Origin of the sequence: Chitinophaga sp., assembly GCF_019236475.1 — a bacterium.
GTDB lineage: Bacteria > Bacteroidota > Bacteroidia > Chitinophagales > Chitinophagaceae > Chitinophaga.
In genome coordinates, this window is record NZ_JAFAIX010000002.1 from 115343 (window position 1) to 173013 (window position 57671).

52 protein-coding genes (1 of these 52 cut by a window edge) are annotated in these 57671 nt (G+C 44.2%); 24 read left to right on the forward strand and 28 right to left on the reverse strand.

The window, feature by feature from the left end; all coding sequences use genetic code 11:
• Both JO154_RS00925 and JO154_RS00930 read left to right on the forward strand, forming a co-directional pair.
• Window positions 1–857, forward strand: the end of a protein-coding gene (locus JO154_RS00925) for an FdhF/YdeP family oxidoreductase (RefSeq protein WP_291941063.1). Its footprint begins 1438 nt before the window's first position; only the last 857 of its 2295 coding nucleotides appear in the window; its start codon lies off the left edge, out of view; its stop codon occupies window positions 855–857.
• A gap of 1 nt (window position 858) precedes the next feature.
• Window positions 859–1407 (forward strand): putative glycolipid-binding domain-containing protein, encoded by a 549-nt coding sequence (locus JO154_RS00930; protein ID WP_291941064.1) that lies wholly within the window; start codon window positions 859–861, stop codon window positions 1405–1407.
• An 85-nt stretch (window positions 1408–1492) separates the two neighbouring features.
• On the opposite strand, the gene JO154_RS00935 is transcribed toward JO154_RS00930, so the two are convergent.
• Together JO154_RS00935 and JO154_RS00940 are read right to left on the reverse strand one after the other, a co-directional pair.
• Window positions 1493–2575, reverse strand: coding sequence for a nitronate monooxygenase (locus JO154_RS00935; RefSeq protein WP_291941065.1), 1083 nt, complete (start codon window positions 2573–2575; stop codon window positions 1493–1495).
• Between the two features lie 27 nt (window positions 2576–2602).
• Window positions 2603–4525: a hypothetical protein gene (locus tag JO154_RS00940; RefSeq protein ID WP_291941067.1), complete on the reverse strand. Its 1923-nt coding sequence runs from the start codon at window positions 4523–4525 to the stop codon at window positions 2603–2605.
• A 237-nt stretch (window positions 4526–4762) separates the two neighbouring features.
• Here JO154_RS00940 and JO154_RS00945 point away from each other — a divergent pair, with 237 nt between their 5' ends.
• Window positions 4763–4924, forward strand: a complete 162-nt coding sequence (locus JO154_RS00945; protein ID WP_291941068.1) for a DUF1328 domain-containing protein — start codon at window positions 4763–4765, stop codon at window positions 4922–4924.
• Window positions 4925–4978: 54 nt separating this feature from the next.
• On the opposite strand, the gene JO154_RS00950 is transcribed toward JO154_RS00945, so the two are convergent.
• The gene (locus JO154_RS00950; protein ID WP_291941070.1) at window positions 4979–5740 is read right to left on the reverse strand and encodes a DUF695 domain-containing protein; all 762 of its coding nucleotides are present in this window, start codon (window positions 5738–5740) and stop codon (window positions 4979–4981) included.
• Between the two features lie 423 nt (window positions 5741–6163).
• On the opposite strand from JO154_RS00950, the gene JO154_RS00955 reads away from it, so the two are divergent.
• Together JO154_RS00955 and JO154_RS00960 are read left to right on the forward strand one after the other, a co-directional pair.
• The gene (locus JO154_RS00955) at window positions 6164–8650 is read left to right on the forward strand and encodes an outer membrane beta-barrel family protein (RefSeq protein ID WP_291941072.1); all 2487 of its coding nucleotides are present in this window, start codon (window positions 6164–6166) and stop codon (window positions 8648–8650) included.
• Window positions 8651–8680: 30 nt separating this feature from the next.
• On the forward strand, window positions 8681–9154 hold the full coding sequence (locus JO154_RS00960) for an acyl-CoA thioesterase (protein WP_291941073.1): 474 nt from the start codon (window positions 8681–8683) through the stop codon (window positions 9152–9154).
• Window positions 9155–9273: 119 nt separating this feature from the next.
• Here JO154_RS00960 and JO154_RS00965 read toward each other — a convergent pair whose 3' ends face one another.
• On the reverse strand, window positions 9274–11055 hold the full coding sequence (locus JO154_RS00965) for an ABC transporter transmembrane domain-containing protein (protein ID WP_291941075.1): 1782 nt from the start codon (window positions 11053–11055) through the stop codon (window positions 9274–9276).
• 434 nt (window positions 11056–11489) lie between these two features.
• Between JO154_RS00965 and JO154_RS00970 the strand changes: the two genes are divergently transcribed.
• The 3 genes from JO154_RS00970 to nfi are packed head-to-tail and all read left to right on the forward strand — an operon-like array spanning window position 11490 to window position 14076.
• Window positions 11490–12155: an MgtC/SapB family protein gene (locus JO154_RS00970; RefSeq protein WP_291941076.1), complete on the forward strand. Its 666-nt coding sequence runs from the start codon at window positions 11490–11492 to the stop codon at window positions 12153–12155.
• Between the two features lies 1 nt (window position 12156).
• On the forward strand, window positions 12157–13356 hold the full coding sequence (locus tag JO154_RS00975) for a DUF763 domain-containing protein (protein WP_291941078.1): 1200 nt from the start codon (window positions 12157–12159) through the stop codon (window positions 13354–13356).
• A gap of 15 nt (window positions 13357–13371) precedes the next feature.
• The gene (nfi, locus tag JO154_RS00980; protein WP_291941079.1) at window positions 13372–14076 is read left to right on the forward strand and encodes a deoxyribonuclease V; all 705 of its coding nucleotides are present in this window, start codon (window positions 13372–13374) and stop codon (window positions 14074–14076) included.
• A gap of 100 nt (window positions 14077–14176) precedes the next feature.
• On the opposite strand, the gene JO154_RS00985 is transcribed toward nfi, so the two are convergent.
• The 6 genes from JO154_RS00985 to JO154_RS01010 form a co-directional block, all read right to left on the reverse strand.
• Window positions 14177–15799: a hypothetical protein gene (locus tag JO154_RS00985; protein ID WP_291941080.1), complete on the reverse strand. Its 1623-nt coding sequence runs from the start codon at window positions 15797–15799 to the stop codon at window positions 14177–14179.
• A 162-nt stretch (window positions 15800–15961) separates the two neighbouring features.
• Window positions 15962–17941, reverse strand: a complete 1980-nt coding sequence (locus JO154_RS00990) for a heavy metal translocating P-type ATPase (protein ID WP_291941082.1) — start codon at window positions 17939–17941, stop codon at window positions 15962–15964.
• Between the two features lie 33 nt (window positions 17942–17974).
• Window positions 17975–19147, reverse strand: a complete 1173-nt coding sequence (locus tag JO154_RS00995; RefSeq protein WP_291941084.1) for an efflux RND transporter periplasmic adaptor subunit — start codon at window positions 19145–19147, stop codon at window positions 17975–17977.
• An 8-nt stretch (window positions 19148–19155) separates the two neighbouring features.
• Complete coding sequence (locus JO154_RS01000) at window positions 19156–20397, reverse strand: TolC family protein (protein ID WP_291941085.1); 1242 nt, start codon at window positions 20395–20397, stop codon at window positions 19156–19158.
• Window positions 20394–23534, reverse strand: a complete 3141-nt coding sequence (locus JO154_RS01005; RefSeq protein WP_291941087.1) for a CusA/CzcA family heavy metal efflux RND transporter — start codon at window positions 23532–23534, stop codon at window positions 20394–20396. The genes JO154_RS01000 and JO154_RS01005 overlap by 4 nt, the downstream gene beginning before the upstream one ends.
• Before the next feature lie 94 nt (window positions 23535–23628).
• Window positions 23629–23952, reverse strand: a complete 324-nt coding sequence (locus JO154_RS01010) for a DUF6660 family protein (protein ID WP_291941089.1) — start codon at window positions 23950–23952, stop codon at window positions 23629–23631.
• 89 nt (window positions 23953–24041) lie between these two features.
• On the opposite strand from JO154_RS01010, the gene JO154_RS01015 reads away from it, so the two are divergent.
• The 7 genes from JO154_RS01015 to JO154_RS01045 all read left to right on the forward strand — a co-directional run bounded on the left by JO154_RS01015 (window position 24042) and on the right by JO154_RS01045 (window position 32595).
• Window positions 24042–24737, forward strand: coding sequence for a LytTR family DNA-binding domain-containing protein (locus tag JO154_RS01015; RefSeq protein WP_291941090.1), 696 nt, complete (start codon window positions 24042–24044; stop codon window positions 24735–24737).
• A gap of 147 nt (window positions 24738–24884) precedes the next feature.
• Window positions 24885–25133 (forward strand): hypothetical protein, encoded by a 249-nt coding sequence (locus JO154_RS01020; RefSeq protein ID WP_291941092.1) that lies wholly within the window; start codon window positions 24885–24887, stop codon window positions 25131–25133.
• A gap of 96 nt (window positions 25134–25229) precedes the next feature.
• Window positions 25230–25418 carry a hypothetical protein gene (locus JO154_RS01025; RefSeq protein WP_291941093.1) on the forward strand — a complete coding sequence of 63 codons (189 nt, stop codon included), beginning with the start codon at window positions 25230–25232 and terminating at the stop codon, window positions 25416–25418.
• A gap of 124 nt (window positions 25419–25542) precedes the next feature.
• Window positions 25543–27690 carry an ATP-binding protein gene (locus JO154_RS01030; RefSeq protein WP_291941095.1) on the forward strand — a complete coding sequence of 716 codons (2148 nt, stop codon included), beginning with the start codon at window positions 25543–25545 and terminating at the stop codon, window positions 27688–27690.
• Between the two features lie 120 nt (window positions 27691–27810).
• Window positions 27811–31182: a glycosyltransferase gene (locus JO154_RS01035; protein ID WP_291941097.1), complete on the forward strand. Its 3372-nt coding sequence runs from the start codon at window positions 27811–27813 to the stop codon at window positions 31180–31182.
• Between the two features lie 123 nt (window positions 31183–31305).
• Window positions 31306–31515 carry a hypothetical protein gene (locus tag JO154_RS01040; RefSeq protein ID WP_291941098.1) on the forward strand — a complete coding sequence of 70 codons (210 nt, stop codon included), beginning with the start codon at window positions 31306–31308 and terminating at the stop codon, window positions 31513–31515.
• An 87-nt stretch (window positions 31516–31602) separates the two neighbouring features.
• Window positions 31603–32595 carry a phosphotransferase gene (locus tag JO154_RS01045; protein ID WP_291941100.1) on the forward strand — a complete coding sequence of 331 codons (993 nt, stop codon included), beginning with the start codon at window positions 31603–31605 and terminating at the stop codon, window positions 32593–32595.
• A gap of 172 nt (window positions 32596–32767) precedes the next feature.
• Here the strand turns inward: JO154_RS01045 and JO154_RS01050 are convergent, their stop codons facing one another.
• Window positions 32768–34021: a hypothetical protein gene (locus JO154_RS01050; RefSeq protein WP_291941101.1), complete on the reverse strand. Its 1254-nt coding sequence runs from the start codon at window positions 34019–34021 to the stop codon at window positions 32768–32770.
• A 150-nt stretch (window positions 34022–34171) separates the two neighbouring features.
• Entirely contained in the window at window positions 34172–36745 is a 2574-nt protein-coding gene (gene gyrA / locus JO154_RS01055) for a DNA gyrase subunit A (RefSeq protein WP_291941103.1), read from the reverse strand.
• A gap of 430 nt (window positions 36746–37175) precedes the next feature.
• On the opposite strand from gyrA, the gene JO154_RS01060 reads away from it, so the two are divergent.
• Complete coding sequence (locus JO154_RS01060) at window positions 37176–38504, forward strand: saccharopine dehydrogenase C-terminal domain-containing protein (protein ID WP_291941104.1); 1329 nt, start codon at window positions 37176–37178, stop codon at window positions 38502–38504.
• A gap of 79 nt (window positions 38505–38583) precedes the next feature.
• Here JO154_RS01060 and JO154_RS01065 read toward each other — a convergent pair whose 3' ends face one another.
• The 6 genes from JO154_RS01065 to pdhA all read right to left on the reverse strand — a co-directional run bounded on the left by JO154_RS01065 (window position 38584) and on the right by pdhA (window position 42914).
• Window positions 38584–39285, reverse strand: coding sequence for an NAD-dependent deacylase (locus tag JO154_RS01065; protein WP_291941105.1), 702 nt, complete (start codon window positions 39283–39285; stop codon window positions 38584–38586).
• A 49-nt stretch (window positions 39286–39334) separates the two neighbouring features.
• Window positions 39335–39745 carry an EVE domain-containing protein gene (locus JO154_RS01070; RefSeq protein ID WP_291941107.1) on the reverse strand — a complete coding sequence of 137 codons (411 nt, stop codon included), beginning with the start codon at window positions 39743–39745 and terminating at the stop codon, window positions 39335–39337.
• Between the two features lie 36 nt (window positions 39746–39781).
• Entirely contained in the window at window positions 39782–40501 is a 720-nt protein-coding gene (locus tag JO154_RS01075; RefSeq protein WP_291941109.1) for a (Fe-S)-binding protein, read from the reverse strand.
• 9 nt (window positions 40502–40510) lie between these two features.
• On the reverse strand, window positions 40511–41011 hold the full coding sequence (gene ribH, locus JO154_RS01080; protein ID WP_291941111.1) for a 6,7-dimethyl-8-ribityllumazine synthase: 501 nt from the start codon (window positions 41009–41011) through the stop codon (window positions 40511–40513).
• 92 nt (window positions 41012–41103) lie between these two features.
• The gene (locus tag JO154_RS01085) at window positions 41104–41802 is read right to left on the reverse strand and encodes a tetratricopeptide repeat protein (RefSeq protein ID WP_291941113.1); all 699 of its coding nucleotides are present in this window, start codon (window positions 41800–41802) and stop codon (window positions 41104–41106) included.
• Between the two features lie 101 nt (window positions 41803–41903).
• Complete coding sequence (gene pdhA, locus JO154_RS01090; RefSeq protein ID WP_291941114.1) at window positions 41904–42914, reverse strand: pyruvate dehydrogenase (acetyl-transferring) E1 component subunit alpha; 1011 nt, start codon at window positions 42912–42914, stop codon at window positions 41904–41906.
• A 210-nt stretch (window positions 42915–43124) separates the two neighbouring features.
• Here pdhA and recF point away from each other — a divergent pair, with 210 nt between their 5' ends.
• Both recF and JO154_RS01100 read left to right on the forward strand, forming a co-directional pair.
• Window positions 43125–44204: a DNA replication/repair protein RecF gene (recF, locus tag JO154_RS01095; protein ID WP_291941116.1), complete on the forward strand. Its 1080-nt coding sequence runs from the start codon at window positions 43125–43127 to the stop codon at window positions 44202–44204.
• A gap of 20 nt (window positions 44205–44224) precedes the next feature.
• Window positions 44225–44512: a DUF721 domain-containing protein gene (locus tag JO154_RS01100; protein ID WP_291941118.1), complete on the forward strand. Its 288-nt coding sequence runs from the start codon at window positions 44225–44227 to the stop codon at window positions 44510–44512.
• 15 nt (window positions 44513–44527) lie between these two features.
• Here JO154_RS01100 and JO154_RS01105 read toward each other — a convergent pair whose 3' ends face one another.
• The 7 genes from JO154_RS01105 to JO154_RS01135 all read right to left on the reverse strand — a co-directional run bounded on the left by JO154_RS01105 (window position 44528) and on the right by JO154_RS01135 (window position 49425).
• Window positions 44528–45037, reverse strand: coding sequence for a DUF4252 domain-containing protein (locus JO154_RS01105; RefSeq protein WP_291941120.1), 510 nt, complete (start codon window positions 45035–45037; stop codon window positions 44528–44530).
• 19 nt (window positions 45038–45056) lie between these two features.
• Window positions 45057–45581, reverse strand: a complete 525-nt coding sequence (locus JO154_RS01110; protein ID WP_291941122.1) for a DUF4252 domain-containing protein — start codon at window positions 45579–45581, stop codon at window positions 45057–45059.
• 28 nt (window positions 45582–45609) lie between these two features.
• A complete protein-coding gene (locus JO154_RS01115; RefSeq protein WP_291941124.1) occupies window positions 45610–46116 on the reverse strand; it encodes a hypothetical protein in 507 nt (168 codons plus the stop codon).
• Window positions 46106–46621 (reverse strand): RNA polymerase sigma factor, encoded by a 516-nt coding sequence (locus tag JO154_RS01120; RefSeq protein WP_291941126.1) that lies wholly within the window; start codon window positions 46619–46621, stop codon window positions 46106–46108. Before JO154_RS01120 ends, JO154_RS01115 begins: the two co-directional genes overlap by 11 nt.
• Window positions 46622–46701: 80 nt before the next feature.
• Window positions 46702–47757, reverse strand: a complete 1056-nt coding sequence (locus tag JO154_RS01125) for an ABC transporter permease (protein ID WP_291941128.1) — start codon at window positions 47755–47757, stop codon at window positions 46702–46704.
• Between the two features lie 18 nt (window positions 47758–47775).
• Window positions 47776–48858, reverse strand: a complete 1083-nt coding sequence (locus tag JO154_RS01130; RefSeq protein WP_291941129.1) for a BT_3928 family protein — start codon at window positions 48856–48858, stop codon at window positions 47776–47778.
• 21 nt (window positions 48859–48879) lie between these two features.
• Window positions 48880–49425 (reverse strand): DUF1599 domain-containing protein, encoded by a 546-nt coding sequence (locus tag JO154_RS01135; RefSeq protein WP_291941131.1) that lies wholly within the window; start codon window positions 49423–49425, stop codon window positions 48880–48882.
• Window positions 49426–49549: 124 nt separating this feature from the next.
• Here JO154_RS01135 and folP point away from each other — a divergent pair, with 124 nt between their 5' ends.
• The 3 genes from folP to JO154_RS01150 are packed head-to-tail and all read left to right on the forward strand — an operon-like array spanning window position 49550 to window position 51682.
• Window positions 49550–50410 carry a dihydropteroate synthase gene (gene folP, locus JO154_RS01140; RefSeq protein WP_291941133.1) on the forward strand — a complete coding sequence of 287 codons (861 nt, stop codon included), beginning with the start codon at window positions 49550–49552 and terminating at the stop codon, window positions 50408–50410.
• A gap of 21 nt (window positions 50411–50431) precedes the next feature.
• Window positions 50432–51244 (forward strand): diadenylate cyclase, encoded by an 813-nt coding sequence (locus tag JO154_RS01145; RefSeq protein WP_291941134.1) that lies wholly within the window; start codon window positions 50432–50434, stop codon window positions 51242–51244.
• 36 nt (window positions 51245–51280) lie between these two features.
• Window positions 51281–51682, forward strand: a complete 402-nt coding sequence (locus JO154_RS01150; RefSeq protein ID WP_291941135.1) for a thiol-disulfide oxidoreductase DCC family protein — start codon at window positions 51281–51283, stop codon at window positions 51680–51682.
• A 73-nt stretch (window positions 51683–51755) separates the two neighbouring features.
• Here the strand turns inward: JO154_RS01150 and JO154_RS01155 are convergent, their stop codons facing one another.
• Window positions 51756–52640, reverse strand: a complete 885-nt coding sequence (locus JO154_RS01155) for an FKBP-type peptidyl-prolyl cis-trans isomerase (RefSeq protein WP_291941137.1) — start codon at window positions 52638–52640, stop codon at window positions 51756–51758.
• 37 nt (window positions 52641–52677) lie between these two features.
• Window positions 52678–53682, reverse strand: coding sequence for a DHH family phosphoesterase (locus JO154_RS01160; protein ID WP_291941140.1), 1005 nt, complete (start codon window positions 53680–53682; stop codon window positions 52678–52680).
• A 154-nt stretch (window positions 53683–53836) separates the two neighbouring features.
• Here JO154_RS01160 and JO154_RS01165 point away from each other — a divergent pair, with 154 nt between their 5' ends.
• Together JO154_RS01165 and xerD are read left to right on the forward strand one after the other, a co-directional pair.
• The gene (locus JO154_RS01165; RefSeq protein ID WP_073080495.1) at window positions 53837–54253 is read left to right on the forward strand and encodes a nucleoside-diphosphate kinase; all 417 of its coding nucleotides are present in this window, start codon (window positions 53837–53839) and stop codon (window positions 54251–54253) included.
• A 580-nt stretch (window positions 54254–54833) separates the two neighbouring features.
• The gene (gene xerD / locus JO154_RS01170; RefSeq protein ID WP_291941142.1) at window positions 54834–55733 is read left to right on the forward strand and encodes a site-specific tyrosine recombinase XerD; all 900 of its coding nucleotides are present in this window, start codon (window positions 54834–54836) and stop codon (window positions 55731–55733) included.
• 41 nt (window positions 55734–55774) lie between these two features.
• On the opposite strand, the gene JO154_RS01175 is transcribed toward xerD, so the two are convergent.
• Complete coding sequence (locus tag JO154_RS01175) at window positions 55775–56698, reverse strand: hypothetical protein (protein ID WP_291941144.1); 924 nt, start codon at window positions 56696–56698, stop codon at window positions 55775–55777.
• Window positions 56699–57050: 352 nt separating this feature from the next.
• On the opposite strand from JO154_RS01175, the gene JO154_RS01180 reads away from it, so the two are divergent.
• The gene (locus JO154_RS01180) at window positions 57051–57473 is read left to right on the forward strand and encodes a hypothetical protein (RefSeq protein WP_291941145.1); all 423 of its coding nucleotides are present in this window, start codon (window positions 57051–57053) and stop codon (window positions 57471–57473) included.
• Window positions 57474–57671 lie beyond the last annotated feature (198 nt).

A 57671-nucleotide genomic window follows, 5' to 3' on the forward strand; every position in this document is an offset into this window, starting at 1 on the left:
CGGAATACACAGCGGCGGCATTGCGTAAATGTCGTCTCACCGTTCATGTCTCAACAAAACTAAACAGAAGTCATGTGGTACACGGCCAGGAAGCCCTGATTCTTCCTACGTTGGGGCGTAGTGACAAGGATATACAACAAGGGGAACAACAGTTTGTTTCCTGTGAAAATTCTATGGGCGTCATTCAAATGTCTAAAGGTGTATTACCGCCAGTATCGGAAGATTTGAGAAGTGAGCCGCAGATTATTTGTGAGCTGGCGCAGACGCTGTTCCGGGAGAAGTCGGCCACACCCTGGGAACAGTATACAAAAAACTATGATTATATCCGTAATGATATTGAGAAAGTAATTCCCGGGTTTGATCAGTATAACGAGAGAGTACGGCATCCAGGCGGCTTTTATCTGCCTAATGGATCGAGGATTGGGCAGTTCAATACACTCAGTGGTAAAGCCGGGTTCAACGTAGCAAGCCCTGATATCATCGCGCTGCAAGCAGGAGAATATATGATGATGACCATCCGCAGCCATGACCAGTTCAATACCACCATATACGGACTAGATGATCGTTACAGGGGAATATTGCAAGAACGCCGTGTGATATTAATGAATGAAAAAGATTTACAAAAGGCAGGATTAAAAGCAGGAGATGTTGTAGATTTGTACAACACCTTTGAAGGCGTGGAACGCGTTGCCAGTGGCTTTATTACAGTATCTTATGATATCCCAGAAACATGTACTGCCACTTATTTCCCGGAGACCAATGTATTGGTACCTGTTAATAGTGTAGCAGCAAAAAGTAATACGCCCACTTCAAAGATGGTGATTATCCGTATAAAACCGTCCGCAATAAATCGATAGTATGGAGCCCATTGTATGGCAGGCCGTCCGATGGACAGCCACTGAATTTTTTACCCTAGAAGATAAAGGTCTGTATAAACTCGCACAGGGAAATATTACAGGCGTTATTCGAGATATACCCTTTTCCATTCATTATGAAGTTGAAATCACAAATGATTGGAAAACAGACTCTTTCCTGATCCGCTCCCATGGCCCAAATGGAAAGGAACTTAAATTAACGTCCAACCTGCTTGGCCAATGGTACGATAAAGATGGGAAACAAGTCACCGCATTGGATGACTGCATTGATATCGATATTTCTTTGACACCTTTTACCAATACGCTGCCTGTAAAACGGCTTAAACTGAATAATGGGGAGAGTGCCACTATCAATGTCATCTACATCCGGTTGCCAGAGTTCGAGCTGCAGCGGGTCAAACAACGTTATACTAAGATTAACCAAGATACCTGGTTGTATGAGAATCTGGATTCCGGATTTAGCTCTCAGTTATATTTCGATTCCGAAGGCATTATGAATGACTATCCAGGTTATTTGCAAAGACGATATTAAGGTAATTACATAACCCGCTATCACGCTTTGGTGGCGGGTCTACTATTTTTCAATACTATTATTTCAAGGATTCATATCTCCTATACTATTGTCCTTTCAATGAAGGAATCAGTTGTTCCGCTCCTTCAACCAGTTTATGAAAAACCTCCGCAGTTCCCATACTTTTCTTAGCTAGTCCTGCCGCCTGTCCGGCCCACATAGCCACGAAGGAAGGATTATCCTGTGCTTTGGATGCTTTCCTGGCAGGCTGCGTGAGGGCATCTTGGTAAGGGTAAGGCAAAATAGCCAGCCCGGATTCCTCTACAGCAGCAATGAGGGTATTACTTAATCCTCTGGCCCAACGGCCGGAGAAAGCACGCGTATAGCGTGTAGTCGTGTCCGTTGCCGCAGCAATAGCAGCTTTATGTGCATCTGTGGCCATACTTTCATGTGTCAGTAGGAATGCGCTGCCTGGTTGTACGCCTTGTGCGCCCAGCATCAATGCTGCCGCCACGCCACGCCCGTCCATGATGCCACCAGCGGCTATAACGGGGACGCTTACACGATCCACTACCTGCGGTACGAGGGCCATGGTGCCTATTTGCGGAAAGGTACCGGCAAGGAAAGTCCCCCGATGGCCACCTGCTTCCATTCCCTGTGCTACAATGACATGCATCCCTTGGTGTTCCAGGTATACGGCTTCTTCTATAGAAGTGGCCGTACCTATCATAATAATGTTCTCTTCTTTCAATTGGGCCAGACTCTTTACGTCCGGAACACCAAAAGTAAAGCTGACGATACTTATTTTCTCTTCTAGTAATACAGGCAGGATATCCTTATAGGAAAACAGTTGCAGTGTTTTCAGGTTGATTTCAGGAACGCCCAGGCCGCTGCGGGAATAGATATGCTGCAAGTGTGCCTGCATGGCATCGAATGAGGAATGATCCGGTGCGATGGGGATATCATAAGTGAAAACATTTACCGCAAATGGCTTGCTCGTCAGGGCTCTCGTTTGTTGGATGAGGGTGCGTACATGGGCAGGATCAATATTCCCTACAGGCAAGGATCCGAGTCCGCCGCTATTACTAATAGCAGCCACCATTTCAGGTGTAGTAATACCCAACATGGGGGCCTGTATAATGGGATAGGAAATATTTAATAAGGCAGTTAGTTTATTATTCCATTGCATGGGCTTCCAGCTTTTACGATAATAAATTTAACGGAAACTGAGCAAAGAAGGTGCACGTAATGCATAAATATCGAATCGGAAATCTACAACAGTGGTAATTTCAATTCGGAGATTTTTTACAGGGTATGGTGCGTTCGGATAATAGTAGGCAGAAAACTTCAGTGTATTGAGAGAAAGGTTTTCATTTCTGATCCTAGTGCCCCCACCTATTCCCCAGAACAGCGGATTACGTAAGAGGTCGTCATTCTTGTAGTTCAGCATACTGGCCTGGAGGGAGGTAAAGAAATTGAATTTAAACCCAAGCACTTTCAGCGGACTGTAGTACACTGTTTCCGAGTTAAGATTCAATCGCTGGTATCCATTGAGCGTGGTATTGCGGTATCCCAAGAGGCCTTGGTCCATGTTAATGTTCAGGGGCTTATAGAAAAACGGATTGGGACTGGTCAGATAATCGGCACTAAGGAATTGTCGGAGTTTTACTTTCCGGATATTTAGCAACTTACTGTAATACTCTACGCGGGCATGTATGACCGCATCCTCAGCTTTCTGGTTTTGCCAGAAACTACCGATACCAAAATCGGTATTAAACAGCCCCTGATGTTTGGTGAGCCAGAATTTCTGCCACTCTGTACCGGTATAAAACCGTTTGCGGTCTTTCCAAGTTTCCCAACCGCTGGTGATGTTCATATTGTAACCTAGCGGAATATCCTCTGTACGGCCAAAGCCAAACAGGTGGTGGGTTTTAAAGTAATCCAGTCGATAAGCCTGCAGTTGGCCGAGATAATATCGGTGGTTATTATAGACGGGATCTGCCTTAAACTGGAATTGATCCGGCGTTCGCTGAAAGTATAGGTTGTAATGCCGTACCAGCAAGGCTACATTAGGTTTCTTGCCACTGCGGCCGTAATGGTCGTAGTTATTGATGAAGTTATAGCCCACCCAGCCATCGATGATCGTATAGCGGTAATCCCGATATATGGAATCATCTTGGCCATGAATATTTATTGAGAAGTTTTCTGCGAAAGTGAGGCCTCCCACCAATTTGGCGGAATACCGGTACTGTGGCCGATTGAGGCTGATATAATACGTACCCTCGTAAACGTTAGTGTCCAGGACATTCGAATTATTGAGGGTCGAATATCCCACGGCCATATCTATAAATGAACCGCCGATATTGTTTTTCGTATAGCGGACTTCCGTATTCCAAGTGGGCGAGTAATCGCTTCTCCAATTAAAGCCCACCTGTATGCCTTGCCCGGCTCCCATTAGATTGTTATTATAGACTTTCCCACCAACATTGGTAGCACTGGCCTGGGACAGATCGCCACCGTATTCGAATACATCCTTTGTTACCACTTCTATATCTACAGAATCAGACGATCGATCACCTGGCATCACATAGATACGCGCATCTTGAATGAAGGGGCGGTTACGGAGGTAACGCTCGTTATCTGCCATATCATAAGGTTGCAGTCGCTGGTCTTCCCGGAAGAAAAGGTTCTGTCGGATCATCCATTCTTTCGAATCATAATGCAGGCGGTTGGCCAGTTTAAGCAGCTTCATCGAGGTGGTGAAGGTGGTATCGTTGATATTGGCCGGACCGAATACTTTTACCCTGCGGTATTGGATATTTCGTATCACTTTACCAGCAAATGGGGTAAAATACTCCTCACTTTTAATGATGATACTATCGTTCTGGGGAACAGGTTCTGGTTCATTTTGCCTGGTAATGCGGCGCATAAATGAATCCCGGAATGCTTTATGCCGCAGGGAATCCCTGTATTCAGACAATCGTTTAAATAAACCAACATTATGTACGTTATGGGGTATAGTATCTCCTACCGGCGGACGTGCCAAATGCGGTTTCACGGTATCTCCAAGAAAAGGCAGGCCAGGACGGGGAGTTAAATGAGGACGCCCAGTGTCACTGCTAAATGGTACCTGATCCATACACATGGCTATGCGCGCAACTGCCGGCTGTATGAACAGCAGTATTATAACAGTTACAGTGTTTAATATTTTTAGTAAAAACCTCAAATTGTTCCCTGGTAAAACAAGTATAAATAAAAAAAACGGATTAGCACCGCGCTGATCCTATTTTCATTAAACGGGAATGATTCTTGAAAGTTTCAGTTTAGGGAGGATTATTTAGGCGAATATATTCTGGTAAACAAAAACACTACGCTTATGTTACGCTGGACATTAACTTTCTTAGTGATCGCTATTATCGCTGCTATCTTCGGTTTTTCAGGTATTGCAGCTAGCGCCACAGCCATTGCGAAAATTCTATTCTTTATTTTCCTCGTGATGTTTGTAATCTCATTAATTGCGGGAGCAATAAGGAAATAGTTGGGATAGACATCCTTCATTTAGACCTTCCTGGCCTAAATGAAGGATGCTAATTTATTTCATGATGGTGGTTTCCCAGCCGTCATATTCTGCGTTTACTTGCTGGGCCACTTCCCAGAGGGTCATTACAATCGTATCGATGGCAGCATCTGTAGCCTTATCTGGCCGGGATATACAAAGTCGGTACGGATATTCCTGACCTTCTTCTGATTGTACATCATGTACCAGTGTGAAGCCAATTTCCTGGATATGCTTCCAGTAAAGATCTTTTTCTTCCACTGTTTTGAAATGTATCCAATGTTCAATGGGACGTTCCATTTCAGATACATCTCCATGTTTACGGAGCATACGCAGCACCTTACGATTCTGTATACGTTGAAATTCATAAACATCCGGGAACAGATAGTCGAAATACAATTCCCAGTTATTATCTTCCTTCACACCATAGTCATAACGGTATTGCGGAAAATCAATCATTGCATCTGCAATATATTTATCATGCAGCAACGTACTTCCTACATAGAAGTAAAAGTCCCTGACACCATTTGAAAAAGTACGCCCTACAAAATGAGCATCCAGCTTGCTTTGTAGCTGTTCTACCAATCTGTCCTCAATTTCTCCCATCAGTGCGAATTCATCGTTGTGAGGAAATCCGTCTTCGCGGGGATGGTTCAGATAAACTGTTATATATATGGCATTCGGCTTCTCCTTTAATGGTGCAAATCGTCTCAGATCAAGGTCAAGGCCTATTACTGCTGGACTTTCTTCAATATGGCACGTGTAAATATCCCAGTCCGGTCGGTAATCCTTATGCATATAAAAAAATTAAAATAACGCAACAGCTGGCTGTAAAGATACGTTGATCTCAAATACTACTGAAAATATAAAAGCCTTTCTCGCTGCTTTTTTATCCACAAAAACCAAATCCGCACTAAATTCCGACCATTACGGTACCGGGAGAACGAAATTATCTTCCCAAATCAATACATATTATTTTAAATACTTATTTATAGAGACACGGATACACGAACCGGAAGGCTTAACACTAATTAACATTCCAACCCGCAACATTCCCCTTTTTCCAAACCAGCTACCACAAACAATTCTGCGCAATTCTGAAGTTCAAACTGCTGACAGCAGTGTATTTCATACACCATTCATCCCTAAAAAAACGATTTTTCAGTTCGATTACGACTAACTTTATGCCCGCTATAAAATGTTGGAAGCTAGTATTGTATTATGAGAAAAATTATTTTGCTCTTAACAGGATGGATCTTATTGTCACATTTGTCAACCTACGCCCAGCAACACACAGGGGGAAAACAGCAGGGCGATAACAACGGGTCTCTCTACGGTAAACTATTAGATGCACAAACAGGAAAACCTGTGGAATATGCGTCTGTGGCTGTATTGAAAGCCGATTCGGCCGTGGTCACCGGTATGCTGTCTAAACCCAATGGCGACTTCTCCTTCGAGACACTCCCACAGGGCAAATACCTGCTGCGTATCAATTTCATTGGGTATGAAACGGTGTATAAGTCGGCCGTACTCAGTGCAAAAAGCAATAACGTAGATGTAGGTAATATCAAATTGAAATCTAATACTAAAACCCTCAATGCGGTAAATGTAGTCGGTGAAAAACCGGCCTACACGATGGCCATAGATAAACGCGTCTTCAACGTAGATAAAAATCTTTCCAGCATCGGCGGTACCGCCACCGATGTAATGAAACAAGTGCCTTCCGTAAACGTAGACATAGACGGAAACGTAACGGTTCGTAACGGTACGCCTACCATCTTCGTAGATGGCCGCCCTACTACACTTACCCTCGATCAAATCCCCGCCGATGCGATTGATAAAATTGAAGTAGTTACCAACCCCTCTGCGAAATATGATGCGGAAGGTATGAGTGGTATCTTGAATATCGTGTTGAAGAAAAATAAAAAAGCAGGTATCAACGGTATGTTGTCTGCCGGTGGCACTAACCTCGGAAGCTCCAATGGCGGCGTGGATTTCAACATGCGCCAGCAAAAATTCAACTTCTTTGTCAATTACAATTTCCGTAACAGGGTATCGCCAATGAACAGTCGTTTGTTCCGCAAAAATATTGGGAAAGATACCACCACGTATACGGAACAACTCCAGAGCGGCGACTTCTACCGCCGTTTTCAGAATGGTCGTATCGGATTTGATTGGTTCATTGACAACCGCAATACCATCAGCATCTCAGAAAACCTGACTGGTGGTAACTTCAATAACTTCAACGATCAAACGGTAAATGAAAGCGATATTAACCAACAGAAAGTGCGCTATGGTACCGGTATCAATAATTCCAAAAATGGATTTCGTAATTATAGCACGCAGGTAGGTTACAAACACAACTTCGCGAAAGAAGGCCACGAACTGACGGCCGACTTCACCTATAACTATGCCACCAGCGATAATACCTCCAACTTCTCGCTGCAATATCACGATCTGAAAGGTGACGATTTCTTCAATCCGATTCCACAGCTCCGAAATGGTACTGGTGGCGGCAATACCACTTACCTCACCGGCCAAGTGGATTACGTAAATCCGATCACAGAGAAATCCAAAATCGAAGCAGGCTTACGTACCAATACTCGTCAATTCACCAGCTATACAAATATGTATGGCTTGAATTATCCAGGAAGTGATTTCAAACTGGATTCTTCTTTGTCGAGCAACTACAAATACTCTGAGCAGATCAACGCCGCTTATGCCACTTATACTGGCGCCATTGATAACTTTGGCTACCAGGTGGGCTTAAGGGCGGAACAATCTTTCTATAAAGGAGAATCTTTCCTTGGCAAATACCAGTCTTACAAAGTGGATTATCCTGTAAGCCTATTCCCTAGCCTGTTTCTGTCCCAGAAACTGAAAGGAGACAATGAACTGCAACTGAATTATAGTCGCCGTATCCGTCGTCCTTGGTTCAGGGATCTGTTGCCTACTATGGATTATAACGGACAATCCGCCAGCACTGGTAATCCTTCATTGAGTCCGGAGTTTACCAACTCTTTTGAATTCTCTTATCTGAAGGATTTCAACAGAAGAGTGAACCTGCTCGTATCTATTTATTACCGCAATACGGAGCATGCCATCACTGATTTTTACCAGGATACCGTACTGACATTGAACGGACAGCAGCAACATGTATTGTTGTCTTACCCTATCAACGCCAGTTCTCGTAATTCCTATGGTGGTGAGTTCACCGTTCGTACACAGGTCACCAAAGGCTGGGATATTACCGCCAATGCTAACCTGGCACAAACAAAAATCAATGCCACACAAGGCGATAACAGTCTGACCAATCAAGGTTTCACTTGGTTCGGTAAACTGAATAGCACCACCAAACTCCCATGGAACCTGACCTTCCAGGTAAATGGCGAATATGAATCCAAACAGATTTTGCCACAGGGAGAAAAAATGCCGAAATGGTCAATAGATGCCGCCATTAAAAAGGATATGCTGAAAAACAAAGCACTCACCGTATCCCTCGGCGTCAACGATATCTTTAATACCGACAGAAATCTCAGCTATACAACTACCTCTTTCTCCGACCAGGAGAACTACCGCAAACGCCTGACACGCGAGCTACGACTGAATGCTGTATGGCGTTTCGGAAAGATGGACACAAAACTGTTTAAGCGTAAAAACGGCAAACAGGAGAATAACGGAGATATGGGTGGAGGAGATAATTATTAATTTGTAATTTGGTGTCCATAACTTAAAACTATGGATTCCATCTATCACACTATTACATTAAGATTTCTAGCAGAGCCCTCAGATGTGAATTTCGGAGGAAAGGTACACGGGGGCTCTGTGATGAAATGGATAGACCAAGCAGGTTATACCTGTGCAGCTAATTGGAGTGGTCAATATGCGGTCACAGTATATGTGGGCGGCATTCGTTTTTTTAAGCCCATCCTAATTGGCGACCTGGTGGAGATTACCGCGAACATTATATATACCGGTAATACTAGTATGCATATATCCGTAGACGTTTTCGCGGGGAATCCGCGCCAACAGACGAAAACCAAGACCACGCACTGTGTAATGGTGTTTGCAGCGGTAGATGATCATGGAAAAACCATTCCTGTTCCGAAATGGGTTCCTCGAACAGAAAGTGAAATCAACCTGGAAGCCTATGCTAAAAAGCTAATGGACTTAAGAAAAGACATCGATGAAGAGATGAAACCTTATTTATAAATAAGAAAGAAACCTGTATAAAAAAACGGATGGACGTCTGCGACGTCCATCCGTTTTTTGTTTTTTTCGTCGTCCCTGCCCGCTGGGCAGGGACGACAGGCAGGAGCTTTTTTTTAATATTAACTGCTGAACTGCATCTCACTTAAGGTACGGTATAATCCACCTTCCATTTCTATCAATTCCCAGTGGGTACCTGATTCCACGATGCGTCCTTTATCCAGTACAATAATTTTATCCGCTTCTCTTACGGTTGCCAGTCGGTGGGCAATTACAATTGAAGTACGACCTTCCATCAGTTTGTCCAGCGCATCTTGTACCAGTTTTTCAGACTCGGAGTCCAGTGCGGAAGTTGCCTCGTCCAAAATAAGTATACGTGGATTCTTCAGTACCGCTCTAGCGATGGCCACACGCTGGCGTTGCCCACCGGAGAGTTGAATACCACGTTCGCCTACTACTGTATCTAGTCCGTTCGGGAAGCGTTGAATAAATTCCCAGGCATTGGCCTTGATAGCAGCAGCTTGCAGTTCCTCGTCAGAGGCGTCTGGTTTACCGTACGCAATATTTTCTCGGATAGTACCACCAAAGAGGAATACGTCTTGTGGCACTACTGCCATCTGGCTACGCAGCTCTGATAACGGTATGCTGCTACCCGGACGGCCGTCGAAACAAATCTCACCCTTAACAGGATCGTAAAAACGAAGCAGTAATGACACGATGGTGGATTTACCAGCGCCGCTTGGTCCTACCAAGGCTACTTTCTGATCTGGCGAAACCTCAAAAGACACATCATTCATGATGGTCAGATCCGGACGGGAAGGATAATGGAAAGATATATTGCGGAAGCTAATACTGCCATCCAGTTGGTTTTCTGCTGGGATGGAAGTAACAGGCGTCAGTTCTTCCACTGGTTCGTCGAGGATTTCCAGCAGATGTTCCGTAGCGCCGATACTCTTTTGCAGATTGGTATATACTTCTGCTAATCCCGCTACGGAGCCTGCGATGAATACAGAGTACAATAGGAAAGTCATGAGGTCTGCTGGAGGAATATTAAGGGAGACACCTCTCCACATTACAGCTACCAGCGCTCCAAAGATACCCAGGATGATAAAAGAAGAAAAGGCCCCACGATACTTACCACCTTTGATACCGACACGTGCGGCCTCATTGGTGCGGGATTTATAACGGGCTATTTCAAAAAACTCGTTGGCAAAAGCCTTTACGTTGAGAATACCTGCCAGGGTTTCTTCTACTACTGTATTGGAAGAAGCCACGAGTTCTTGTACCTGCTTTGAAAACTTACGGATGAATTTCCCGAATACCACTGCCAGCACCATCATTAGTGGAAGGATAGCCAACATAAAGACGGTTAATTTGGGAGCGGTTATCGCGAGAATGGTAATACCACCTATAATCATGATCATCTGCCGGATGAATTCAGCTAAGGTAGTGGTGAACGTTTCCTGTAGGGAGGAAATATCCGCTGAAATGCGGCTACTCAGTTCGCCTACTCTCCTTTCCAGGAAAAACTTCATTGGCAGTTTGATGAGGTGGCTGTAGACAGTCTGCCTCAATGTGGCCAGGGTTTTCTCCGTAACATTCACAAAAAGTAGAATACGGAAGAAAGAAAAAACAGATTGTCCGACCAATAAAGCCACTAAAAGAACAGCAGAATGGTTCATTCCATGGAAGAGTACACCTCTATTCTCTGGTTTGATAAGGTTGCCGAGTAATTTAGGGAATGCCAGGCCGGCCAGGCTAGAAACAAGAAGAAACATTAGGCCCAGGGCGAATTGTGGCCAATAAGGTTTAACATAACGGAACAAACGTAATGATTTCTTCAGGGATGCTAATTTGAGGGCAGGTGGCTGCTGCACCGGGGTGTTATTCGTGTCGTTTTGCATGTATCTGTGCTATTGGTTTCACATAAGTGGAAGACGATTACGAAGCAAAGATATTGCATTCAAACGACCAAATATTTCATATGCTTAATTTCCACTGATTGTACACGAGTAAACTAACAGGCTCATAATTGCAGCGAGGCTGACTGCCATAAACAACTTATATAGGAATAATTTCATATAATAGATTTTATTGCTAATGGTTATTTCAAAATGTGTTCCATATATAACGAACAGTGGCCCAAAATGTTTAATAGGTAGAAAAAAAATTATGAGTGGTGCATATGGGAAGATATTTGGTGCAAAGCTTTACTTGGGCTACAGCGGGAATAGCGAAAAATAATATTCCGAATAAGAGGGACTTCATATCATGTGTCTGCTAAAATAAAACTAAATTAGAAGCTATTCAACCCTAAATTTGTAACAGACCATAACGCATGAAACAAATCGTAGAAATTATCCGGGAAGATCAGATCCTAAAAGTGCTATTATCATTGGTAATGGGCGCCATAATAGGCTTGGAAAGAGAGTTCAAACGTAAGGCAGCAGGTATGCGCACCATGACCCTCATTTGTATGAGTGCTACCGTCTTCACCATTCTCTCAGCAGAATTGGGAAATCCTGGTAGTCCAGACCGTGTGGCTTCCAACATTCTTACTGGTGTTGGTTTCATTGGTGCAGGGGTAATTTTCAAAGGGGAATTTGCAATAGATGGCATTACTACGGCAGCCAGTATCTGGATCGCCACAGCCATGGGTATGGCTATCGGTATGAGTCAGTACTGGTTGGCAACCTTCGCCCTTTGCGGTGCTATAGTAGTGCTCTTGATGATGAAATATATCGAGGAATACATCGCCAATATAAATGACAAACGACTTTATACCATTTATTTTTACGAAGATAAAATCCCCTACACTGAGATAGAACACCAGTTGGTAGATTTGAAACTGAAATATGAACGCTTGTTAATTGTAAGAAAAGAGCTGATGATGGAAGTTAGTTTCGTTGTGCGTGGACGCAAAGAGAAAATGGATAAATTGGATAACTACCTTTTTAAAAATAGCAACATCTGGCAATACCAGGTACAAAATAATCCTTTGTAATATGCCATCGCATGCTGATTTGCCTTTACATTATGGGCATGTGCCACAATGGTTGGCTAGGCGCATGAGCCTTTTGGGCGGCGCCATCACAGAAGCCATCATAATGGACTACGGCCAGGGGGAATTCCTGCGCCGTATGAGCGATCCCTGCTGGTTTCAAGCATTGGGATGTGTGTTAGGGATGGACTGGCACTCCAGCGGTATTACCACCAGTGTTATGGGGGCACTCAAAAAAGCCATCAATCCCCGTTCTGCGGAACTGGGTATTTATATCTGCGGTGGGAAAGGTAAACACAGTAAAGAAACACCCAACGAACTACGTATCATTGCAGATAAAACTGGGCTCCCCGGAGATCAGTTGATTTATAGCAGCAAGATGACGGCAAAAGTGGATAACACCGCCATCCAAGACGGTTTCCAACTTTACCTCCATAGCTTCATTCTCTCCGCTACGGGTGAATGGGCAGTGGTGCAACAAGGGATGAATGATGCCAGCAGTATGGCGCGTAGATATCACTGGCATTCCACCGCATTCCAATCGTATACCGCCGCACCACACTCCTTCATCTACGGCAAAAACCAAGGCCAGATTCTCAACCTTACAGATCTTCATGCGGATACCACGAAACAAGGTATCATGAACTTACTGAAGGAGAAACCAGCGCATCTATTGCCTGAAATCCGAAATCTGATAATGCCCTCTCATCATGAAGTAAGGGCGGAAAATGTAAATCTGAAACGCCTGGGAAGCGTGCTGGCATTAGCCTATGACACACGCCCGCAGGACTTCGAATCCCTCTTGATGCTGGAAGGCGTAGGCCCACGTACTTTACAATCCTTGACTTTAGTGAGTGAAGTCATTCATGGTACACCTTCTCGCTTTGAAGATCCTGCCAGGTTTTCATTTGCACATGGCGGCAAAGACGGTCATCCGTTTCCAGTACCGCTCAAAATTTATGATGAAACCATTTCTACTTTAAAGGATGCCCTGTACAAAGCAAAAATAGGCGCTTCCGATAAGAAGGATGCTATCAATAAATTATCCGCCATGTCTGCGGAGATTGAAAAGAATTTTGTACCCAACACCAATTTTGATAAATTGATTGAAGAAGAAAGACGAAATTCCTGGCGCCACAGCGGCAGAACCGTCTTCGGGAAAGCCGCAGCCCCAGTTGCCGGAGACCAGCTCTCTCTGTTTTAACCATAATATATTCCAGTGTTCAGAAAGATAGACTACAATTCGTTGAGTGTTCCGCAAGCTACCGTGCTGCAAAAAGAACTGAAGGAAGACGTGATTATACAGCCTTACACGGGCCCTATCAAATACATTGCAGGTACAGATATTTCTTTTGACAAGTTCAGTACGCATGTATTTGCAGGCATAGTGCTACTCTCCTTTCCAGATTTACAGCTAGTGGCCTACAGTCTTGTTAAGAAAGAAGTGCATTTCCCATATGTGCCTGGCTACCTGGCTTTCAGGGAAGTACCCGCGCTACTGGATGCATGGGAACAGTTGAAAATCATTCCAGATGTAATTGTAGTAGATGGCCATGGGATTGCGCATCCCCGCAGAATGGGCATTGCAGCGCATTTTGGTGTGCAGGTGGAAAAACCGGCGCTAGGATGTGCCAAAAAGAAATTATTCGGCGTCTATGAGGAACCTGCCAATGAGGCTGGCAGCTTTACTTTACTAAATGACAAACAAGGTGCTCCTTTGGGCAGTGTACTACGTACTAAAACCAATGTGAAGCCCGTATTCGTGTCGCCAGGACACCTGATGGATATTACAGACTCTCGGGAACTCATTCAAAAATGCGTTACCAAATACCGCCTGCCAGAACCTACGCGCCTGGCGCATAATATGGTGAACCAATTTCGTTTAGGCACGCTGCAGGAAGGTTATAGCGAGATGCGGAAGTAGTTCACGCAAAGACACAAAGAAAGGTAATAGACGCAAAGCATCTGAATTAACAGTATTCAATTGCATGCTTTGTTGCTTTGCGCCTTTGCGAATAATATCATTAAAACTGTATCCAGGCTATAGCCGCCTTCTTTACGGTTCCTATCCTGGAGAGCATAACAGTGGCGTATACACGGGATTTATCATTATAATCCGATGCACCCAGCATACAGGCATAGCGCTTGGAAACCTCCGGCTGTCCAAACAAATACAATCTCTCTATCTTCTTATTGTAATAGCGATAACAAACGAAGTTGGCATCATCCGCAAACTTCAATGGCTTCTTTGTTTTGTCGCCACCGCCTGTGTCAAGGTATTGGAGGTAGTCATTAAAGAGCATAAACGTTAGATCCGGGAAATTTACAAAGTCGTATGATACATAGGTATTCAAGTTCAGTGCCGCGATTTTGTTACGGAAACTCCATTCGCTTTTACTCCTCCGATGCTGGAAGAAAGGTTGACAGGTACCAGTAATTACCTGGTATTTGCCGAGAGACCATGTAGCATCTTCTTTGCCGAGGGTATCCAGTTCTGCTACGCCTGCATCTCCCATATTGGTGTGCAAGTTCATGATCTGGTTATTCCCTTGCTTGAAGTAACTTAGATTCTCTAACATGATGGTACTGCTGCCGTCATTATTAATGATCCAGTTTTGAGGAATACCGTCGTACTTATCTTTGTAGTTCAAGTTCATTTCGACGTTCCGACTAAGCTCTGGATAACTGAGTACAGGGTGCTTGCGGAGCTTTCCGTCTTCCGTAAAAATATTCATTAACGTTCCACTGTTACTACTTTTGCGTTCTGAGGGTACATGCAATAATAGTCTTATCTCACGGAACGCGGGCACCACTTTTACTAATCCGCTCACCTGGTTATAATTGAAAGTATACGGAATGACATTGTGCGCAAAGGCAGTGGAATCACGTCCGAGGATACTGAAGACTACTTTTGACTGAGCATCTCCATTTTTACGGCGATTATTAAACCCTGTGGTAGCCATGTACACTTTTTTCTCGCCATCTACTGCCATGTGGATATAACTGAAGTAGCTGAAAGTGGCATCCTGCATATAGAAATAACCCGTGTTAATCAGTTGATGATCTGGCGAGAAATGATACACAAATATCCGACGCTGTTCATTTTCTCCTGGTTGTATTTCCGTTCCGGAAAATAAGGCTACTGCATAATAATCGCTGCGCTGGTCCTTTTCTACAAAACAATCATGCGAGGCTTCATTATACTGCGCAAACATGGTTTTATTTCGCACAGATGGCAGCTCTCCCAGTTTGTCTTCTTTAATCAACCTTCCGGTATTTTCATCCAACACCAATCGAAACACCACCGGTATATCCTTCACCAACTGTTGCAGGAAGATCACTGGTTGCCCATTGATCTGGTAGATAGCATCTATTTCCGTATTCTCCAGATCACTACTATTCCATAATTGCGTATGGACTGTATCCATGACCGTCTGTAACCGTTTCCGGTCGTACATCCTTACTTCCAAACCGGCATCACGAGAAAAGTGGAGATAGCAGGTATTCCCATTCTTCAATTGTAATAGTTTATCCCAACCATCCCCCGGTTGCTCAAACTCATTGCTCAATGCTACAGTAGGATTCTGACCATTCACGGCCAAGGCATAACACAGGATAAGGGCCAGCAAGCTGCTGATATATTTCATCTTTTTATAGATTATTATTTTCAAATATATAAAAAATAATAACCTGATAATATTTTTGCATCCAAAGGTGCCATGGAAGCAAAAGGCGCAAAGAAATTTGACGCTATCAAATTTCTTTGCGCCTTTGTATTTCAAAACTTTGCATCTCTGCGTGCAACCAGCCTACTCAAACCGTTGCCGTTGAATGCGCACGGCATTCAGTATGGCGATCAATGCCACACCCACATCCGCAAAAACGGCTTCCCACATAGTAGCCAAGCCGCCGGCGCCTAGTAACAGTACCAGTCCTTTCACCACGAAGGCAAGGGTGATATTCTGCCAAACGATTTTCTTGGTAGCTTTACCAATCCTCACGGCCATGGGTATACGAGAAGGCTGGTCGTTTTGAATCACAATATCCGCGGTTTCAATGGCGGCATCACTTCCCAAGCCTCCCATGGCAATACCCGCATCGCTGAGGGCAATTACCGGCGCATCATTCACGCCATCTCCCACAAAAGCCACACTGCCTTTTTCGGCCTTGATGGTTTTCACCTTATTCACTTTATCTTCCGGCAACAAATCACCATAAGCTTCTTGCAATCCAAGTTTCTCCGCTACATATTTCACCACGTTGTTTTTATCTCCGGATAGCATCACAGTATTGATCTGCATTTCGGCGAGGGCTGCCACAGCAGCTTTTGCATCGGCTTTGATCTCATCAGCAATGGTAATCAGTCCGGCATAATGGCCATCTACTGCCACGGCGACTATTGTCAACGGAATATCTGCTGCAGCAGTGTCATAAGGTATATTGAACTTTTGCAATAAACGTAAATTACCTACCAGCAAGTCTTTCCCTTGTACCCTGCCCCGTAGTCCATGACCAGCTATCTCTTCTACATCCGTTACTTCTAGTGGCAACACCTTTTCTCCAAGATACTCACGAATGGCAGTGGCCACAGGATGCGTCGACTTTCCTTCTAGTGCATTCACCATCGGTAGTAGTTCTTCTGCTGTAAATCCTGATTGCAGTATTACTTCCTGAACAGCAAAAACACCACGGGTAAGAGTTCCCGTCTTATCCATCACTACATTCTTAATACCCGCCATCACGTCCAGGTAATTGCTTCCCTTGAAGAGAATACCATTGCGACTGGCAGCGCCAATTCCTCCGAAATAGCCCAGTGGTATGGAAATCACCAAAGCACAAGGACAAGAAATAACCAGGAAAATCAATGCGCGATACAGCCACTCGTTGAAGTTATAGTGCTCCACAAAAAAGTAGGGTAGCAAACAAATGGCAACCGCCAGGAAAACCATAGCTGGCGTGTATATACGGGCAAACTTACGGATGAATAATTCTGTAGGGGCTTTCTGCGCTGTGGCATCCTGTACCAATTCCAGTATGCGCGACAACTTACTATCGGCATACAGCGTGGTGACCTCCACATCCGCTACTGTGTTGAGATTGATCATGCCCGCCAGAACCGTGTCTCCCTTAACCATCGTATCAGGCTTACTTTCACCTGTTAATGCAGCAGTATTAAACGATGCTTTGTCGGATACCAGCTTTCCATCCAGGGCCAGTTTCTCGCCCGGCTTCAACTGGATAATGGCCCCCGGCATCACGGCAGCGGCCTGCTGGCGCTGCAGGATACCATTTTTCATAATACTCACCTCGTCCGGACGCTGATCCAGTAATTCTTTGATATTGGATTTCGCACGACTCACCGCCGCATCCTGGAATACTTCCCCGATAGCATAAAACAGCATCACCGCCACGCCTTCTGGATATTGGCCAATATAAAATGCACCCACCGTAGCGATAGTCATCAGTAGAAATTCGCTGAAAACATCCCCTTTGATCAAAGTACGCCAGGCATTGGTAATGACAGGTAAAGCCACTGGTAAATAGGCCACCAGGTAGAATCCTAGCCGAAAGTAACCTTTAAATTCCTCCCAAATACTATCCAGCACAACTCCTGTGAGCAACAATACTAGACTCACCAAGCAAGCAATGAATGCGGGTGTTTTCCACCAGATGGCGTTGGAGTCGCCATGAGCATGGCCTTCATGATCATCGGCATGGGCGTGATCGTGCGTTGCCTCCATGCTGGCAACAGCCACCTTATTTTTCGTATAACGACTATCGTTTGACATATGCATTCGTTTAATACTGCCTTAGAAATTTATTTAATGACCTTCATGTTCTCCGCTGTTCTTCATTTTCGCCAGCAGATCATATGCACCGCGTACTACCAGGTCTGTTTCCGGAGCGCCTGCGGGGAAACCCACTTCCGTGTAACCCGCTTCTGTATTACCTTTCTGCACCTCAATCATTTTGAAGGCGAAGATGCTGTCTTGCACCTGCGTCCTAGCAAAAACGTAATTCTTATTCTCAAAGTTCACGACAGCAGCTTCTGGTAATGCTTTTACTTTCGCAGCTCCCGTCTCAATCACCGCCTGCAGATAAGTTCCTGGCAGTAGTTGTGTATCCTCTTCCGTCAAATGACAATGTACCCGGATAGTGCGGTCATTGCTGATTTCCCGGCCTATCAAGTGTACAGTTGCCTTCCTGGGTTTACGCTCATTTGCCAATGTGAAATTCACCTGCTGGCCTATTTTGAGTCGAGGTACATCTTTTTCGAACACCGTCAGTTCCGCATGCAAATGTTCCGTATTGACGATCCGGAACAGCACATCTGCAGGCGTCACAGATTGGCCCAAGTTTACGTTTACCTGCGTAACATATCCGCTGATAGGCGCGAAAATATTGATGGTCCGCTGGATTTCATTTTTCGCCAACGCATTCATATTTACATTCAATACTGCCAGCTTTTCTTTCAACGCTTTTTCCTTCACTGTGAGCGATTGCCAGGTGGCTTTCGTTTGTTGCAGGGTTTTCAGCGCATTAACGTTTTCTTTGGCCAGCTCCTGCTGACGCAGATATTCCGCGGTAGCATATTCGAGTTGACTTTTAGTTTCCAGGTAATCTTGCTGTAACTGAATATAGTCAAGATTTTCCAAAACTGCTATTACCTGCCCCTTCTTAACCGGCATCCCTTGCAGGAGGCTAGTTTGACGAATAAATCCGCCCATTGGCACCGATACACTCACCTGTTGTTGTGGCGGTACGTCTAGCAATCCATTCACTTTGATAGCACTGCTAATCTCTTTCCATTCAGGCGTACCCAGGGTAATCCCTGCCGTACGATACTGTGTAGACGTAACTTCCACCTGATCCGGCGACTCATCATGATCTTCATGAGATTGGCCGGTGGTTTCTTTTTTGCTGCCGCAAGACAACAGCATCACCGTTGCGAACAAACTAACGGGAATGTATATATATTTATTTATTTTCATCATGTCATTATTTATTGTTGATTTCCGGAGAGATACGTGATATAACAGGCGGCCTGTTTGTTATCCAGCAAGGCTTTCAGGTATCCCTGACGGATGCCCAACACCTGCTCCAGGTTGAGGAAATGTTCTGCATAGCCAATCTCGCCAGCGTTATAGGCTAGTTGGGATTGTTTTAAGATGAGCGCTGCATTGGGAAGTGCCGTGTTATGATAATATTCCAGGTTATCCATTTGCTTCGCATATTGCTGCAATGCCTGCACGAACTGACTTTTCAACTGAATAGCTCCATTCTCATAGCTGAGATGGGCCGCTTCCTGTTGTTGTTTCTCCGCTTTTACTTTTGCTTTCAGCGGCCTTGCCCAGAGGGGCAGTGCCAATCCTACTTGGATTCCCTGGAAACGATTGCTGCCAGTAGCTAACGGGGCGCCGCTAGCATTCACCGGTGTACCGATGAGTGACTGGTTAAAATACCCTAATGTAATATCCGGTAGTATGGCCGCTGCATACACTTGTTGCTGCTTTTCCGCGGTGATCACCTGTTGCTGCAGGTAGCGGAGATAAGGATGTGCCGCAACAGCAGCAGTATCTGTATATAATTGTAGGGAGACATCAGATAATCCACCTTCTTGCATTTCAGGAAGCATGGTGCTATCAGCCACTCCCAGCAAGGCTTTCAGGCGAGCGATATAAATCCTGTTATCCGCCTGGTTTTGCCGGAGCAGGTTCATGACTTCCTGCTTGCGAGCATCCGCAGCAGTTTTCTCCAACATTTTGGTTTCGCCCGTGCGATAACGCAGATCAGCACTTTTAGCAAAAGATCCGAAGAGACTATCTTGTTGCAGTAAGAGTTGGCGTTGTTCCTTCAGGAACAGCAACTGCAACCAAGATTCCTTCACCTGGTACACCAAATCATTGCGGGTGGACACTTTGAGAAACTTTGCTTCTTCCACCATGGATTCGCCCAGTTTCTTTTTAGCGGCAAAAGTGGTAGGAAATGGTATCGTCTGTGAAATGCTGATGTTATTATCATTCTTCACATAACTGTTATACTGGCCATATTGCAGTGCCACATCCGTTTTTCCGATCTCTCCGCTGACAGGTACCATTTGACGGTAATAGTTCACTTTCGCATCGGCAGATTTCAATCCTTTATTCTGCGTCAAAGCCATATCCACCGCCCGTTGCATGGTCCAGGTTTTTTCCTGGGCACTGGCATAAAATGGAAATAGCAGTATTAATATGATTCGATTCATGATGCTGCATTTTTACGTTTAGGGAAAAATCCCTGTTCAAAAAATAGATATAGGCAGGGCAATACCAGCAATGTCAACAAGGTGGAGGTAATCAATCCACCTATCACCACTGTAGCCAATGGCCGCTGTACCTCTGCTCCCGCGCTGGTGGCCAGCGCCATTGGCAGGAAGCCCAAGGAGGCTACGCTGGCGGTCATCAATACTGGTCGCAAGCGTATAGCCGTTCCCTTTAGTATGATCTCATAGATATCTGAAATCCCTTCTTTGCGGAGATTATTAAACTCTCCTATCAATACAATACCATTCAGTACCGCCACACCAAATAATGCAATGAAACCTACGCCAGCAGATATACTGAAAGGCATACCACGCAATAAAAGTGCAAATACGCCACCGATAGCCGCCATTGGTATGGCCGTGAAAATGAGGGCAGATTGTTTTACAGAGCGGAAAGTGAAATATAGCAATCCGAAGATCAGCAGCAGGGCTACTGGTACTGCAATGGACAGGCGCTGGTTGGCTTCCCGTAAGTTTTCGAATTGTCCTCCATAGCGGATAAAGTAGCCTGGAGGGAGTTTTACTTTCTTACTAATGGCTTGTTCAATATCTGCCACCACGCTCGCGATATCTCGGCCTCTTACGTTGAAACCAACGATGATCCTGCGTTTAGCATCTTCTCGTTGCACCTGGTTAGGACCAGTCACCATTTCAATATTGGCTAGTTGTTCCAGTGGTATTTGGTTGCCATTAGGAGCAGTGACGAATAGACGCTTTACATCTTCTAACTGCTGACGGGATTGATTTTCCAATCGGAGTACCAGATCAAATCTTTTCTCCCCTTCATATACCAGTCCGGCGGATTGCCCTGCAAATGCGGTATTGACGGTTTGATTAATTGTGGCAATATCCAATCCGTATTGGGCTACTTTATTGCGATCGATTTGTACTACAATTTGTGGTAGGCCATTTATTTGCTCCAGGTAAATATCTTTTGCGCCAGGCGTCTTGCTGACGATGCCATTTACCTGAGTGGCCAATGAGGCCAGTGTATTGAGGTCTTCCCCAAAAATCTTAATACCTACGTCTTGTCGTACGCCAGAAATCAGCTCATTAAAACGCAACTGGATAGGCTGAGAGAAACCAAAACTTACGCCAGGAATGGCTTCCAAGGCTTCTTGCATTTTATTGGCGAGGTCTTCTCTATTGGTAGCGCTGGTCCATTCTTTACGCGGTTTCAATAGAATAGTGAGGTCGCAGGCCTCCATTGGCATGGGGTCTGTTGGAATTTCTGCGGCGCCGATCTTCCCGATAACCTCCTTCACTTCCGGGAACTTTTGCTGTAGGATACTGGATGCCAGGGTTACTTTATCAATGGTTTCCGACAGGGAGCTACCTGTGAGCAATCTGGTTTCTACGGCAAAATCGCCTTCCTCCAACGTAGGTAGGAACTCACCTCCCATGCGGGTAAATAACAGTAACGCCACTACGAAAAGTCCGATCGCTCCACCAACCACCCAGTAACGGGCTTTGAGCGCCATTTTAATCACCGGATCATAGATGCGGTGGAAAAAGCGCATCAGTTTATCGGCTATCGTTTCTTTATTACGAATGTTACGGCTCAGGCACAGCGCGGACATCATTGGTACGTAGGTAAGCGAGAAAATGAAAGCACCGAGTATCGCAAAGGAAACGGTTTGCGCCATTGGCCGGAACATCTTTCCTTCAATGCCTACCAATGCCAGGATGGGCAGGTACACAATCAATATGATGATTTCCCCGAAAGAAGCCGCTGCCCTGATTCTGCGGGCACTTTCAAATACTTCTGTATCCATTTCACCAGGCGTCAGCGTGAGGGAATCTTTGCCTTTGAGTCGGGCGGATAGGTGATGCAGCGTAGCTTCTACAATAATCACTGCGCCATCTACAATCAATCCGAAGTCTATTGCCCCCAAACTCATCAGGTTACCAGAAACCCCAAACAGGTGCATCATGGTAATGGCAAAGAGCATGGAAAGCGGAATCACAGAAGCGACGATCAATCCAGCCCGGAGATTACCCAAAAAGATCACCAACACGAAAATCACGATCAGTGCACCTTCTACCAGGTTCTTTTTCACGGTTCCAATGGCCCTTCCCACGAAATCACTGCGATCTAAAAATGGTTCAATCACCACGCCTTCTGGTAAAGTTTGTTGGATTTCCGCCACACGTTTTTTAACGGCTTTCACCACTTCATTGGAGTTCTTTCCTTTCAGCATCATCACGATGCCACCAACAGCTTCTCCCGTGGCATTACGGGTAAGGGCGCCGTAGCGGATAGCATCTCCCAACTGAGTAGTGGCCACATCCCGCACCAGTATCGGTGTACCGTTGTTGGTATTTTTAACAACAATCTTTTCAATATCGGAGAGACTGCCGATCATCCCTTCACTGCGGATAAAGTAAGCATTGGGTTTCTTGTCGATATAAGCACCGCCAGTGTTCTGGTTATTGCGGGCTATGGCATTGAAAACATCTGCAATACTGAGGTTATAAGAACGGAGCCGATCCGGGTTGATGGCCACCACATATTGCTTCAGCATCCCCCCGAAGCTATTCACCTCCGCGATGCCAGGCGTTCCTAGCAGTTGACGGCGTACATACCAATCTTGTATGGTACGCAGCTCGCGGGCATCGTATTTGGATTCGAACCCTTTCTTTGGATGGACTACATATTGGTAGATTTCTCCCAAGCCACTAGAAATGGGCGACATTTCAGGGTTACCAATGCCAGGAGGAATATTATTTCGGGCTTCGGTCAGCTTTTCACTTACCTGCTGCCTGGCCCAATAGATATCTACATCGTCATGGAAAACGATGGTCACTACAGATAAGCCGAACCTGGAAATAGAGCGTACCTCTTTTAGCTCTGGAATCACTGCCATGGTTTGTTCTACGGGGAAGGTTATCAGGCGTTCCACTTCCTGTGCGGCCAGGGAAGGCGATAATGTGATGACCTGCACCTGGTTATTAGTGATATCCGGCACCGCATCCACCGGCAGGCGGGTTAAGGACCATATGCCCCAGATGGCCAGTGCCAACGTAAATATGGCAATAGCGAGTTTATTCCTTACGGAAAACAGAATAATTTTATCCATTGACGGACATTATTACGGGTTAATTAGCATAGGTATCCGCTGTTGCTGCAAGTAACAGCAACGGGTATACGTTTGAATAAATGAGTAGATAAGATTAACCTATAACTGGCCGTGGAGGCTGCCAGATGGAAGCCGCTGCAGAAGGTTGCAACGTAGGGATGATGTTAGGAAAGATATATATGGCTAGTGGATGAAAAACCGCAAGGAAGGTAGTTGTAACGGGCATTACTTGCACGTTACAGCAACTGCATATGCACAACGGTGAACAGAAATCAGGCTGTGCGGAATGATGATCAGCAGCACTGGATGTCAGTTGCTCAGATTTGATAAGGTTATTTACAGCAGCATCGGCATCGTTGCAGGGAATGCACGATAGCGCCAGGATATAAATGCTGAGTATGTATATAAATAACTTCATCTCAACAAAAATACAGATACAAATTAAATTCACCTTATAAAAAACTGCATCCTGGTTGCGCAATAGTGATTTGTTCCTAAATTAGCCGTATGAATTGTTTAATTGTAGATGATAATAAACTGGCCCGTACTGCCATGAAGCAACTGGCTAGCCATGTGGATTACCTCAAAGTAGTGGGCGAATGCAGCAGCGCCATGGAAGCCTATAACTACTTCCAGAAGGAGAAAATTGACCTGTTGCTACTGGATATAGAAATGCCAGGCATGAGTGGCATTGAACTCACCCGTAACCTCGGAAAAAACGGCCCTATTATCATTTTTACAACCGTGAAAAAAGATTATGCGGTGGAAGCCTTTGAATTGAATGTGGCAGATTATCTTATCAAGCCGGTGAGTCCTGCCCGTTTTATCCAGGCCATGGAAAGAGCTCGTGAAATCTACGACAGTTCCAACCGGGAAATACAAGTATCAGACCTGGAGTTTGTTTTCATTCGCGATAATGGCGTACTGAAACGCATCCGCACCGATGAGATTCTTTACCTCGAAGCAATGGGCGACTATGTAAAGCTCTTCACCGCCCAAAAATTCCATGCGATACATACTACCCTGAAATCATTGGAAGAAAAACTACCTGCAAATAAATTTATGCGGGTACATCGCTCCTATATTGTTGCCCTCGACAAAATCGAATCCATTGAAGATGGCAGCATTATTATTCAAAAAAACGCGATCCCCATCGCAGACGCCTATAAAGCAGCCCTCAATAGCAGGCTCAGACTCTTGTAATTACAGTGCCTGAAAAGGCCACCGACAGTTTTTCCTTATTGACCGACAGCATCCGCCTGTTGAGCCATTTACAATTAAATGCAGTATTGAACGGATGTACCTTTAGGATGAAATTAATTATTGATTCACTTCAAATCCGAAACAGTCATGAAAAAATTAGGAATTCTGCTGGCAGCCGCAATGTTGTTTATGAGTGTATCAACTTTCGCGCAAAATCAGGCGCCTACTAAAGCTCCTGCTAAAAAAGAAGCAAAACCTGAAGCTAAAAAAGAAGCAAAAGCACCAGCAACTGAAAAAGCTGACACTACTAAAAAAGCACACGCAGCAATGCATAAGCATCACCATGCTGCAAAAAAAGCTGAGAAAAAAGCTGAAAAACCAGCAACAGGTAAATAATATACAACTTCAGAATATCTCAAATATTTAGCCCTGCTGCCGGTGCAGTATGGGCTGAATATTTGAGTTTTATTATTAACCTCCACTTTTGTGTATATGAAAACTAAATTGCTTCTCCTCTTCTCCGCCTGCATCTTACTCATGTCTGTGTGTACTTATGGCTCCTTGTTTGAGTGGAGCAGCGATTTGCAATATCATATACTAAAAGCAATCTTGTTATTGTTAGCCGGATTGCTGTTTACTATGGGCGCCGTTATCAGTTATGCCCGGATAAACAGGCTTTAATTATTATATTTGTCCATTCTTAAATATTTCTTGAACCGGTTTTGCTAGATCCGCGTTTATATGTTTAACTGTCATGCAGCCTAAAAGAATCAAATATTACCTTCTTGGCCTATTCATCCTAGGCATGATTCTATTTATAGTGCTGCAATTCAATTCTGCGAAAAATATTCAGAAACTCATTTCCGGCAATGAACAACTACTGCAAGAACTCAATGTAAAAAATGAGTTGCAGAAGCTGCAAACCAACATGGCCAAAACAGACAGTAAAGTCCGCGGTACTGTTATCTCCCAGGACACCCTGCATATTACCGGAATTGAGGCCGAAATAGCCATTATCAAGGCTGATCTCAAAGAGATCAATAAGATCGTCAGAAACGATAGTACCGAAAAATTACTCACCCAGCTCAATTACCTCGTAGATGAAAAAAACACCTTTAACGTACAGGTGCTGGATACCTTCTACAGTAAAGGGAAATGGGCTGCGGAAAGAATGATCAACAATCAAAAGGGGAAACGACTCGGAGAAGCCATCACCAGCATCATCCACCAGTTGGATACCACCCGACAATCAGAGGTAAACAGAACCACCCACCTGATAGACACCAGCGGCCAGAACGCGCTCAGTTGGGGAACAGTACTAGTTGTATTTGCCTGTTTGAGTAGTCTACTCGCTTTTCTATACATTACCAGCCGCATTCACCGGCAAGAACAACTCATCGATGAACTGGCGGAAGCCCGAGAAAAAGAACAGAAACTGACGGTGGTAAAAGACCAGTTCCTCGCTAATATGAGCCACGAAATCCGGACTCCAATGAATGCAGTCCTCGGTTTCACGCATCTCTTAAAAGGACAACCACTCAATAATAAATCCAGGGAATATGTAGGCGCCATCGAAGGCGCTGGCCAGAACCTCCTGGAAATCATCAACGATATCCTGGATATCTCCAAGATAGAATCAGGTATGATGCGCATTGAACCTAGCTCCTTCAGCTTACAGGGCGTCATGCATGCGGTATATAACCTCTTCCATCCAAAGGCGGAAGAAAAACACTTGGCATTGCATCTCTCTATAGATGATAATGTACCTGATATTCTCTATGGAGATGTAACCAGACTCACACAGATCCTCGTCAATCTCACCAGTAATGCGATTAAATTCACCCATGAAGGTTCCGTGAGTATTCATGTATCCAAAGTATGGGCGGAAGACAATGGCGTAAGACTGCTGTTTACCATAAAAGATACGGGTATCGGCATCGATGCTGCTAAGCAACAAAGTATTTTCGACCGGTTCAACCAGGCGGAAGCCTCTACCACTCGCAAATACGGTGGTACCGGATTGGGACTGACGATCGTTAAACAACTGATCGAACTCCAGAATGGTTTTATCTCTGTAGAAAGTAAACCTGGGGAAGGCGCCACTTTCAAAGCGGAATTGCCTTACACCCTCGGAGAACTGTTACCTGAAGCAGTAGAAAACAACTACAGCGATCAACCCGCTCTCACCATTCAGCCAGATGTACGCATCCTCGTGGCAGAAGATAATCGACTCAATCAAAACCTCCTCCGCCACCTGCTCACCAGTTGGCAATTGGCATTTAAGATTGTCAACAATGGCTTAGAAGCTTTACAAGCCCTGGAAAAAAACAATTTTGACCTGCTCCTATTGGATATCCAAATGCCTGGCATGGACGGTTATACCACCGTTCGCAAACTGCGTACAGACATGCATTCCAATATCCCAGTGATAGCCATGACAGCACATGCTTTGGCTGGAGAAAGAGACAAATGCCTCCAGATGGGCATGAATGAATATATTTCCAAGCCTATCAAAGCAGATGAATTATACCGTCTCATACAGGTATTCACTGGTAAACTGCCTGGCCCTGATACCAGCAGCAGTACAACAATGAATAATCATGAATCGGCCCAGCACCTGCTGAATATGCAATACCTGCACGACCTCTCCCAAGGTAATCAGCAGTTTGAACAGACCATGCTGGAACAGTTTATCGCCCAACTCCCAGAAGATCTGCGCCGATTAAAAGAAGCGATCGCAGAAAACAATATTGCAGATGTGCGCAGTACCGCCCACAATCTGAAAACAACTATTTCCTTTATTGGTCTGGAATCCCATCTTTACCCGATTCTCACCGAACTGGAAGAAACCACCGCTGTTACCTACTCCCAAGAGGAAGCTAATGACCACTTCGAATCACTGAAACGCTTGTCTATGCAAGCTATTAATGAGGCTATTGCCTTCATTTTGTGAATGATCTGTTAACAAACGATCCCCTTTGCCCACTCACCGACTCCAATACCCTAAAGAACGATAAGCAGTCCTACAGCCCCTGTTACCATACTACATTTGTATTGATAAATATTCTGAAGTATGAACGACGGTCAACAGATTTTTCAAACCAAGTCCCCACTGCGCTGGCGCACCTTTCAATGGACATCCAGACTGCTCCTCATTGCTGTAGCTGCAATGGCGCTTATCGTATGGCTCGCCCTCAGGGATAACTATACACCAGGACTTCCTACACTGGAAGAATATAGTCATAACAATTACAAAAAACTCTCTCATCCTGTACTGCCACATAATTTCAGCAAACAGGACACTAAAACCTACAAAGGTTTTGAAGATATCATTACCGATAAAAACCGTAAAGCAGGTATGAACGCTGTGGTAGATGGTCAACAAATGAAAACCATCCGTGCAGGGTTCTATGTAGACTGGGATCCACAGTCTTTCTACTCCTTGCAAAGCAATATCGATAAAATGAATACCGTAGTGCCTGAATGGTTCTTCATCGATCCTAAAACAGATACATTACGTCCACAAATAGACATGAATGCCCTGCAACTCATGCAGGACCACCATGTGGCCATTCTTCCCCTGATCAACAACATCAATGTTGACCAGGAAAACGGAGATTTCGATAGTAACATCCTGCACGAAGTACTCACCAATCCTGCCAAAAAGGAAAGGCTGATTGCTGATATTATCAAATACCTGCACCAATATCACTTGCAGGGTATCAATATCGACTTCGAAGAGCTGAAAGAAAAAAGCGACGCACCGTTAATTAGCTTCCAGCAAGAGTTGTACACGAAACTGCACGCACAAGGATTGCTCGTAACCCAAGATGTGGCGGCTAGCAATGATGATTACAACCTGAAAGAATTAAGTAAGTATAATGACTATATTTTCTTGATGGGATATGATCAGCACTTCAATACCAGTGTAGCCGGTCCCGTTAGTGAAGAAAGATGGATAGAAAAAGTACTGGACGAAACTGCTGGTAAAATCCCTGCCAATCACCTGATTCTCTGCATTGCAGCGTACGGATATGACTGGCCTGCACATAGCGAAGGTACTACTGTTACTTACCAAGAAGCATTGGCACTCGCCAATCGCTATCATGCAAAAGTTACTTTTGACGAAGACACCTACAACTGTCACTTTACTTATAAAGACGATGATGGTGTACAACACCAAGTACAATTCATGGATGCCGCTGGTAATTTCAACACCCTGCGTTTCGCGGATGAATATGGTACTGCTGGTACCGCCATCTGGAGATTAGGTTCTGAAGATGCCCGTCTGTGGCGCTTCTACTACCGCAGACTGGACAACAAATCCCTGCAAGATCAGCCTTTCAACTTCAACAATTTGTCTGGTATCCAGGCAGCTACTGCCAAACCTGACTATGTTGGAGATGGTGAAGTACTGGACGTAGTAAACGATCCACATGATGGCAACATCAAAGTGACACCAGATAGCGATAACATGGTGGGTTCCCAGGACTATGAGTCTCTCCCAACCGGTTATGTGATTCGTAAATCTGGCCAGGTAAAGAAACAGGTAATCCTGACTTTCGATGATGGCCCGGATGCTACTTATACCCCACAGGTATTGGATATCTTGAAACAGGAACATGTTCCAGCCGCCTTCTTTGTAGTGGGTATCAATGCAGAAAACAACCTGACATTGCTGAAAAGAATATATACCAGTGGTAACGAAATTGGTAACCACACCTTTACACATCCAAATATTGCCGCTATCAGTCCAGAAAGGGCTAATACGGAAATCAGCGCTACTCGTCTGCTGATAGAGGCTGCCACCGGACACAGTACGATCCTGTTCCGTGCGCCCTACAATGCTGACGCAGAGCCAACTACACCAGAAGAGTTGAAACCGGTATCTCTCAGTAAGAAAAATAATTATTACACCATTGGTGAAAGTATTGATCCGGAAGACTGGGAACCAGGCGTTAGTGCAGATACAATTTACCAACGTGTAGTAAGTCAATATGAAGCCAATCCAGATAAAGGCATCATCCTGCTGCACGATGCCGGTGGTGATAGAAGCGCTACAGTAGCTGCTTTACCACGCATCATTCATTATTTTAAATCCAAAGGAATTGGTTTTACTACCGTTGCTAGCTTGTTGCATAAAAAACCAACAGATGTAATGCCGGAAGTCCATAGCAATATGATTGCCATCAATGGTACTGTTGCGCTGATCATTTTCAGGATACAACAATTCCTCCAGGCGGCATTCTGGTTGGCCATTATTTTGGGTATGCTGAAAATACTGAGTATGCTGGTAATGGCTACCATCCAGTATTTCCGGGAAAAGAAAAATACACTTGTAGCCACTGCGCAACCAGGTGTTTCTATCATCGTACCTGCTTACAATGAATCTATCAATGCGGTAAATACCATCCATAGCTTATTACAACAGCGTTATCCTGAATTTGAAATCATCTTCGTGGATGATGGTTCAAAAGATAATACTTATGAATTGGTGAAAGCAGCGTTTGATAGTCACCCGCAAGTGGAAGTGCTTACCAAACCCAATGGTGGTAAAGCCAGTGCCCTGAACTATGGTATCGGTTATGCAAAATATGACTTTGTAGTTTGTATAGACGCGGATACACAGTTATATCCAGATGCTATCGAGCAGTTGATGCGGAAGTTTATTACGGAAGACACGGGCGCGGTAGCCGGAAACGTTAAAGTAGGGAACGAAACAACTTTACTTGCCAGATGGCAATCCATCGAATATATCACTGCCCAAAACTTCGACCGTCGGGCATTGGATTTAGTGAATGGTATTACCGTGGTACCTGGCGCTATAGGAGCTTTCCGCAAATCAGCCATAGAAGAAGCGGGTGGCTTTACAACTGATACCCTCGCAGAAGACTGTGACCTGACTATCAGGATATTAAGGAAAGGGTATAAAGTAAGGAACTGTACATCTGCTGTAGCGATGACAGAAGCGCCTGAAACATTGAACCAGTTCATGAAACAACGTTTCCGTTGGAGTTATGGCATCATGCAAAGCTGCCGTAAAAACCTGGATGCCTGCTTCAATCCAAAATTCAAAGCCCTGGGAATGATCTCCCTGCCTAATATCGTGATATTCCAGGTGATACTGCCTATCCTGGCGCCTTTGGCCGATATTATGTTTGTATGGAGCTTGATCTGGAACCGTCATGATCCCGCAGGAATGCATAAAATCATGTTTTTCTATGTCTTATTCCTGGTAGTGGACCTGCTGGTAGCCATGGTAGCGTTTCTCTTTGAAAAAGCTCCTTTGAAAAAACTGATCTGGATGGTGCCTCAGAAACTGGTATATCGTCAATTAATGTACGTGATTTTGTTCCGTTCTATTAAAAAAGCAATACGCGGAAACGCCCAGGGATGGGGAGTTTTGAAGAGAACAGGGAATGTTAAGGTAGGCATGAACGCCTGATTTTCCCTTTTCAACGACAGTAATAACCCATTCACCGAAACTGAGGGCCATACCACACCACCTAGCATTAATTTAGCAATACAAACTCTGAACTAATTTATTAATTCTTAAAAGACAAACATCATGAAAAAAGGCCTGATCGCTGCTGTAGCAGTACTGACTATCTCCGTTTCTGCTTTCGCTCAAGCTCCTGCTGCTAAACCAGCTAAGAAAGAGAAAGCTAAAACTGAAGCTAAAGCTGAAGCTAAACCAGCTGTTGACACTGCAAAAAAAGCTGCTAAACCAGCTGCTAAAAAAGCTGAAGCTAAACCAGCTGCTAAAAAAGCTGCTTAATTTCAGCCATACAGCGTTTGAGTTAATTGTCCCGTTTCGGTTCTGCCGGAACGGGATTTTTGTTTTCGATATCCTTATCTTTAAGGGATGAAAACTGTTTTCCCTGCTACTTACTCTACCCTTTCCCCAGAAGCTTTAGCCACCCTGATTACAGAAAAATACTGCCTGGAGGATGTACGCTGTAAGCTGCTCGTACGCGGTGTTGGCGATACTTACCTGATAAATACAAGTACCAATACATTTATCTTGCGGGCATACCGGTCTTCCCATAGAAGTTTCCCTCAAATCCAAGAGGAAATAGACTTGCTCCTGGCTGCACAAAAGGCCGGCGTAAACGTGTCCTATCCTATTATAGACCGTTCTGGTCATATTATTCAGCGGCTGGATGCAGTGGAAGGAGAAAGAAATGTCGTATTATTCAGTTTTGCACCTGGTCAGGTGGTGAAGCAAATGAATACCACTCAATTACGTGCGCTTGGCCATGAAATGGCGCGTTTGCATCATGTAGCCTCCCAAATACCACGAGGCACCTCCAGGTGGAATTTTGACCTGGAAACCACCTTATTCCAGCCCCTAGAAATGTTGGCACCTGTTTTGGCTGCTGATCAGGAGTCATATAACTGGTTAAAGGAGGTAGCAATGAAGGCAGCGGAAAAGTTGTCTTCCGAACATACTTCACAATTCTCCAGCGGCTATTGTCATTTTGATTTTCTGCCGAAGAATTTCCATTTCGAAAACGACAAGGTTACCCTTTTTGATTTTGATTTCGTAGGTTATGGCTGGCTGGTAAACGATATTATGACCTTCTGGCAACACCTCCAACTGGACGTATTATTTGCCAATCGCCTCACACAGGAAGCCGCTGATGAAGCGTATAACATTTTCCTGGATGCTTATCGGGAATACCGACCTATTAGTGAAGAAGAATTAGCGGCAGTACCTTATCTCAGCCTGGGGTTCTGGCTGTTCTATAAAGGATTTCACACTACGCATGACCAGTTCCATATATTTAATGAGCCTGGGCATCTCAAACCAATTATCGGTTACCTAAGAAAACTGGTGGATACCCACTGGAGATAATCATCTACCCAACCACAAATTCCCTATTTTGCTGCGCTGCTGCTAATACTGCTTTGCGTACAAATTACTTCGTGTCTCTCTACATCCTCCTTTGCGCCTTAGCGAGAAAAGAAAGCAAAAAAAATGTCCTGCGCAAAACGCAGGACATTTCAAAAAACATATCGTGAAATAATTATTTCAGCGCGTCCAGTTTCTTCTTAACAGCTTCCATTTTAGCAGGCTGGTTTTTGATTGCATAGATTTTCTGCAATGCATACAGGCAGCTTTCGTAAGACTGTTTATCGCTGGCATCCAGGTTAGCACCTTTGGCGGTGAAGGATTCGTCAGCTTTTTCGAAGTAAGGTAAAGACTGGTTCATCAGCGTCTCCATGTTAGCTTGGAGTTCTTTCGCTTTAGCAGAAGTCTGCTGTTTGCTATCCAGATCGTTCAGTTGTTTGTTGTATACAACTGCACGGTTGAAGTACAGAGCACCCAATTGGAAGTTAGCAATAGCGTCAGAAGGATTAGCAGCGATTACTTTTTTGTAAGCTTCTTCTGCTTTACCGATCAGCTCATTGTAGTTAGCTGGTTTAGGAGCATCGTTACCTTTTTCATCGCGAGGGTTTGCGAGGTTATCCAGGCGGATAGCGTAATCCAGTTGCAGTTGCTGATCGTTTGGATTTTCAGCGATTTTCTTTTCCAGCATACCGAGCAGTTCAGCCGTTTTACCAGTTTTGGTATAATACAGCATTTCCATGTCGTTAAAGCGTTTGTCTTTAGGGAACACGGTTTTACCCAGTTCGATCGCTTTCAGCCAGTTAGCGTTATCGCCTTTTTCTTCATACAGTTGACCCAGGATCACATACAGTGCTGGTTCATTTTTGAAGTGCATATCTGCAGCTTTCTGCAGGTAAGTGAGGGCCAGGTCAGTTTGTTTTGCCTGGCTAGCAGCGTAACCGGTATAGAAAATCAGGCTGGTATCGGTAGGAATGGTACCACCCAGGTTTTTACCATTATAGAACTTAACTACTTCTTCTGCTTTGGTGAAGTTGGTCATTGCTGGATCCCATTTCTGATCGTTCAGGGCAGCGTAACCAGCATTAGCAACAGTAGCATAGATATTGTAGATAGACTGGTTCATTACCAGTACAGCTTCTTTCAGTTTAGGATCGATTTCCAGTGCTTTTTTGTAAGCATCGTAAGCTTGCAGGGAGATGGCAGCATCTTTTGCTTTGGTACCCATTGCTTCCAGGATCTGTCCATCTACCAGCCAGGTTTTGGCTTCGTTCTTAGTTTTGTCGTGTTGTAAAGCTGCGTCGATATCTGCTTTCGCTTTCTCTAAATCTTGTTTTTTCAGGTTTTCCTCCGCGCTGCTCACTTTAGCTCTCTGTGCCATCACGCTCACGGTGGCGGAGCAAAGGAGAAATGAAACCAGTAATTTTTTCATGTCTTGTTTTTTTAAGTTGCTGATTATCTTGTAAGAGTTAGTGCTATAGTAATAATCAATACAATCAGGAGTACAGTTACCACTACAGCAGGAGCGATATTTTTTCAGCGTCCTGCCTGCGGCAGGACGCTGTTTGATCAGTTAAGTGAGCTATTCTTCAGTGGGAGCAGCTTCGGTGGTATCAGCAGCATTTTCTGCGGCTGGATTTTCCTCTCCTTCAGCGATTTGCTCTTCTGTTGGCAGTGTTTCGTCGTCCTCTTCTTGCTCATCCAGTCTTGCTACTGCTGCAATTTCATCATTATCATCCAGTCGGATCAAGCGTACACCTTGTGTAGCACGACCTGCTTCACGGATATCTGCAACTGCCATACGGATGGTAATACCTGATTTACAAGTGATCATCAGGTCATGCTTTTCAGTTACATCCAATATTGCAATGAGATTACCGGTCTTTTCTGTGATATTGATGGTCTTAACCCCTTTACCACCTCTGTTGGTGATACGGTACTCTTCTATGTTAGTACGTTTACCGTAGCCTTTTTCAGATACTACGAGTACAGTCCTTGATTCATCCGTCTTATCAACACAAATCATACCAACCACCTCGTCTTTCTCATTATCCACTTCAATACCTCTTACCCCGATGGCGCCACGACCAGTGTCGCGAACGGTGGCTTCAGGGAAGCGGATAGCGCGACCACTCTGAATAGCCATCATGATTTGGCTGTCGCCATTAGTGAGTTTGGCTTCCAGGAGCTGGTCTCCTTCGTTGATGGTAATGGCATTCACACCATTCTGACGCGGACGGGAGAATTCCTCCAGCAGGGTCTTCTTGATGATACCATTTTTGGTACAGAGTACAATATAGTTGTTATTGATGAAATCCTTATCCTGCAGATCTTTGATATCAATGATAGCACGGATTTTATCATCAGAAGGCAATTGAATCATGTTCTGGATAGCACGTCCTTTACCACTCTTCTCACCTTCTGGAATTTCGTATACTTTCAGCCAGTAGCAGCGTCCTTTTTCTGTAAAGAACAGCATGGTATGGTGGGTGGAAGCAACGAAGAGATGCTCAATAAAATCTTCATCGCGGGTTCTGCCACCGATAGCGCCACGGCCACCGCGTTTCTGCTGACGGTAGTCGTACGCAGAAGTACGTTTGATATAACCCAGGTGAGAGATAGTGATCACCACATCTTCTTCCGCAATGATATCTTCAATTCTCATTTCGCTAGCGAGGTACTGGATTTCCGTTTTACGCTCGTCACCGAATTTCTTCTTCACATCTTCCAGTTCTTCTTTGATGATTTGCATACGTAAGCCTTCATCATTCAGTACTCCCTGGAGGTAAGCGATGAGTTTCATGATCTCGTCGTATTCTGCACGGATCTTATCGCGTTCCATGCCTGTCAAACGTTGCAGACGTAATTCCAGGATAGCTTTTGCTTGGATTTCTGAGAGACCAAATTCGCTCATCAGGCCATCCTTCGCTATTTCTGGAGTGGCGGCTGCACGGATCAGGGCAATCACAGCATCCAGGTGATCTAATGCGATCAGGTACCCTTGGAGGATATGGGCCTTTTCTTCCGCTTTACGGAGATCAAACTGTGTTCTTCTCACCACTACTTCGTGGCGGAATTCCACAAATTCAGAGAGGATATCTTTCAGGTTCAAGATACGCGGACGACCTTTTACCAGGGCCACATTGTTGATACCATAAGAAGTCTGGAGTTCTGAATATTTGTACAACTGGTTAATGATCACGTTTGCAATCGCATCTTTCTTCAGATCGATTACCAGGCGCATACCTTCGCGGTCACTCTCATCACGAACATCGGAAATACCTTCGATGATTTTATCATTTACCAGTTGCGCTATTTTCTGGTGTAAAACTGCCTTGTTGATCTGGTAAGGCAGTTCATATATTACCAGTCGCTCTCTTCCTGTTTTGGAAGTTTCTGCCGTGATTTTACCACGTACCACCACACGTCCGCGACCAGTTTCAAAGCCCTGTTTCACCCCGTCGAAACCGTAGATGATACCGCCGGTTGGGAAGTCTGGAGCTTTTACATGTTTGATTAATTCCTCGATGGTAATGTCTCTGTTGTCGATGTAAGCTACCAAGCCGTCTACCACTTCAGAGAGGTTGTGCGGCATAATGTTGGTGGCCATACCTACCGCGATACCAGAAGCTCCATTAATAAGGAGGTTCGGAATTCGTGTAGGCAATACCGTTGGTTCTTCCAGGGTATCATCGAAGTTGAGGGTGAAGTCCACCGTTTCTTTTTCAATGTCTTCGAGCATAGCTTCCGCCAGCTTCTGCAAGCGCACCTCTGTGTAACGCATGGCCGCAGGCATATCGCCATCCACGGAACCAAAGTTACCCTGACCATCTACCAGCATGTAGCGCAGACTCCATGGCTGTGCCATACGCACAATGGTGTCATAAATGGAGCTGTCGCCATGGGGGTGATACTTACCCATTACATCTCCTACAATACGCGCAGATTTTTTGTATGGCTTGTTACTGTGGTTACCGGCTTCGTTCATACCGAAAAGAACGCGGCGGTGTACAGGTTTCAAACCATCTCTTACATCGGGCAATGCACGGCCTACGATTACTGACATAGAGTAATCTATATAGGCAGTTTTCATTTGTTCCTCGATATTAATCTGAACAATTTTCCCTTCCTGCTGATTTTCCGTATGCTCTGTCATTTAGTATTGATTTACAGATTTTTCTGCTGAAAAATAATAGAGGCAAATATAACGATTTCAGCCCGAATAAAGGCTTAAAAAATGCAAAATGTGAATAACAATTGGCTATAGGGATAAAACCTGATATTTTAACTTGATTATATAGTTTAAATGCCACATACCACCATACCATCATACCCCCCTGAATCGTTATTATCGTAAATTATGTAATTTTACTTTATCTTTTATATGTCCCAATTCCCTGATATGTAAGAAATACCATATTAACTTCCTTTTTGTTCCTAACCCTCTGAAACTCAATATTCTACTCTCGGGAATAATATTTTTTTCATATAGATAAATCTGAATTTCCATCAGATTTCGAACATATATAACAAAAACGCTGTTATTCCCCTGATTCTTAATCACTTTTTTATAAGAAAAGCGCACCATGAAGAATATTTTGTTGTTTGGCGCAGGAAAATCTGCAACAAGCCTGATCGACTTCCTCATCACGAATGCCCCCAGACAAAAGTGGCACGTGACGGTGGCCGACCAAGACCTGATGCTGATCAAGTCCAAGACTGGCAAATCATACTATGCAACACCTGTAGAACTGGATATAAAAAATCAGTCGGCACGGCAACAACTGGTACAAGATACGGACCTTGTTATCTCACTCCTGCCACCCGCTTTACATATACTGGTAGCAAAAGATTGTCTGCATTTTCACAAAAACCTCCTCACGGCTTCCTATATAGATCCGGAAGTGAAAAAACTGGAGCATGAAATTGAAAAAGCAGGCCTGCTGTTTATGTACGAAATGGGCCTCGATCCAGGCATTGATCATATGTCTGCCATGAAACTCATTCATAGCATTGAGAAAAAAGGCGGCCAGATTTTTTCCTTTAAATCTTATTGTGGTGGCCTGATATCTCCAGATAACCTGGATAATCCATGGCAATATAAAATCTCCTGGAATCCGCGCAATATTGTGCTCGCAGGCAGTACCGGCGCCGTTTACAAAGAAAAAGGTAAAATCAAAGACCTCTCTTACGAACAACTATTTGATCATAGTAAAACCATACAGGTGCCAGGCCTCGGTAAATTAGCCTATTATCCCAACAGGGATTCACTCGCCTATATGGAAATTTATAAGCTACAGGAAATAGCCACTTTCATGAGGGCTACACTGCGGTTCCCAGACTTCTGCGAAGGCTGGAATGCCTTGATAAAACTAGGGCTAACAGATGATTCCCATAAAATACAAACAGACCATCTTACCTACTTCAATTGGACAACACAAAACCTGGAAGGCAATAAAACAGCGGAACCACATGATGAATTTATAGCGCAACACCTGGGTGTTAGCAGTAAATCAAAAGTGATTCGCCAACTTAAATATTTAGGGTTGCTGAATGGTGATATGATCAACCAGGGCGAGCAAACCAATGCGAGTGTCCTTGAATCAGTAGTGCAAGATAAACTGCGAATGGAACCACATGATAAAGACATGATTGTAATGATGCATGAAATTGAATTTGAGCGCCGCAGTATGGCCACCCGCATGCATGCTTACATGATTGTACAAGGAGAAGATAATGTTAGAACAGCCATGGCAAAAACAGTGGGACTCCCATTAGGTATTATGGCAAAATTGATTTTGCAAGACAAGATTACGCTGAAAGGCTTACATATACCCGTTATGCCGGAAGTATATAACCCCGTGCTGAAAGAACTAGAAGAGTATGATATCCGGTTTGAGGAAAGCTTTGAGTAGTCAATGCACTGTTCCTATGATTAGCGCCGCAGTGCGAAAGGATTTTGTGATGCCCTCCCTTTTCGGGAGGGCTTTTTATTTATTCATTTATTTCAAGCAACATGCGTGTCAGTTCTGCTACACCAGTAGTAGCGGGACTTTCAATCTTATGCAACTTTGGGTAATAATCTTCCAATGCTGGAATTTTCTTATCGATGATGTACTTAGGCATCATCGGTTTGGCGTAGTTGATCAAACCTGCTGCAGGGTAGACATTTAACGAGGTGCCTACAACTACAAATATATCTGCCCAGAGTACTTCTCTTTGCGCCTGTTCAATCATCGGCACCGCCTCTCCAAACCAAACGATATGTGGGCGGAGCTGAGAGCCATCTGCCGCGAGGTCGCCGAGTTTAATATCACCAGGGCAATCCAACACATGCTCTGCGTTTACATCGTTCACACTACGCATTTTGAATATTTCGCCGTGGAGATGCAATACCCTCGTAGACCCCGCGCGTTCATGTAGGTCATCGATATTCTGGGTGATAATCCGAACATCAAAATGTTCTTCCAGTTTAGCCAGGCCGATATGGGCCGCATTGGGTTGCGCTTCGCCAACATCTTTACGGCGAACATTGTAGAAATCCAGCACTAGTCCGGGATCCTTACGCCATCCATCCGGGGATGCCACGGCGTATACGTCATGTCCTTCCCACAGTCCGTCTGAGTCACGGAAAGTGCGAAGGCCGCTTTCTGCGCTGATACCTGCTCCTGTCAGCACTACCAGTCTTTTTTTCATGAAATTGTGTTTTGGGATTAAGGTAAAATAATAATTACCCCTTATTCCCTTACTTCATTTCACCCATTTCCATGATGGCATTGAATTCTTCCGCAGTAACATTACATACGGAGAGACGTCCCTGGCGGATAAGTGAGAGGTTGGCCAGCTTCTTTTCCGCTTTCATGGCAGCCAGGGTAACGGGTTTTTTGAATGGTTTCAGGGGCTTCAGGTCCACAACTACCCAGTTAGGATCAGGTGTGGTGGGGTCCTGGTAAAATTCTTTGGCTACAGTGGCGATGCCTACAACCTCCAGTCCTTCATTGCTATGGTAAAACAATACCTGGTCTCCTTTTTTCATAGCCTTCAGGTTATTACGCGCCTGATAATTGCGCACGCCGTCCCAGAAGGTAACTTTATCTTTCACAAACTGGTCCCAGGAATATTTAAAAGGCTCAGACTTCACCAGCCAGTAGTTCATTGTCAATTTCGTTTTGATGTGGTTCAAACATCGGGATTACCAGCCACTGGCCAGTACATCCGCGATGTGCATGATTTTAATATTAGTGCCGTGTTTACGGATGTAGCCATCCAGATGCATGAGGCAGGAAAGATCTGTAGAAATCAGATAATCTGCTCCGCTGGCAACAGCATTGTTTACTTTCTGCTCGCCCATCCCCATAGAGATAGGTTCAAATTTTACAGAGAAAGTACCGCCAAAGCCACAGCAGACTTCACAATCATTCATTTCTCTCAATTCCAGTCCTTTCACATTTTCCAGCAGTTTCCGTGGACCTTGTTTGATACCGCATTCCCGAAGGGCGCCACAGGCATCATGATAGGTGCCTATGCCATTAAGGGTAGCTCCTAAATCAGTCACATGCAGTACATCTACCAGAAATTCTGTGAACTCATAGAGGTTTTTCTTCAGGAGTTTCACTTCATTATGAGCAGCAGAGTTATCAAACAGTTTACTGTAGTAATTGCGAACAAACCCTGTACAGGAACCGCTTGGAGCTACAATGTAATCAAAGGTATGAAAGTCCTTTACAAACTTGGTAGCAACAGATTTGCACTCATCGTGATAGCCTGCATTGAAGGCGGGCTGGCCGCAGCAGGTCTGGTCGGAATTATACATGACGTTGCAGCCCAGTTTTTCCAGTACTTTCACCATATTGAAAGCGGTTTCCGGGAACAACTGATCTACAAAACAAGGTATGAATAACTGTACGTTCATCTTTCTAATTTAGCTTTTTGCCAAAGACCTTTGCAGTGCAATCATTTTCAGGGCCGTAATAGCAGCTTCCTCCCCTTTATGACCATGTGCACCACCTAGGCGGTCCAGTGCCTGTTGTTCATTGTCGACGGTCAGTATGCCAAATATAACGGGAACGGGTAATTGAAGGTTCAATTGTAATATTCCTTCCGTAACGGCTTTACAAACGTAGTCAAAATGAGGTGTTTCACCACGTATCACACAACCGAAAGCAATAATAGCGCCAGGTTGATTACCAGTGCCTTCTGTAGCTTCCCAGTATTGTTTGCAGGCGAAAGGCAGTTCAAAAGCGCCAGGTACCTGGAGATGGTTTACTTTTTTCACCTGGTAGGCATCCAGCGATTTTACACATCCTGCTACCAGTTCATTCACGATATGATCGTTCCATTCGGTACCGATCATAACAACACTGGCATCCTCCAGGTTGAGAATGCCAGCATCATTTAATAAGCTCTTGTTGTTATCAGACATATGCTGTTAATTTCTTTTGGCGATGGATAGCTTTCAGCGCCGGAATATCAGCAATATCTTCCATTCTGGCGCCAAAAGCCAGTCAATAGCGATTAGTGTCTTACGTCACCGAGTTTAGCGAGATATTTGTCGATCTCTCTACCTTCGGCACTCATTGGATACTTTTCTTTGATTTCTTTATAGATAGCAATAGCGTCTTGGTCTTTACCCGCTTTCTGCAGTGCCATACCAGCACGGAACAGGTAAACAGGAGAAGTCAGTTCGTTATTGTTATAGTGACCTGCTTTTTTGTAGTACTCGATACCATCATTTACTTGGTTGAGTTCCATGTAAGCATCACCGATCAGACCATAAGCTTCTGGTTGGAGCATCAGGTCGGAAGAGGAGAAGTCTTTCAGCATTTCGATACCTTTCTGGTATTCACCCAGACGTACATAACATACGCCAGCGCTATATTTAGCGAGGTTACCAGCTTTGGTGTTACCGTATTTGTTAATTACCTGCAGAAAACCGAAGTCGTTACCATCACCATTCAACGCCAGTTTGAAGGAATCAATCGCAAAATTGTTCTGAGCCTTGAAAATCATTTCTTGGGCTTTCTGCTCGTTAGGTTGTTTGTAGAAGCGGTTGTAAGCGAAGAAGCCGCCAACGCCTACTACTACAGCGAGCAGGGCAATATTGATGATATTTTTATTCTTGGTATAGAAATCCTCTGCTCTGTGCATGGACGCCTGCAGATCAAAATCAGGTTCAGATTGCGGATGAGTGGCTTTATGTTTTGTTTCTGCCATTTGATGTGTAATGTTAGTTGCTTGGTTTATGAATAGCTGCAAGTGACTAACAGTCCCTCCGGGTTTGATGCCGAAGGGACTGTTAATGCAAGATAATGCTTTTAGTCAACGATGAACGGATAATCCTCCTGTACGTAAACGTCTTTCAGGAGCTCATCGTCAGAAGGCCATGGTGATTCTTCCGCAAAGGTTACGCAATCCTCTACTTCTTTTTTCACCTTTTCATTGATAGCTTCAATTTCAGCCTCAGTAGCCCATTTATTTTTCTGAATAACTTTCAGTACTTCGTTGATCGGATCTTTCTCTTTATACTCCTCTACTTCCTCTTTGGTGCGGTATTTCGCAGGATCGGACATAGAGTGACCACGATAACGGTAAGTTTTGATTTCCAGTAAGGTTGGACCTTCGCCAGCGCGCGCACGCTTAACAGCTCTGGAAATACCTTCGTGTACTGTTTCACAGCTCATACCATCGATGGTATCGGATGGCATATCGTAAGCGTTAGACAGCTTATAAATATCCAGTACGTTAGAAGTACGTTCTACAGAAGTACCCATTGCGTACATATTGTTCTCACAAATGAATATTACCGGCAGTTTCCACAGCATAGCCATATTGAAAGTCTCATGCAGGATACCCTGACGGGCAGCACCATCACCGAAGTAGCAAAGTACTACGTTGTCAGTACCTTTATATTGCTCTGCGAAAGCAAGACCTGCACCAGTACCAATCTGTGCACCCACGATACCGTGGCCGCCAAAGAAGTTATGCTCCACAGAGAAAAAGTGCATACTGCCTCCCTTTCCTTTGGAACAACCGGTCGCCTTACCATATAATTCCGCCATACAAGCATTCGCTGAAATACCTTTCGCTATTGCCAACCCGTGATCACGGTACGCAGTAATGAATTTATCTTCCGGTTTTGTCGCTGACATTGCACCAGCAGCAATTGCTTCCTGACCGATGTACAGATGGCAAAAACCACGGATCTTCTGCATACCATACAATTGGCCCGCCTTTTCTTCAAAACGACGCAGCAAAAGCATCAATTCATACCAGTACAGATACTGTTCTTTGGTGAATTTCGTCTTCACTTCTGTTTTAGTTTGCACTCTTTCTAAATTTGTTCGCAAATATAACAGGAAAATCGTAAAATATAAATATCAATTCCAATTCCTGATAAATTATGCAAATTCATCAAATTCAGTGAGTTTTGCATAGGGATGCCACCAAAAGGCCAAAGACCTCCGCAGGATACGGCTTTTTATCAGTTATAAATCATCCTAAATTTGCATATTAATTAATACGAATAATTTTTTTCATTGCTGCATATAAAGAAAATATCGCTGGTTCAGTTCAAAAACTACTCGATGCGCGAGTTTCAGTTTGAGGAACGCATCGTCGGGATTACCGGCAGAAATGGCTCCGGGAAGACAAACCTCCTCGATGCCATCTATTACCTCTGCTTCACCCGCAGCTATTTCACCTCTCTGGAAAGCCAAAATACCCAATACCAAACCAATGGCTTCCGGGTGGAAGGATTCCTAGAAAAAAATGGCAACAACGAAAAAATCACCTGTACACTGAAGGAAGGAAAGAAGGAAATCTCCCTAAATGACGATAAGTACGAGAAATTCTCCCGTCACATTGGCCAGTTCCCCGCGGTGATGATCGCCCCAGACGACGCGGAAATAATCACCGGTGGCAGCGAAGAACGCCGCAAATGGATGGACACTCTCCTCTCCCAGTTGTACCCAGATTATCTCGAACATCTCATCATCTACCAAAAAATATTACTCCAACGCAATACCCTGCTAAAAAACATGGAAGCCGGCGGCAATCGTGCCGATCACCTGTTGGATGTTTTTGATATGCAACTGGTACAACACGGTACCCCTGTTTACAACGCCAGAAAGGAATTCCTACATACTTTTATTCCGAGGGTACAACGATTGTACGATTACATCTCTGGTACCCATGAAGTGGTCAATATCCGCTACCAGTGCACCTTACAGGAGGAAGATTTTGCCAAACAACTCCATAATGCCCGATTCAAGGATATGCAGATTCAACGTACCAGCATGGGCATTCATCGGGACGACCTGGTATTCCTACTCAACGACTACCCCATGAAATCCAGCGCCTCCCAAGGCCAACGCAAAAGTTTTTTATTTGCCCTCAAACTGGCACAGTTTGAAGTATTGAAAGCACATAAAAACTTTCCGCCATTGCTGTTACTAGATGATGTATTTGAAAAACTGGATCAAGAAAGGGTGATGCGATTGATTTCCCTCGTGGCAGGCGATAACTATGGCCAAGTTTTCATCACGGATACGCATGCAGAACGATTGATACAGGCTTTTGCGCCCACAGGTACAAGGATTCAACTGATTAACATTTAAAATTTCATACCTTCGCATTTATGCGTCATGGAACCACTAGTATAGGAGATGCTCTCCGGGAATTTTTGAATAAGAGCCGTATGAAACCTAGGCTCACAGAAGTGCGTATCCAGGAAAACTGGGAAGAGATCATGGGGAAAACAATTGCGAGATATACTTCGGGAATTAAGTTAATCGACGGTAAGCTCATTATAACTACCAGTGTGGCGCCACTTAAACAGGAGTTATCTTATTCTAAAGACAAAATTATAAAGCTGGTCAACGAAAAGCTGGGCGAAAATGTGGTGAAAGAAGTGATAATCAACTAACCCCAAAATGCTGTTTTACTTACTGGCAAACTGTTTCACCAGGTTATTTACATCATCCATTTTAAGGGTGGTATGCAGACTGATGACTGTTATCTCCCGGTCCCCCTGTACCAACATCACTAAATCTCCCAGTTCATCGCTTTTACCCCTGTTGAGGAGTTGAATCTGACTATTATTTTCACGCATTTCCATCAGCATATCAAATCTATCCTTATTCATCAATGTACGTTTCAGGGCAAACAGATCATTCCGCTGTAAAGCAATACTGTCCAGGTTTTCATAATGATAGATCCTCAAATTCTTGACATGCTTCATGACCCTGGCAGTCATTTTCACATCTTCATCATCTTTGTCGGCAAATTTCACCAATAGCTTGCCTAATTTCATCATCGCGGATCCTACATGTATGGAAGTTTCTTCTGCGCTTCCTTGGAAATTGTTGCAGAAATCGCGAATGCTTTTGTCTTGTGCAGACACCAGTCCGGTGGCCAACAACATACAACAACTCATGAATAATGTTTTCATAAAGGCATTTTTAATGTGACTACTTTTTTCTAACATTTTTGAGATTGTCCATCCCCTGGATGTCAACGTTGGCGGCAATCCGGGAGATTTCATTCAGATCGATGTCGCCTACCAGACTTAAAGCCAAGAACTGCGAGGAGCCTCCTACCAGCATCACCAATTCATTGATGTTGCCTTTGGCGTTTTCTTTAACAAGGAATTTCAGGTCATTCCCCTTGTCGCGCACAGTCATGAGTTCTTCGAAATCGCTGCTCAGGTAGGCTGCAGCTTCGTGATACAAGCGTGGACCATCTTTGGTGGTTTCTTTACTAAGGATACGCAGGCCTTTCAGCTTTTGGACCACCCGCATAAATGTTTTGGCATCGGGATCGTTGGCATCAAATTTCCCAAACATGCTAAACATCTTGGGGGTAATAGTAATTACCGTAAAGCTGCGATCATTCTCATATTTCTGAAAGAAGCGTTCGATAACACTGCTTCCCTGCTGCGCATAGAGCTGCATGCTCAGAAATATTGCGGTGAGTAATAATAGTGATCGTTTCATTTCTCTGATATTTAATTATAATGGCTGGTTAATCTTTTACTGATAATTTTTCGGTAGCCGTATTGAAGTACGACAGTTGCTGCATTTTATCGGTTCCTTTATTGAGATTCCGACTCAACAAGGCCAGTGCTCTTTTCGTTTCCATGTATGCCTTACGCGCTTCCTCTTCTTCTTTGAATCGCTCCATGGCTACTTGGCGGTTCTCATGGTGCTGCTTCAATCCATATCCTACCCCGGCAGCCATTAGTATGATGGCGGCATATTTCATCCAATTCTTCACCAGATGCATTTTCACTACCGGCGCGGGTTTCTTTGGTGCTTCCTGTAGGAAAGACATATCCCATTCTGGTTCCGCCAGTACAGGGATATCCGATTCCGCATCCAGGTATTGAAACAAAGGAGCAGCTTCCAGTAAATCTTCCGGCATATCGGGATGCGACTCACTGAAGAAAGCCTTCAGGGCTGCTTCTTCGGCCAATGTGCTCTCTCCTTCCCAATACTTTTCAAGCAAGGCGCTGATTGACTTATAATCCATATACCTGTTGATTTTGTAGTTTCTCCCGAACCGCTTTACGAGCCCGGTGTAAATTCACTTTTACCTCATTCATATCAATGTCAAGGATATCTGCTATTTCCTGATAGGACAATCCATCCATATCTCTTAACTGCATCACCGTCCGATATTTATCTGGCAATGCATTGATGGCAGTATGTACCTTATTCATGACTTCATTCCTTTCTGTAGTGGCATGGGGATTTTTCTGATGCAGGGCTGGTAATTCACTAGCCTTGTCCAGCGTATCCGCGATCCGGTATTTCCTGGATTTGATTTTATCCAGGGCCAGGTTACGGGTAATGCGCATGCACCAGGCCTCCAGGTTCTGCAGTTCCGTCATTTTGCCCTGCATGGCCCATACTTTCATCAGTGCGTCTTGGGTGATATCCTTGGCGTCTTCCTCGTCGCCCAGCAGGCGATAAGCAAAGCGATAAAGCTTTGATCTGACTGGAACGACCTGGGATAGAAATAGTTCTAAAGACATGTAGAATACCACTGTTTGATAAGAAGACGACTGGTAAACCCCGATGTTACAAAAATTCAGATTTTTTTTTCAGAGAGATGTTATTCAAGGCGAATGCGTGGATCTATCGCGGCATAGAGCAGGTCTGCGAGGATATTAACCAGGACAAAAATCCCGGCTGTAAAGAGAATAGCCCCCATTACTACGGGGAAATCATATTTATCTAAGGCATCCACGGTAATTTTACCGATGCCTTTCCAGCCAAAAATATATTCAACAAAGAAAGCGCCTGCCAGCAGCTCTGCAAACCAACCTGTTATGGCGGTCATTACTGGGTTCAAGGCATTACGCAACGCATGACGGCGCAATACAGCGCCAGTTCCCAGCCCTTTTGCATAAGCTGTGCGGATATAGTCCTGGTGCAGTACGTCCAGCATCGCACTGCGGGTGAGCTGCACAATGATGGCCAATGGCCTGATACCCAAGGTCAAGGCAGGCAGAATAAGATTACGGAGATTCAATACCCTCCCGCGGAAAGGGTCCACATCGTACAGACTTCCAGTCATATGTAATCCGGTCACATTACTAAGCAGGAAACCAAAAATATACGCCAGCACAATACCAGCGAAGAAAGAGGGTACAGAAATGCCCAGTACACTGGAAAATACGGCATTGGTATCCATCCAGGTATTTTGTTTCACAGCGGATAACATACCCAACGCAATACCCACTATAGTAGCAAATAGCATCGCTGCCGCCGCTAGTAATAAGGTGCCGGGCAATGCTTCCATCAACATGTCCCATACGGGCTTTTTCCCCTGGTACGACCTACGGAGATACGGTGCCTTGAGTATCAAGGATTTCTTCGAAGAAACGTGTACAAGGGTGCAATACTTGAAATTTTTACTGGCCTCCTCCGGATCATGGAGGGACACAGGAGATAGATCATTTAGGTATAGTAAGAACTGCATCCCGACCGGTTGGTCTAGATGCAGTTCTTTGCGTACATTTTCCAGTGATGATACATCCGCTCTCTGGCCAAGGGTAAGTCGGGCGGGATCGCCGGGCAACACATTAAATAAGAAGAATACCAGCGTTACCACCCCAAGCAGTACCAGTATGCCATAACCGGTTTTTCGCAATACAAATCGCAGCATATCAACTGTTATAAGTTATCAGGGAATATCGCGGTAAGCCCATTTACCCTTAATGGTACCTTTATCCAACTGCATCAGGCAAGGATTGCTTCTGCCAGCAGTCTTAATAGCTACGCCATCCATCTGGAGGAACTGGAAGTTTAAGCCATGTGCTTTTTTGAAAGCCTCAATTTCATCTTTCGTAGAAGCAGTTACCCCGAATATTTCGATTTCACCTTTCTGTTGACGTTCCTGCAAAGCTTTCATTTTTGCATCCCAGCCCTCTCCTGCTTTGGTAGTATTCAATACTAGGAAGAGATATACTGGCTTAGGTTCTTCCAGGATACCTTTTGTTTGGTTACCACCATCCAGGTCCATGAGAATAAAATCCTTGATAGCAGGTTCGGCATTCCCTTTCTGTACCAGTTTGTCTTTACGTTCTACAAATTTCCAGGTAGAATCAGACCAAGGGTAGTTTTCTTCTGTAAACTCTTTCTTCACACCATCCTTTTCGTAGATGAAAGACATTTTATACACGTCAGGAGTAGCGCCTGGCGGGAGTTTCATCTTTTCAGGAATATTGTTGCCTACTTTGTAAGGGAGACAATCAAACAGCGGCAGATGACGCAAGGTATACCATTGCACCCCAAAGGAGAAAATGGTAGCGATCAACATCACCACACCAGCACCTTTGAAGAGGGGTTTAATATCTTTACGTTTTGCGAAGATCAGCAGGATCATTACAAAAAGGATGACATCTTTCCAGAAAGTTTCTGTAGCGGTCAGTTTAATACAATCCCCAAAGCAGCCGCATTCGCGGATGGTACCGCTAAACAGCGCATAACCAGTGAGGAAAGTAAAGAAGGCAATCAACAGCAGCAGCAATACGGAGAAGATACGCATACGGTATCCTACCAATACAGCTACGCCGGCAATGATCTCGAAGGCATTCATACCAATGGAGAATGCCAAGGAGTATGGGGAGAGAAAAGTTAGATGAAGTACTTCAAAGAATTCATCCATTTTATAACTCAGTCCCAATGGATCATTTGCCTTGATGAGGCCCGAAAAAATGAATAGCACCCCAACGAGGATGCGAAACAGGTTTAGGATAATTTTCATAAGTAGATTTAATGGTTTAGTTTAGGATTCGTGGGCTTCGCTCATCTTAATCAGCGCAAACAAAGCATAATTGACGATATCTGTATAGTTGGCATCAATGCCTTCTGAGATAAGGGTTTTACCTTCATTACGCAGAATCTGTTTGATGCGAAGCAGTTTTGTAAGGATAAGATCTACGAAAGACTCTTGGCTCATATCTCTCCATGCTTCGCCATAGTCGTGGTTCTTGGCAAGCATAACATCTTCCACTTCCTTCGCGTACTTATTATAAAGGGCTTCAACTTCCACCACAGGAAGGTCCGTATAGGGGTTCCCGTGTTGTTGGAGTTGAATCATCCCGATGATACCATAATTAACAATCGCCTTGAATTCCCCTTCAATGTTGTCTGCCACTTTCTGTACGCCTATTTCCTGGATGGTACGGATACGCTGTGCTTTGATGAACAACTGATCCACCACGGAGATAGGTCTTAATACTCTCCAGGAAGTACCGTAATCTTTCGTTTTCTTGATAAAAATATCCTTGCAACCATCAAACGCAGCATGGTATTGTGCTAAAGTATCCATAATTCAGAGGCTAAAATCATAAATTGCATGCAGGGAACGGATATAAATCCTGTTCACCTTGCTTACATTACGTAAATTGCAGGGCAAAATAAAGAATTTCAGCTAAACAGGCGGAACTATTACGATGAAAACTAACCATATCAACACATCTCATCCACTTTCCATCAACTGCAGGGGCAGGTTACTATCGCTTGCAGCGCCGGTGGTCATGGGGATTATCAATGTGACCAACGATTCATTTTACGAGGGGAACCGCATGCGGGAACTCCACCATGTAGTAGAAAAAGCTGGCAAGCATTTGTCAGAGGGCGCTACTATTCTTGACTTGGGGGCACAAAGCTCTAGGCCAGGAGCCACAGTTGTAGGTCCAGAAGAAGAATTGACCCGTTTGCTGCCTGCTATTCATGCTATTTTGCATCAATATCCGGAAGCGATTATTTCTGTTGATACCTGGTATGCCCAGGTCGCAGAAAAGACCGTACATGCGGGAGCCGCCATTATCAATGACATCAGCGCCGGCGATCTGGATGCAGATATGATTCCGGTAGTTGGTAAACTACAGGTACCCTATATTGCCATGCATATGCAGGGCAAGCCTGCTACGATGCAGCAAAATCCAAATTATGAGAACGTAGTGCGGGAAGTATTAGATTACTTGATACAGAAGCTTGCGGTTTGCCGGGCTGCTGGTATCAAGGATTTTATTGCAGATCCAGGTTTCGGTTTTGGCAAAACATTGGCGCATAATTATGCATTAATGCAACACCTGCATGTGTTTACCACCGTGCTGCAAACCCCAGTGTTGACGGGTATTTCTCGTAAATCGATGATTTACCGCTTGTTGGAGACGACTCCCGAAGCTGCCTTGAACGGCACTACCGTGTTGAATACAATAGCCTTGCAGCAGGGCACCCATATATTACGCGTACATGATGTAAAGGAGGCCGTAGAAGCGGTCAGGATAACAGCACAATTGAAGAGCTAAAAGCATAACCATTTTAATCTTATGAAGGAAGTAATACAATTTTACGGATATGAGTTTCGCTGGCTGGAGTTATTGGACCTGGTTATCGTTATTTTTCTAATTATACAGTTATACAGACTGCTGAAAGGGAGTCTGGCATTTAATATTTTCGTCGGACTACTCATGATTTATGCCGCCTTTTTCCTCGTGAGGGCGCTGCGCATGCCGATTCTGACAAATATTCTGCAAAACTTTATCAATGTAGGCTTGATTGCCATCATTATTATCTTCCAGCCGGAAATCAGGAAATTCTTGTTGGTGCTGGGAAAGAAAACACCATTGTCGAAAGACAGTTTTCTCACCAAATTATTCCTACCTGATAAATTCAAGAGCTACAAAGACGAAGAAAATATCATCAATGAAATCATTATTGCCGTTAGTAGGATGATGAGCACACATACCGGTGCATTGATAGTGGTGGCTACTACTTATCGTCTGAAATTCGACACGGCATCTAGTATTCCTATTGATGCCAATGTTAGTTCCAAGCTGATCGAAAGTATATTTAACAAGCACTCCCCTTTACATGATGGGGCCTTGATAATTGTAGGCAACAAAATGTTGGCAGCAAAGGTGATACTACCTGTATCTGAAAACCCGGATCTCCCGACCCGCGTGGGCTTAAGACATAGGTCGGCAGTAGGTATCACCGAACATAGTGATAATCTGGCTATTATCGTTTCAGAAGAAAGAGGTACTGTATCCTATGCACAGGATGGAAATCTGACACAGGATGTATCTTTAGAAGACCTGAAAGTAAAATTATATGAAGTACTGATAGACGGCTATGCCTGAGATGATGTAACTTTATAGCAGAACAGATAAAAGAAGATGAAGGATAACGGGATCATATTATTTGACGGCGTCTGCAACTTTTGTAATGCGTCTGTGAATTTTGTGATACGGCACGACCGGCAGGGGTATTTCCGCTTTGCACCGTTGCAATCAGCTATAGCAGCGGATCTATCCCAGCAGTATGGATTTGATACCAGTGCCCAATCTTCTTTTATTTTAGTAGAGAACGGGAAAGTCTATACGAAAAGTACGGCTGCTTTGAGAGTAGCAAAGAAATTGAATTTTCCGGTGAGACTCTTGTACATTTTTATGATAGTGCCTGCATTTATACGGAATGGGGTGTATAGTTGGATAGCGCGGAACCGGTACCGTTGGTTTGGGAAGAAGGATGCCTGTATGGTACCGACACCTGACATACGTAGCAGGTTTATGATATAAGGACTGTATTAGATTAAATAAAACGCCCTCCTTTGCAATTGCAGGGAGGGCGTTCTCTTTATGGTAAGAAAGATTATTTCTTAACAGGAGCTGGAGCTACAGGAGCAGCAGGAGCAGGAGCAGCAGCGCCTGGTTTGATATCAACCAGTTTCACATCAAATACCAGGATAGAGTTACCTGGGATTGCTGGAGGTGAACCTTGCAGACCGTAAGCCAGTGTAGAAGGAATTACCAGCGTAGCGGTAGAACCTTTTTTCAAGTGAGACAAACCAGCATCCCAACCTTTGATCACGAAACCGCGACCGATAGGGAATTTGATTGGTTCCAGTGGCATACCAGGACGCAGGGTAGAATCCATAGAAGAATCGAATACTTTACCGTTGGTCAGTTTACCAGTGTAGTGAACGTAAACGGTATCGCCAGCGTTTGGAGTAGCGCCAGTACCTTCTTCTTTCACAGCTACATAAACGCCTTCTGCATTTTTAGTAGCGTTGATTTTGTTTTTCTCCAGGTATTCTTTGATCAGCTTTTCATCTTTTTCTTTCTGAGCAGCAGCAGAATATTTGCTTTCAACAATGAAAGTGATTTTCAGCTTGTCGCCTTTTTTACCGAAAGTTGGACGCTGCATTGGAGGAAGAGAGTCCCAAGGAATGATAAAAGTAGTACTGTCACCTTCATGGAGGAGTGCAATACCTTCCATCAGGTCGAATTTATCCTGAGGTTTAGAAACCACCAAAGGAATTGGTCCACCAACTACTGTACGGGAAGCACCCAGCAGGGAGTCGTTGATTTTTTGTACAACGTTCACCAGCGCGGTATCTCCGATTTTCAACTGAGGGCCGCTACCTGCTTTATGTACGATATATTCAATACCGCTTGGTGTTTTTTTCACACCACCACCGCAACTTGCCAGGAACAGGCCCAGCGCTGCGACTAATAAATGATTGTTTTTTTTCATTTGACTGTATTAGTAGGTTCTAGTACTTTGAAGCAAGTTATTGTAATTGTTCTTCATTTTCCCTGATGGCCTTGATAAATCTTTCGATGGTTTTATCCAGTGGGTCGGTACTTCTGCCGCCGGAAGCGTTGAAGTGGCCGCCGCCATCGAAATATTTACGGGCGAAGGTATTAACATCGAAATCACCTTTGGAGCGGAAAGAGAGCTTCACTTCCACGTTCCGATCGATGATCAGTGCCGCTAATTTAATACCCTGAATGGAAAGAAGAAAATTTACAAGGCCTTCTGTATCCCCCGTCATGAGATCGAACCGTTTGAGGTCCGAGTAAGGGATGGCCAGCATGGCTGTATTATATTCATAGAATACCTCCATTCTGTTGAGCAGACTATGACCGAGGAATCGGAGTCTATTTTCCAGGAAGTTATCGTAGATATTCTGGTGGATTATTTCGTGTTTAAGTCCTCTGTCCATCAGGTCGGCCACCATGCGGTGTACTCTTGCTGTGGTGGAAGAAAAACGGAAAGAACCGGTGTCTGTAACGGTACCTGCATAGATGCAAGCAGCGATATCCAGGTTTATGTATTTCTCCTCTCCTAGTTTATAGATCGTTTCATACACCAGTTGGGCCGTAGAACTGGCGGAAGTATCGCTAACACCGTAGTCGAAGCTAGGTTGCGGTTCCAGGTGATGATCGATCAGGATTTTAGTGCATTCCAGTTTTTCCAGGAATGGCGCCATGTTTTTGGTGCGGTAGATCGCATTGAAATCCAGACAGAACAGGAGCTGCACCCCGTCGAGGGCCGCCATTGCTTTATCATTAGAGGATTCGAAATCTATCACCAGGTCAGCAGCGGGCATCCATTTCAGGAAATCCGGAAAATTTGTGGGAGAGATTACAGTTACTTCATGGCCTTTCTGGATCAGGTAGTGATACATTGCCAAAGATGATCCCATCGCGTCCGCATCTGGCTTTTGATGCATTGTGATAACCACTTTCTTAGGGCTTTCCAGCAAAGGCTTAATTTCCTCAATCGGCTTCATTCAAACTGTAATATTATTAATTTATAAGTCAGTGTTCTTAATAGAAAACGAAGTGCGAAGATCTTTATTTGGGGCAGAATTTCAAAATTTTTTACCACTAAAGAAAATGTAATTACTTTTGCGGCCTAAATCAGTAATCCGGAATTAAAAAACTATGGGTAACAGAACATTTACAATGATTAAGCCTGATGCAGTTGCAAACGGGCATATTGGCGGCATCCTGAACATGATTAACGAAGCAGGTTTCCGTATTGTGGCTATGAAAATGACACAATTATCTGCTGCAAAAGCAGGTGAATTCTACGCAGTACACAAAGAAAGACCTTTCTACGGTGAGCTGGTTGAATTCATGAGCAGTGGTCATATTGTGGCTGCTATCCTGGAAAAGGACAATGCAGTGGAAGACTTCCGTAAACTGATCGGTGCTACCAACCCTGCTAACGCAGAAGAAGGTACCATCCGTAAAAAGTATGCTGAATCTATCGGTCGCAATGCTGTTCACGGTTCTGATTCCGATGAGAATGCTCAGATCGAAGGTGATTTCTTCTTCAGTGGTCTGGAGAAATTCTAGTCTGTAATTACAGGTTAAAAATCATATTGGCCGGTGCTGAAATCAGCACCGGCTTTTTTTATGGAGATGAGGGAAAAGAAAAACGTTTTTATAAATATAAATTATTGGAAATCAATACTATAACTTGTTTCAGTTAAAGCAATATGCTAAACTCATCGCTTAAAAACAGTTATACATAATGACTATTCTTAAACTATCAGTCAAGACAACAGTTCGTCTCCCTGAAATCACCTTTTAAAAGCTACTTCCAAGGGTACTGAGTAAACAAGGAAACATAATGATAAACGGATGATTTTAAATACCTTAACAAACGTTATTTCAGGAAATGGTTTAAATAAAACGTAAATATGGATTATAAATCACATACGATTCGATTAACCAGCGCCAGTTTCCACATAACTTACACATTGCAGTTTTTTTCAGTTAACAAATATTCGGGGCCTATTTCCACTAACTACAACGCATATACATTTTCTAAAATTAAAGCAATTCACCACTATTCCCATGACCTCCTGAAAATTTTAGGAGTTATCTAATTACAATCGATTTAGCATTTGAAAAATGCACTTAACTTGCCAACATGTGGGAATCATTCCGAAAACTATTTAAAAGCTACCTCCAATTGGAGCGTTCCTTATCTACCAATTCTATTGAAGCCTATCTGCGGGATGTAGAAAAGCTGGAGGAATATCTCCAGGCAAATGGCAAGGAGAAACTAAGACCCCAAGATATTACCTTAAATGATTTGCAGGAATTTGTGCAATGGGTCGCGAAGTTGGGTATGACGAGTACTTCTCAAGCTAGGATCATTTCCGGCATCAAAGCCTTTTATAAATTTCTTCTCCTGGAAGATATGACCCAAGAAGACCCTAGCCAATTATTGGAAGCGCCTAAACTTCTCCGCAAACTACCGGATGTACTCAGCTTTGAGGAAATAGAACTGATGATAGCCGAGATAAAACTGGATAGCGCAGAAGGTCATCGTAATAGGGCGATACTGGAAACGATGTACAGTTGCGGACTTCGCGTTAGTGAGGTGATTGGGTTACAGCTCTCGCAGCTCCATCTGGATTCGGGATTTATTCGCGTAGTGGGAAAAGGGAATAAGGAAAGACTAGTACCTATTGGTACGGAAGCGAGCAAACAAATCAATTTCTATCGGCATAATATTCGTGTACACATGCCCGTTAACTACGGGGAAGAAGATACGCTCTTTCTTAACCGTCGGGGTAGTCCACTTAGCCGAGTAATGGTATTTCTGGTGATCAAGGACCTGGCGAAGAAAGCTGGTATTGAGAAAAATGTGTCTCCCCATACCTTCCGGCACTCCTTTGCTACCCATCTGGTAGAGGCTGGCGCGAATCTGCGCGCTGTACAGGAAATGCTAGGGCATGAAAGTATTACGACCACAGAAATCTACACCCATATCAATAGGGAATTATTGCGGGATACCCTGCAACAGTTCCATCCTAGGTTCTGATGTGGATAAAAAAATAAGGTTCCGCATTAGCGGAACCTCTCTCAAACATTGGGTGTATCTTTCACAATAAGCTGTCGATGCAGTACAGCGGATGAGCTTCTGAAACGTCCGCGACGAACTTCCGCCAGATGCTTCACACTGTTCAGCCATCCTGTAATATGTCGGGTGGCCCGGACAATAATCCCGGGTTTATATAGGATGTCAATGCTGCTACAAGGTGCAATATCTTGTCGTGCTACCACCATGGCATGCGACTCATCTTCTTCCCAGATCAACTGATCGTACTTGTATATCCGGAAATATACATCTGGTCCGAAATTGGGCCTGCCCTCCCGAATAGGGATCAGTTGCCCAGCAAACAGATCGCGTCTGGAGAAATGCATGGTATAGCGGCCATATTCATTGGTGAAAGCATCTGCAATTTTTTTTCCGGTAATGGCATTAAACGCGCTTACCTTCAATTGCGCCTGTCCTTCTCCATCGGCTCTATTTCTGACAATGCCGGTCAATACCCAGGCGCCAGCCTGTCGGTAAATATTTGACCAGATTTCCGCAGGAACTACATAGGCATAAGCAGCCAGGTATCCTTCCTGATTGCGTTTCCAATGAGGAATCATATAACTGAGATGAAAATTGCGCGACTGGCGGCTGCCATTTTTCGCAGGCATTTCATCTAAGCAGATGTCCAGTTCCAGTGGTTCTGTGAACAGGTGTAATTCATTCCAATGAAGTCTGAAATTCCCTTTGGGGTCGAGGGTGGTTTCAGCCAGTAATCTATCTGCTTTCATCAGTACCTCCCTCGCTGACAGTGGACGGAGATGATTGAAGATACCTTTTACAATGGTCATATGATCAGTGCCTGGATTACTTTCAGGCAGGTATACCCGGATACGTGCATTGGATAGTGGTTCAATACAGTCCTCCCCAATCATTGCAGAAATGTTCCCTATAAGCAGGTAACTCATAGTTTAATATTTTAATTAGGGGTTAACGATGATAAAGATGTGCTGCTTTTCGGGGTCAGCACTTTGCGATGCTAAAATTTATCTCAAAAACAAACATGGTAGAAAGGCCAATCATATTGTATGAGATACTCATTCCTGTTGATAAAATGAATACTGTCCGTTGATGTTACAAAGATTGTGAAGTTCAGGTCGCCAGTCAAGCGTTATTCAACTGATAAATAGGAATGCGTATTTATACGCATTTTTGGCAAAGTGTCCCTGAAAAAAGGTGACAGTTATATATAGTGTAAAAAATAGTAATAATTTTACCCGCATACTAACTATTACTTATTAAAACCTTAAAAACACACGTATGAGCGATTCTCAATCTAAACGCCCATCCATTGCAGATGCTGGCGGTTTTATTTCAAAGGAGAGGATGAATGAACTCCTGTCCAACTATGAAAAAGAACACGCTGGTCAGAAAGCTACTGATATTGTGAAAGCCATGTGCTTTTCAAAAGACAAAGTGCTAGAATTGCTGGCAGACGACCGTGCTGCTGGTTTAAGAATTTACTATGGTGTTCATATTGATGCCGAGGGTGATCAAATTAAAGAAAAGAAAATGGTACTAGTAGCTACCGATGCAGACGGTAATGATATCCTCCCTGCAGACGTTACACTGGATGGTGGCATCCAGGCGAAGAGTGCCAATTTAATCCTGGATGAAGGTCTTCCTTGCCCTAACTACTGCGGCGGTGGTGGCGGTAGTACCACTGGCGGTGGCAAGGGATAATCCCTGGTCTAATACACTTCTAAAAAGATAGATAGATTACTTGTGGTTACATTCATGCTAACAGTATTTTGGTGCATGTTGGGGATCGAATTTATAGTTCTGATCCCCTTTCTCCTTAAATACAGACAATTGGACCCCTCCTCGAAATGGATTTTCTTCTACATTCTGGGGTCACTGGTATTTTCATCAGGCTCCGTT

Excerpts from the sequence above, each read along its gene's own strand:
- JO154_RS00930 (WP_291941064.1), top strand. The coding sequence starts at position 859 with ATGGAGCCCATTGTATGGCAGGCCGTCCGATGGACAGCCACTGAATTT.
- JO154_RS00935 (WP_291941065.1), bottom strand. The coding sequence starts at position 2,575 with ATGCAATGGAATAATAAACTAACTGCCTTATTAAATATTTCCTATCCC.
- JO154_RS00940 (WP_291941067.1), bottom strand. The coding sequence starts at position 4,525 with ATGGATCAGGTACCATTTAGCAGTGACACTGGGCGTCCTCATTTAACT.
- JO154_RS00945 (WP_291941068.1), top strand. The coding sequence starts at position 4,763 with ATGTTACGCTGGACATTAACTTTCTTAGTGATCGCTATTATCGCTGCT.
- JO154_RS00950 (WP_291941070.1), bottom strand. The coding sequence starts at position 5,740 with ATGCATAAGGATTACCGACCGGACTGGGATATTTACACGTGCCATATT.
- JO154_RS00955 (WP_291941072.1), top strand. The coding sequence starts at position 6,164 with ATGAGAAAAATTATTTTGCTCTTAACAGGATGGATCTTATTGTCACAT.
- JO154_RS00960 (WP_291941073.1), top strand. The coding sequence starts at position 8,681 with ATGGATTCCATCTATCACACTATTACATTAAGATTTCTAGCAGAGCCC.
- JO154_RS00965 (WP_291941075.1), bottom strand. The coding sequence starts at position 11,055 with ATGCAAAACGACACGAATAACACCCCGGTGCAGCAGCCACCTGCCCTC.
- JO154_RS00970 (WP_291941076.1), top strand. The coding sequence starts at position 11,490 with ATGAAACAAATCGTAGAAATTATCCGGGAAGATCAGATCCTAAAAGTG.
- JO154_RS00975 (WP_291941078.1), top strand. The coding sequence starts at position 12,157 with ATGCCATCGCATGCTGATTTGCCTTTACATTATGGGCATGTGCCACAA.
- JO154_RS00985 (WP_291941080.1), bottom strand. The coding sequence starts at position 15,799 with ATGAAATATATCAGCAGCTTGCTGGCCCTTATCCTGTGTTATGCCTTG.
- JO154_RS00990 (WP_291941082.1), bottom strand. The coding sequence starts at position 17,941 with ATGTCAAACGATAGTCGTTATACGAAAAATAAGGTGGCTGTTGCCAGC.
- JO154_RS00995 (WP_291941084.1), bottom strand. The coding sequence starts at position 19,147 with ATGATGAAAATAAATAAATATATATACATTCCCGTTAGTTTGTTCGCA.
- JO154_RS01000 (WP_291941085.1), bottom strand. The coding sequence starts at position 20,397 with ATGAATCGAATCATATTAATACTGCTATTTCCATTTTATGCCAGTGCC.
- JO154_RS01005 (WP_291941087.1), bottom strand. The coding sequence starts at position 23,534 with ATGGATAAAATTATTCTGTTTTCCGTAAGGAATAAACTCGCTATTGCC.
- JO154_RS01010 (WP_291941089.1), bottom strand. The coding sequence starts at position 23,952 with ATGAAGTTATTTATATACATACTCAGCATTTATATCCTGGCGCTATCG.
- JO154_RS01015 (WP_291941090.1), top strand. The coding sequence starts at position 24,042 with ATGAATTGTTTAATTGTAGATGATAATAAACTGGCCCGTACTGCCATG.
- JO154_RS01020 (WP_291941092.1), top strand. The coding sequence starts at position 24,885 with ATGAAAAAATTAGGAATTCTGCTGGCAGCCGCAATGTTGTTTATGAGT.
- JO154_RS01025 (WP_291941093.1), top strand. The coding sequence starts at position 25,230 with ATGAAAACTAAATTGCTTCTCCTCTTCTCCGCCTGCATCTTACTCATG.
- JO154_RS01030 (WP_291941095.1), top strand. The coding sequence starts at position 25,543 with ATGATTCTATTTATAGTGCTGCAATTCAATTCTGCGAAAAATATTCAG.
- JO154_RS01035 (WP_291941097.1), top strand. The coding sequence starts at position 27,811 with ATGAACGACGGTCAACAGATTTTTCAAACCAAGTCCCCACTGCGCTGG.
- JO154_RS01040 (WP_291941098.1), top strand. The coding sequence starts at position 31,306 with ATGAAAAAAGGCCTGATCGCTGCTGTAGCAGTACTGACTATCTCCGTT.
- JO154_RS01045 (WP_291941100.1), top strand. The coding sequence starts at position 31,603 with ATGAAAACTGTTTTCCCTGCTACTTACTCTACCCTTTCCCCAGAAGCT.
- JO154_RS01050 (WP_291941101.1), bottom strand. The coding sequence starts at position 34,021 with ATGAAAAAATTACTGGTTTCATTTCTCCTTTGCTCCGCCACCGTGAGC.
- gyrA (WP_291941103.1), bottom strand. The coding sequence starts at position 36,745 with ATGACAGAGCATACGGAAAATCAGCAGGAAGGGAAAATTGTTCAGATT.
- JO154_RS01060 (WP_291941104.1), top strand. The coding sequence starts at position 37,176 with ATGAAGAATATTTTGTTGTTTGGCGCAGGAAAATCTGCAACAAGCCTG.
- JO154_RS01065 (WP_291941105.1), bottom strand. The coding sequence starts at position 39,285 with ATGAAAAAAAGACTGGTAGTGCTGACAGGAGCAGGTATCAGCGCAGAA.
- JO154_RS01070 (WP_291941107.1), bottom strand. The coding sequence starts at position 39,745 with ATGAACTACTGGCTGGTGAAGTCTGAGCCTTTTAAATATTCCTGGGAC.
- JO154_RS01075 (WP_291941109.1), bottom strand. The coding sequence starts at position 40,501 with ATGAACGTACAGTTATTCATACCTTGTTTTGTAGATCAGTTGTTCCCG.
- ribH (WP_291941111.1), bottom strand. The coding sequence starts at position 41,011 with ATGTCTGATAACAACAAGAGCTTATTAAATGATGCTGGCATTCTCAAC.
- JO154_RS01085 (WP_291941113.1), bottom strand. The coding sequence starts at position 41,802 with ATGGCAGAAACAAAACATAAAGCCACTCATCCGCAATCTGAACCTGAT.
- JO154_RS01100 (WP_291941118.1), top strand. The coding sequence starts at position 44,225 with ATGCGTCATGGAACCACTAGTATAGGAGATGCTCTCCGGGAATTTTTG.
- JO154_RS01105 (WP_291941120.1), bottom strand. The coding sequence starts at position 45,037 with ATGAAAACATTATTCATGAGTTGTTGTATGTTGTTGGCCACCGGACTG.
- JO154_RS01110 (WP_291941122.1), bottom strand. The coding sequence starts at position 45,581 with ATGAAACGATCACTATTATTACTCACCGCAATATTTCTGAGCATGCAG.
- JO154_RS01115 (WP_291941124.1), bottom strand. The coding sequence starts at position 46,116 with ATGGATTATAAGTCAATCAGCGCCTTGCTTGAAAAGTATTGGGAAGGA.
- JO154_RS01120 (WP_291941126.1), bottom strand. The coding sequence starts at position 46,621 with ATGTCTTTAGAACTATTTCTATCCCAGGTCGTTCCAGTCAGATCAAAG.
- JO154_RS01125 (WP_291941128.1), bottom strand. The coding sequence starts at position 47,757 with ATGCTGCGATTTGTATTGCGAAAAACCGGTTATGGCATACTGGTACTG.
- JO154_RS01130 (WP_291941129.1), bottom strand. The coding sequence starts at position 48,858 with ATGAAAATTATCCTAAACCTGTTTCGCATCCTCGTTGGGGTGCTATTC.
- JO154_RS01135 (WP_291941131.1), bottom strand. The coding sequence starts at position 49,425 with ATGGATACTTTAGCACAATACCATGCTGCGTTTGATGGTTGCAAGGAT.
- folP (WP_291941133.1), top strand. The coding sequence starts at position 49,550 with ATGAAAACTAACCATATCAACACATCTCATCCACTTTCCATCAACTGC.
- JO154_RS01145 (WP_291941134.1), top strand. The coding sequence starts at position 50,432 with ATGAAGGAAGTAATACAATTTTACGGATATGAGTTTCGCTGGCTGGAG.
- JO154_RS01150 (WP_291941135.1), top strand. The coding sequence starts at position 51,281 with ATGAAGGATAACGGGATCATATTATTTGACGGCGTCTGCAACTTTTGT.
- JO154_RS01155 (WP_291941137.1), bottom strand. The coding sequence starts at position 52,640 with ATGAAAAAAAACAATCATTTATTAGTCGCAGCGCTGGGCCTGTTCCTG.
- JO154_RS01160 (WP_291941140.1), bottom strand. The coding sequence starts at position 53,682 with ATGAAGCCGATTGAGGAAATTAAGCCTTTGCTGGAAAGCCCTAAGAAA.
- JO154_RS01165 (WP_073080495.1), top strand. The coding sequence starts at position 53,837 with ATGGGTAACAGAACATTTACAATGATTAAGCCTGATGCAGTTGCAAAC.
- xerD (WP_291941142.1), top strand. The coding sequence starts at position 54,834 with ATGTGGGAATCATTCCGAAAACTATTTAAAAGCTACCTCCAATTGGAG.
- JO154_RS01175 (WP_291941144.1), bottom strand. The coding sequence starts at position 56,698 with ATGAGTTACCTGCTTATAGGGAACATTTCTGCAATGATTGGGGAGGAC.
- JO154_RS01180 (WP_291941145.1), top strand. The coding sequence starts at position 57,051 with ATGAGCGATTCTCAATCTAAACGCCCATCCATTGCAGATGCTGGCGGT.